Origin of the sequence: Gemmiger formicilis (genome assembly GCF_018784445.1) — a bacterium.
In the GTDB taxonomy this organism is placed as follows: domain Bacteria; phylum Bacillota; class Clostridia; order Oscillospirales; family Ruminococcaceae; genus Gemmiger.
Map to the genome: position 1 here is coordinate 1 of NZ_WQOH01000021.1, position 56828 is coordinate 56828.

Annotated in this window: 53 protein-coding genes, 1 other RNA gene, 1 CRISPR repeat array and 1 riboswitch (1 of these 56 running past the window's edge); of the genes, 16 read left to right on the plus strand and 38 right to left on the minus strand. The window is 59.1% G+C overall.

The features are described from left to right. Nucleotides 1–143: 143 nt before the first annotated feature. From GPK89_RS08125 to serC, 14 genes are all read right to left on the minus strand, one after another. Nucleotides 144–1163: an FAD:protein FMN transferase gene (locus GPK89_RS08125; protein ID WP_215692382.1), complete on the minus strand. Its 1020-nt coding sequence runs from the start codon at nt 1161–1163 to the stop codon at nt 144–146. After that, nucleotides 1160–1564: a DUF3783 domain-containing protein gene (locus GPK89_RS08130; RefSeq protein ID WP_215692383.1), complete on the minus strand. Its 405-nt coding sequence runs from the start codon at nt 1562–1564 to the stop codon at nt 1160–1162. The genes GPK89_RS08125 and GPK89_RS08130 overlap by 4 nt, the downstream gene beginning before the upstream one ends. A gap of 160 nt (nt 1565–1724) precedes the next feature. Then, complete coding sequence (gene secA / locus GPK89_RS08135; protein WP_215692384.1) at nt 1725–4595, minus strand: preprotein translocase subunit SecA; 2871 nt, start codon at nt 4593–4595, stop codon at nt 1725–1727. Between the two features lie 259 nt (nt 4596–4854). After that, entirely contained in the window at nt 4855–5760 is a 906-nt protein-coding gene (locus GPK89_RS08140; protein WP_215692385.1) for a DMT family transporter, read from the minus strand. Between the two features lie 82 nt (nt 5761–5842). Further along, nucleotides 5843–6490: an HAD family hydrolase gene (locus tag GPK89_RS08145; RefSeq protein WP_215692386.1), complete on the minus strand. Its 648-nt coding sequence runs from the start codon at nt 6488–6490 to the stop codon at nt 5843–5845. Nucleotides 6491–6503: 13 nt separating this feature from the next. Further along, on the minus strand, nt 6504–7028 hold the full coding sequence (locus GPK89_RS08150) for a QueT transporter family protein (protein ID WP_215692387.1): 525 nt from the start codon (nt 7026–7028) through the stop codon (nt 6504–6506). Between the two features lie 6 nt (nt 7029–7034). Next, a riboswitch (PreQ1-III riboswitch) is annotated at nt 7035–7130 on the minus strand. 84 nt (nt 7131–7214) lie between these two features. Next, nucleotides 7215–7976: direct repeats of the CRISPR family, unit length 36 nt; unit sequence GTCATAGTTCCCTAATAGCTCTTGGTATGGTATAAT. 48 nt (nt 7977–8024) lie between these two features. Next, on the minus strand, nt 8025–8333 hold the full coding sequence (gene cas2 / locus GPK89_RS08155; protein WP_252261570.1) for a CRISPR-associated endonuclease Cas2: 309 nt from the start codon (nt 8331–8333) through the stop codon (nt 8025–8027). A 4-nt stretch (nt 8334–8337) separates the two neighbouring features. Further along, complete coding sequence (gene cas1 / locus GPK89_RS08160) at nt 8338–9219, minus strand: type II CRISPR-associated endonuclease Cas1 (protein ID WP_215692389.1); 882 nt, start codon at nt 9217–9219, stop codon at nt 8338–8340. Between the two features lie 3 nt (nt 9220–9222). Continuing rightward, the gene (gene cas9 / locus GPK89_RS08165) at nt 9223–12456 is read right to left on the minus strand and encodes a type II CRISPR RNA-guided endonuclease Cas9 (protein WP_215692390.1); all 3234 of its coding nucleotides are present in this window, start codon (nt 12454–12456) and stop codon (nt 9223–9225) included. Nucleotides 12457–12681: 225 nt separating this feature from the next. Beyond that, complete coding sequence (locus GPK89_RS08170; RefSeq protein WP_215692391.1) at nt 12682–13584, minus strand: DegV family protein; 903 nt, start codon at nt 13582–13584, stop codon at nt 12682–12684. Continuing rightward, nucleotides 13581–14090 carry a tRNA (cytidine(34)-2'-O)-methyltransferase gene (locus GPK89_RS08175; protein WP_215692392.1) on the minus strand — a complete coding sequence of 170 codons (510 nt, stop codon included), beginning with the start codon at nt 14088–14090 and terminating at the stop codon, nt 13581–13583. The genes GPK89_RS08170 and GPK89_RS08175 overlap by 4 nt, the downstream gene beginning before the upstream one ends. Nucleotides 14091–14216: 126 nt before the next feature. Continuing rightward, a complete protein-coding gene (locus GPK89_RS08180) occupies nt 14217–15047 on the minus strand; it encodes a PfkB family carbohydrate kinase (RefSeq protein WP_215692393.1) in 831 nt (276 codons plus the stop codon). A 406-nt stretch (nt 15048–15453) separates the two neighbouring features. Beyond that, entirely contained in the window at nt 15454–16614 is a 1161-nt protein-coding gene (locus tag GPK89_RS08185; RefSeq protein ID WP_215692394.1) for a phosphoglycerate dehydrogenase, read from the minus strand. Nucleotides 16615–16754: 140 nt separating this feature from the next. Next, a complete protein-coding gene (serC, locus tag GPK89_RS08190; protein WP_215692395.1) occupies nt 16755–17849 on the minus strand; it encodes a 3-phosphoserine/phosphohydroxythreonine transaminase in 1095 nt (364 codons plus the stop codon). Nucleotides 17850–18260: 411 nt separating this feature from the next. Between serC and GPK89_RS08195 the strand changes: the two genes are divergently transcribed. Then, a complete protein-coding gene (locus GPK89_RS08195) occupies nt 18261–18653 on the plus strand; it encodes a BlaI/MecI/CopY family transcriptional regulator (protein WP_215692396.1) in 393 nt (130 codons plus the stop codon). Here GPK89_RS08195 and GPK89_RS08200 read toward each other — a convergent pair whose 3' ends face one another. From GPK89_RS08200 to GPK89_RS08210, 3 genes are all read right to left on the minus strand, one after another. Next, nucleotides 18654–19412, minus strand: coding sequence for a TIGR03915 family putative DNA repair protein (locus GPK89_RS08200; RefSeq protein WP_215692397.1), 759 nt, complete (start codon nt 19410–19412; stop codon nt 18654–18656). Continuing rightward, the gene (locus tag GPK89_RS08205) at nt 19391–20755 is read right to left on the minus strand and encodes a putative DNA modification/repair radical SAM protein (protein ID WP_215692398.1); all 1365 of its coding nucleotides are present in this window, start codon (nt 20753–20755) and stop codon (nt 19391–19393) included. Before GPK89_RS08205 ends, GPK89_RS08200 begins: the two co-directional genes overlap by 22 nt. 163 nt (nt 20756–20918) lie before the next feature. Beyond that, nucleotides 20919–21548, minus strand: a complete 630-nt coding sequence (locus GPK89_RS08210; protein WP_215692399.1) for a LexA family protein — start codon at nt 21546–21548, stop codon at nt 20919–20921. A gap of 249 nt (nt 21549–21797) precedes the next feature. On the opposite strand from GPK89_RS08210, the gene GPK89_RS08215 reads away from it, so the two are divergent. Together GPK89_RS08215 and GPK89_RS08220 are read left to right on the plus strand one after the other, a co-directional pair. Next, nucleotides 21798–22067, plus strand: a complete 270-nt coding sequence (locus tag GPK89_RS08215; protein WP_215692400.1) for a hypothetical protein — start codon at nt 21798–21800, stop codon at nt 22065–22067. Nucleotides 22068–22204: 137 nt separating this feature from the next. Then, on the plus strand, nt 22205–22951 hold the full coding sequence (locus tag GPK89_RS08220; protein WP_215692401.1) for a copper homeostasis protein CutC: 747 nt from the start codon (nt 22205–22207) through the stop codon (nt 22949–22951). A 204-nt stretch (nt 22952–23155) separates the two neighbouring features. Here GPK89_RS08220 and GPK89_RS08225 read toward each other — a convergent pair whose 3' ends face one another. The 3 genes from GPK89_RS08225 to GPK89_RS08235 all read right to left on the minus strand — a co-directional run bounded on the left by GPK89_RS08225 (nt 23156) and on the right by GPK89_RS08235 (nt 24519). Beyond that, entirely contained in the window at nt 23156–23908 is a 753-nt protein-coding gene (locus tag GPK89_RS08225; protein ID WP_215692402.1) for a redoxin domain-containing protein, read from the minus strand. Nucleotides 23909–23983: 75 nt separating this feature from the next. Next, nucleotides 23984–24177, minus strand: a non-coding RNA gene (gene ssrS / locus GPK89_RS08230) — 6S RNA. Between the two features lie 15 nt (nt 24178–24192). Next, nucleotides 24193–24519 carry a DUF1292 domain-containing protein gene (locus GPK89_RS08235; RefSeq protein WP_215692403.1) on the minus strand — a complete coding sequence of 109 codons (327 nt, stop codon included), beginning with the start codon at nt 24517–24519 and terminating at the stop codon, nt 24193–24195. Nucleotides 24520–24650: 131 nt separating this feature from the next. Between GPK89_RS08235 and GPK89_RS08240 the strand changes: the two genes are divergently transcribed. Further along, the gene (locus tag GPK89_RS08240; protein ID WP_215692404.1) at nt 24651–25436 is read left to right on the plus strand and encodes a peptidylprolyl isomerase; all 786 of its coding nucleotides are present in this window, start codon (nt 24651–24653) and stop codon (nt 25434–25436) included. 87 nt (nt 25437–25523) lie between these two features. On the opposite strand, the gene uppS is transcribed toward GPK89_RS08240, so the two are convergent. From uppS to eda, 6 genes are all read right to left on the minus strand, one after another. Beyond that, complete coding sequence (gene uppS, locus GPK89_RS08245) at nt 25524–26249, minus strand: polyprenyl diphosphate synthase (protein WP_215692405.1); 726 nt, start codon at nt 26247–26249, stop codon at nt 25524–25526. Nucleotides 26250–26262: 13 nt separating this feature from the next. Next, nucleotides 26263–26721: a Holliday junction resolvase RuvX gene (gene ruvX, locus GPK89_RS08250; protein ID WP_215692406.1), complete on the minus strand. Its 459-nt coding sequence runs from the start codon at nt 26719–26721 to the stop codon at nt 26263–26265. A 308-nt stretch (nt 26722–27029) separates the two neighbouring features. Next, on the minus strand, nt 27030–27575 hold the full coding sequence (locus tag GPK89_RS08255) for a biotin transporter BioY (RefSeq protein WP_252261571.1): 546 nt from the start codon (nt 27573–27575) through the stop codon (nt 27030–27032). Nucleotides 27576–27596: 21 nt separating this feature from the next. Further along, a complete protein-coding gene (locus GPK89_RS08260; protein WP_215692407.1) occupies nt 27597–28577 on the minus strand; it encodes a biotin--[acetyl-CoA-carboxylase] ligase in 981 nt (326 codons plus the stop codon). A 201-nt stretch (nt 28578–28778) separates the two neighbouring features. Next, nucleotides 28779–29804, minus strand: a complete 1026-nt coding sequence (locus tag GPK89_RS08265; RefSeq protein ID WP_215692408.1) for a sugar kinase — start codon at nt 29802–29804, stop codon at nt 28779–28781. Between the two features lie 91 nt (nt 29805–29895). Beyond that, nucleotides 29896–30858, minus strand: a complete 963-nt coding sequence (gene eda / locus GPK89_RS08270; protein WP_215692409.1) for a bifunctional 4-hydroxy-2-oxoglutarate aldolase/2-dehydro-3-deoxy-phosphogluconate aldolase — start codon at nt 30856–30858, stop codon at nt 29896–29898. 295 nt (nt 30859–31153) lie between these two features. On the opposite strand from eda, the gene GPK89_RS08275 reads away from it, so the two are divergent. Next, the gene (locus GPK89_RS08275) at nt 31154–31915 is read left to right on the plus strand and encodes an IclR family transcriptional regulator (protein WP_215692410.1); all 762 of its coding nucleotides are present in this window, start codon (nt 31154–31156) and stop codon (nt 31913–31915) included. 100 nt (nt 31916–32015) lie between these two features. On the opposite strand, the gene GPK89_RS08280 is transcribed toward GPK89_RS08275, so the two are convergent. From GPK89_RS08280 to GPK89_RS08290, 3 genes are all read right to left on the minus strand, one after another. Then, complete coding sequence (locus GPK89_RS08280) at nt 32016–32369, minus strand: helix-turn-helix transcriptional regulator (protein ID WP_215692411.1); 354 nt, start codon at nt 32367–32369, stop codon at nt 32016–32018. Between the two features lie 141 nt (nt 32370–32510). After that, on the minus strand, nt 32511–33572 hold the full coding sequence (locus GPK89_RS08285) for an alginate O-acetyltransferase AlgX-related protein (RefSeq protein ID WP_215692412.1): 1062 nt from the start codon (nt 33570–33572) through the stop codon (nt 32511–32513). Nucleotides 33573–33587: 15 nt separating this feature from the next. After that, on the minus strand, nt 33588–34997 hold the full coding sequence (locus GPK89_RS08290; protein ID WP_215692413.1) for an MBOAT family O-acyltransferase: 1410 nt from the start codon (nt 34995–34997) through the stop codon (nt 33588–33590). Nucleotides 34998–35186: 189 nt separating this feature from the next. Between GPK89_RS08290 and GPK89_RS08295 the strand changes: the two genes are divergently transcribed. The 4 genes from GPK89_RS08295 (at nt 35187) to GPK89_RS08310 (ending at nt 39103) form a co-directional block, all read left to right on the plus strand. Further along, a complete protein-coding gene (locus GPK89_RS08295) occupies nt 35187–36119 on the plus strand; it encodes a hypothetical protein (protein ID WP_215692414.1) in 933 nt (310 codons plus the stop codon). A 9-nt stretch (nt 36120–36128) separates the two neighbouring features. After that, nucleotides 36129–37106, plus strand: a complete 978-nt coding sequence (locus GPK89_RS08300) for an alpha/beta hydrolase (RefSeq protein ID WP_215692415.1) — start codon at nt 36129–36131, stop codon at nt 37104–37106. A 63-nt stretch (nt 37107–37169) separates the two neighbouring features. After that, entirely contained in the window at nt 37170–38420 is a 1251-nt protein-coding gene (locus GPK89_RS08305; protein WP_215692416.1) for a hypothetical protein, read from the plus strand. Further along, entirely contained in the window at nt 38417–39103 is a 687-nt protein-coding gene (locus tag GPK89_RS08310; protein WP_215692417.1) for a DUF6320 domain-containing protein, read from the plus strand. Before GPK89_RS08305 ends, GPK89_RS08310 begins: the two co-directional genes overlap by 4 nt. A 274-nt stretch (nt 39104–39377) precedes the next feature. On the opposite strand, the gene GPK89_RS08315 is transcribed toward GPK89_RS08310, so the two are convergent. The 9 genes from GPK89_RS08315 to GPK89_RS08355 all read right to left on the minus strand — a co-directional run bounded on the left by GPK89_RS08315 (nt 39378) and on the right by GPK89_RS08355 (nt 49114). Beyond that, nucleotides 39378–40232: a prephenate dehydrogenase gene (locus GPK89_RS08315; protein WP_215692418.1), complete on the minus strand. Its 855-nt coding sequence runs from the start codon at nt 40230–40232 to the stop codon at nt 39378–39380. Between the two features lie 6 nt (nt 40233–40238). Continuing rightward, the gene (aroA, locus tag GPK89_RS08320) at nt 40239–41555 is read right to left on the minus strand and encodes a 3-phosphoshikimate 1-carboxyvinyltransferase (protein WP_215692419.1); all 1317 of its coding nucleotides are present in this window, start codon (nt 41553–41555) and stop codon (nt 40239–40241) included. 1 nt (nt 41556) lies between these two features. Then, complete coding sequence (aroF, locus tag GPK89_RS08325) at nt 41557–42573, minus strand: 3-deoxy-7-phosphoheptulonate synthase (RefSeq protein WP_215692420.1); 1017 nt, start codon at nt 42571–42573, stop codon at nt 41557–41559. A 72-nt stretch (nt 42574–42645) separates the two neighbouring features. Then, on the minus strand, nt 42646–43905 hold the full coding sequence (locus GPK89_RS08330; RefSeq protein WP_215692421.1) for a shikimate kinase: 1260 nt from the start codon (nt 43903–43905) through the stop codon (nt 42646–42648). A gap of 15 nt (nt 43906–43920) precedes the next feature. Further along, nucleotides 43921–45033 carry a chorismate synthase gene (gene aroC / locus GPK89_RS08335; RefSeq protein WP_215692422.1) on the minus strand — a complete coding sequence of 371 codons (1113 nt, stop codon included), beginning with the start codon at nt 45031–45033 and terminating at the stop codon, nt 43921–43923. 57 nt (nt 45034–45090) lie between these two features. Then, on the minus strand, nt 45091–46140 hold the full coding sequence (aroB, locus tag GPK89_RS08340) for a 3-dehydroquinate synthase (RefSeq protein ID WP_252261573.1): 1050 nt from the start codon (nt 46138–46140) through the stop codon (nt 45091–45093). A 3-nt stretch (nt 46141–46143) separates the two neighbouring features. Next, entirely contained in the window at nt 46144–47250 is a 1107-nt protein-coding gene (locus GPK89_RS08345; RefSeq protein WP_215692423.1) for a bifunctional chorismate mutase/prephenate dehydratase, read from the minus strand. 166 nt (nt 47251–47416) lie between these two features. Beyond that, entirely contained in the window at nt 47417–48259 is an 843-nt protein-coding gene (locus tag GPK89_RS08350; RefSeq protein ID WP_215692424.1) for an HAD hydrolase-like protein, read from the minus strand. 117 nt (nt 48260–48376) lie between these two features. Continuing rightward, the gene (locus GPK89_RS08355; protein ID WP_215692425.1) at nt 48377–49114 is read right to left on the minus strand and encodes an NAD-dependent protein deacylase; all 738 of its coding nucleotides are present in this window, start codon (nt 49112–49114) and stop codon (nt 48377–48379) included. A gap of 76 nt (nt 49115–49190) precedes the next feature. Between GPK89_RS08355 and GPK89_RS08360 the strand changes: the two genes are divergently transcribed. The 7 genes from GPK89_RS08360 to GPK89_RS08390 all read left to right on the plus strand — a co-directional run. Then, nucleotides 49191–50078, plus strand: coding sequence for an NAD(P)H-hydrate dehydratase (locus GPK89_RS08360; RefSeq protein ID WP_215692426.1), 888 nt, complete (start codon nt 49191–49193; stop codon nt 50076–50078). Nucleotides 50079–50161: 83 nt separating this feature from the next. Further along, nucleotides 50162–51157 (plus strand): helix-turn-helix transcriptional regulator, encoded by a 996-nt coding sequence (locus tag GPK89_RS08365; protein WP_215692427.1) that lies wholly within the window; start codon nt 50162–50164, stop codon nt 51155–51157. A 67-nt stretch (nt 51158–51224) separates the two neighbouring features. After that, complete coding sequence (locus GPK89_RS08370; protein ID WP_215692428.1) at nt 51225–52637, plus strand: undecaprenyl-phosphate glucose phosphotransferase; 1413 nt, start codon at nt 51225–51227, stop codon at nt 52635–52637. A gap of 33 nt (nt 52638–52670) precedes the next feature. Next, entirely contained in the window at nt 52671–53825 is a 1155-nt protein-coding gene (locus GPK89_RS08375) for a glycosyltransferase (protein WP_215692429.1), read from the plus strand. Beyond that, the gene (locus GPK89_RS08380; protein ID WP_215692430.1) at nt 53822–54874 is read left to right on the plus strand and encodes a glycosyltransferase family 4 protein; all 1053 of its coding nucleotides are present in this window, start codon (nt 53822–53824) and stop codon (nt 54872–54874) included. Before GPK89_RS08375 ends, GPK89_RS08380 begins: the two co-directional genes overlap by 4 nt. Before the next feature lie 199 nt (nt 54875–55073). Beyond that, on the plus strand, nt 55074–56333 hold the full coding sequence (locus GPK89_RS08385; RefSeq protein ID WP_215692431.1) for a hypothetical protein: 1260 nt from the start codon (nt 55074–55076) through the stop codon (nt 56331–56333). Between the two features lie 36 nt (nt 56334–56369). Beyond that, nucleotides 56370–56828, plus strand: the 5' portion of a protein-coding gene (locus GPK89_RS08390) for a hypothetical protein (RefSeq protein ID WP_215692432.1). The gene runs 1944 nt beyond the window's last position; 459 of the gene's 2403 nt are visible here — the first part of the coding sequence; the start codon lies at nt 56370–56372; its stop codon lies off the right edge, out of view.

The window sequence follows — 56828 nt, forward strand, 5'->3', positions numbered from 1 at the left end:
GGAACGGAGTGGAGCGAGCGCCTATGCGCTGTCTTGATTTTCTCTGCGCCTTTCTGGATTTTTTCGTGTGCCCGCGCATACGTTTTGTATTATATCATGATATCATAAGAGCCACCGGCTTAAAAAGGTCGGTGGCTCTTGTTTTATTTCGGCCAGTCGTTGCTTTTTTTGGTGGTTTCGTCGGGGTGCATCCAGAGGACGGCGTAGTGGTTCTGGGCAGCAAGGGTCTGGCCGGTGGATTCTGGCAGGCAGAACAAGCCGGTGGACAGAGCGTCCGCCAGACCGCCGGTGTCAGCGTGGGCCAGCACGGCCACGCTGCTGACATAGCGGGCGGGCCAGCCGGTGGTCAGATCGATCAAATGCGCGTACCGCACACCGCCGTACTCAAAATAGCGCTGGTAGTCGCCGCTGATGACCAGGCTGTCGCCGTCGGCCAGTTCCACAGCCTGGATGTACGCCGGGTCGTCGCCCCACGGGTTTTCAACGCCCGCTGTCCACAGCTTGCCGTCGGGCTTGGTGCCGATGGCGCGGACGTTGCCGCCGATGTTCAGCAGAGCGCTTGTCAGGCCCCGGGCCTGGGCCGCTTGGGCGGCCTGCTCCACGGCGTAACCCTTGCCCACCGCGCCGACGTCCAACGTCATAGCGGGGTCGGCGAAATAGACGGTCTGGGCATCATCATCGAGCACCAGATTTTCTATGTCGATATGTTCCAGCGCCGCCGCAATGGCCTCTGCATCGGGCGGGGCAGGGGAGTCGCTTTCCCGCGCGTCGTGCCACAGCCGCAGCACCGCACCCGCCGCAATGTTCGTCGCGCCGTCGGTGGCGGGGTAAGCGGTGTCCTTACACCAGCGCAAGAATGCGTACAGCTCGTCATCAACAGCCACTGGCGCGGCAGCGGCCCCGGCGTTGACGTCGTACAGGTTCACAACGTCGTCGTAGTGGTTATAGATATCAAACAGTTCGTTATAGCGCAATAAATCTTCCTGCATGGCGGCAGCCTGAGCGTTCCACTCGTCCTGGCCGGCGGCGTACCCCTGCACGATGGCGACCGTATCGAACAGATCAAACCAGGTCGCGCTGTACAAATTTTGCTGTTTTTGACAGGCGGTCAGCGGCAGGCAGAGCAGCACGGCCAGCGCCAACGCGGCAAGACAGCGCTTCACGCCTTGTCTCCCTGCACAGTTTCGTGTTCCGTATTTAATTCAAGCAATAGGTTGGCCAGCGTCCATTGCTTGCTGGTGGGCGTGACCATGCTGCGCACCGGGATGGATGCACCGCCCATTTTGACAAGGTCGAGGAACGCACCCAGCTCGCCATTGTCGTGGCGCAGGCCGCTGATGATGATAGCCGGGCGGTCCGGCACGGCGATAAGCGGGGCAAACGCCGGGGCAGGCTTACCCGCGCAGAGGTCGCCCACGATGCCGCCGAGATCGCCGTCGGCCACGGCACGTAGTTTGACGTCGTACCGCTTGGCCGCGCGGGTGATGGCGGCGTAGTTGGGGTAGGTTTCATCGATGCGCCAAAGCAGAGCACACCGGGGTTCACGGATGATTCGGGCTTTCATGATGGGTTTCTACCTCGCAGGGGCCGGGCATACCCGACCCTCAACATAACGGAAACAGGTCATTTTCGGGAAAGTTGAGGGCCTCGCATATGCGGCCCCTACAACTCTACCACTTTAAAAAGGCACCGCCCAAAATTAAAGGCGGCGCCTTGATGATGAATTACAGGTCGGGGTGGTACTCTTTGCAGGTACACTTCTTCCACTTCAGACCGCTGCCGCAGGGGCAGGGGTCGTTGCGGCCGATCTTTGTCACGCGCACCGGGGCGGCACCCTTGGCACCGGCCTGGTTCGGGGCACCCTCGCCGGTGGGCTTGGCGATCTGCTCACGCTTCGGCTCGGCGTTCTGCTGACGGATTTCGATCGTCAGCAGCATATGCACGGCATCCTCGCGGATGGAGGCGATCATCTCATCGAACATGGCAAAGCCTTCGATGCGGTACTCGACCACCGGGTCATGCTGGCCGTAGCCGCGCAGGCCCATGCCCTGCTTGAGCTGATCCATATTGTCAATGTGCTCCATCCACTTGGAGTCAACATTGCGCAGCAGGCAGATACGCTCCAACTCGCGCATCGTCTTGGCACCGTAGCGCTTCTCCTTCGCGGTCAGGATATCCATGCCGCGCTTGTACAGTTCGTCGGCGATGCCATCTTTGGTCAGGTCGCCGAGCTGCTCGGTGGTGTAGTTGAAGTCGGTGGGCAGGCACAGCCAGTTCATAAAGTGGCGGCGCAGGCCCGCGAAATCCCAATCGTCGGCGGTCTCGCCATTCAGGTAGTTCGCGCAGGCATCGTCAATGGACTGGCGCATCATCTCGTGCAGCTTGCCGGAGATATCCTCGCCGTCCAGCACCATCTGGCGCTGCTTGTAGATGATCTCGCGCTGCTGGTTCATGACGTCGTCATACTGCAGCACCTGTTTACGAATTGCAAAGTTCGATGCTTCGAGCTTTTTCTGGGCACTCTCAATCGTGTTGGTGATGAGCTTGTTCTCGATGGGGACATCTTCGTCAAGGCCCAGGGAGTCCATCAGGTTCTGCACGCGCTCGCCGCCGAAAATACGCATCAGGTCATCTTCCAGGCTCAGGAAGAAGCGGGATGCACCGGGGTCGCCCTGACGGCCTGCACGGCCACGCAGCTGGTTGTCGATACGGCGGCTCTCGTGGCGCTCAGTACCGATGATGAACAGGCCGCCCGCCTCGCGGACGACTTCGGCCTCGCGCTTGACTTCGGGGGCAAACTCCTCGCACAGTTCCTCAAAGCGCTTGCGGGCGTGGAGAATTTCGGCGTCCTCGGTTTCGGCGTGGCCGTCACACTCGGTCATCAGCATTTCCAATTTCGCGTCAATGCCAGCCTCCGGCGGGATGGGCAGTTCGGTTCCGTTGGCCTTGGCGCGGGCCTTGGCGTGCTCGTACTCGTCCTTCAGCTGGGCCAGGTCGGCGGTCAGTTCCTTGGACAGTTCCTTCTTCAGCGCGGCCTTAGCCATGTAGGTGACATTGCCGCCCAGCATGATATCAGTACCACGGCCAGCCATGTTGGTGGCGATGGTCACAGCGCCCTGCTTGCCGGCCTGGGCAACGATCTCAGCTTCGCGCTCGTGCTGCTTGGCGTTCAGCACGTTATGCTCGATGCCCTTCTTTTTCAGCAGCTTGGACAAAGCCTCGCTCTTCTCGACGCTGACGGTGCCGACCAGAACCGGCTGGCCCTTGGCGTGGCACTCGGCGACCTGCTCAATGACGGCGTTGTACTTGCCGTTGACGGTCTTGTAGACACTGTCGGGCAGATCCTTACGGGCACGGGGTTTATTGGTGGGGATGCTGACTATGTTCAGGCCGTAGATCTCGCTGAACTCATCGGCCTCGGTGGAGGCCGTACCGGTCATGCCGGACAGCTTTTTGTACATACGGAAGTAGTTCTGGAAGGTAACAGTCGCCAGGGTCTTGCTCTCGGCGGCGACGGTGACGCCCTCTTTGGCCTCAATAGCCTGGTGCAGACCATCATTGAAGCGGCGGCCGTACATCAGACGTCCGGTGAACTCATCAACGATGATGACCTCGCCGTCCTTGACGATGTAGTCGGTGTCGCGGTGCATAACGCCGCGGGCCTTGATGGCACCGTCAATATAATGGCGCAGCGACATATTGTCGGCGTCGGCCAGGTTATCCACGTGGAAGAACGCCTCGGCCTTCTTGACGCCCGACTCGGTCAGGGTCGCGGTCTTGCGCTTTTCGTCCACAACGTAATCGCCGTCGACCTGTTCCTCGGCCTCAACCTTGTCGTCCAGCTCGACGATGACACTCTTTTTCAGCGTCTTGGCGAAGTCGTCAGCGCGCTTGTACATCACGCTGGAATCCTCCCCCTTGCCGCTGATGATCAGCGGGGTACGGGCCTCGTCGATGAGGATGGAGTCGACCTCGTCCACGATGGCAAAGGCGTGGCCGCGCTGGACCATGTTTGCCTTGTAGACGACCATGTTGTCGCGCAGGTAGTCGAAGCCAAACTCGTTGTTCGTGCCGTAGGTGACGTCGGCCTCGTAGGCCTTCTTGCGGTCGATGGACTCCACACCGTGGACGACCAGACCAACAGTCAGCCCCAGGAAACGGTAGACCTTGCCCATCCACTCAGAGTCGCGGCGGGCCAGGTAATCGTTGACGGTGACAACGTGGACGCCTTCACCGGTCAAGGCGTTCAGGTAGGTAGGCATGGTGGCAACCAGCGTCTTGCCTTCACCAGTCTGCATCTCGGCGATGCAGGCGCGGTGCAGCACAATACCGCCGATGATCTGCACCGGATAGGGCTTCATGCCCAGCACGCGCCAGTCGGCCTCACGGCAGACGGCGAACGCCTCCGGCAGGATATCGTCCAGCGTCTCGCCCTTGGCCAGGCGCTCTTTGAATTCGGTGGTCTTGGCCTGCAGTTCCTCATCGGTCAGCTTAGCCATTTCCGGCTCCAGGGCAAGGACTTTGTCCTTGATGGGATTGATGCGCTTAAGTTCCTTGTCCGAGAAAGAGCCGAACAGTTTTTCAAAAAAAGACATAACAGTTCCCCTGTATTTTCCGCCGCGTGTAGAGGTGCGGCTATATAGTTTTACACATGATACTATAATACACCTAGGGAGGGGGATATGTCAATTCATAGTTAGGATAGGTTTATTTATTATATTGTTGTAGGGGCCGGGCATGCCCGGCCCGCAGCATAAAGGCGGACGGTCGTTCGCGGGCAGGTTGAGGGCCGGACATGTCCGGCCCCTACACGGCAGCAAAAAAGGCCGCCCTGTGCGGACAGCCTTTTGCTTATTATGCTTTTGTTTTCGCCGGCAGACTCAACAGCACCAGCATCAAAAAGATGCAGCCAAAGCCCAAGGCATCCCACAGCGTAAACGGCGAGCCCAACACCAGGGTGCTGATAATAGCCGCCGTGACCGGCTCTGCAAAGCTGTACAGGCTGGACTTCTGCGGGCCGATGAGCGGCACACCCGACATATACAGGCTGAACGCCAGCACATTGCCCAGCACCACGACCGTGAAAATACCGAACACGCCCATCGGCGTCGGCACATAATTCATCGTCCAGGGGCGGAAGATCAGGGAAAACATCGTGCCGCCCATCAAGAACGCCCAGCCCTGCAGCATCGGGGTGGGGTACTGCTCCTGCAATTTCTTGGGCCACATCGTATAGATGGCGACGCAGCAGGCGCTGACAACGCCCGACGCCAGCGCCGCCGGGCTGATGGCAAGGTCGGTCAGGCTGCCGTGGGTCGTGATAAGGAACACCCCCACCAGCGCCAGCAGGATGGAGAAAATCTCAAACACCCGCGGCCCGCGCCTTTGCTGGATGCAGACCACCAGCAGAATAATGACAGGGGAGAGGTCCTGCAAGATCGTCCCCATGCCCGCACTGGACAGCTGGATCGTCAGAAAATAGGTGAACTGGCAGCAGCTGACGCCCGCCAGGCCGTAAATCAGCAGGTCAACGACGTTGCGCGGATTTTTCTTGAAATTCCATGGGTCAAACAGCATTTTGCGGTTTTTGACAAAAAAGAACGCACATAAAATCAGCCCCGCCAGAAACAGCCGGATGGGCACCAGCCAGGTGGAATCCATTCCTTCCCGGGTGAACAGGTACTGCCCCATGCAGCCCGAAACGCCCCAGCACGCCGCGCCGCCCATCGTCAGGCAGGTGCCTTTTACACGGTCAGACATTTTTGTACCTCTCTGCCTATCATTTCCAATGCCTCTCTACGGTTGTAGGGGGCGGCGCCCTTGACGCCCCGCGCCGCACGGCTTACTTTTTCAAAATCAACTCCGCCGCTTCCCGCAGCCCTGCCACCACCGGTGCGCCGGTCCGGCACAATGTCTCGGGCGGCTGGTGGCCGCTCGATTGCAGCACACAGCCCACACCCAGCGCCTGGGCCACCTCAAAATCATGGACGGAATCACCTATCATCACGGCCTTCGCCGGGTCGAAACCTGCCTCTTGCAAATAGGCCAGCCCGACCTCCACCTTACTTTTGGCATAGATATCGCCCAGTCCCAGCAGACGGTCAAAATACGGCGTCACACCGCGTTCTTCTACCTGGCGGGTCAGCGTTGTGACCGGGCTTGCCGACAGAATCACCTGCCGCAGCCCGGCATTTTTGAACGCTTCCAGCGCGTCAACGGCCCCTGCCATCAGCGGACAGGCGGCGCTGGCCGGGATGTAATCCTCCATGTAGCTTTCCGCCAGCTCGGCAAAGCTGTGGCGGGTGAAGTCGAACCCGGCGCGGACGTAATAATCCTCGACCGGGAAGCCAAAAATCGCCCGGTACTGCTCGTGGTCGTACCGCTGGGGGTAGCCGTAGCGCTGCAAAAGACGGTTGAGCGCGTTTTCGCAGAGTTCGACATCATCCAGCAGGGTACCGTTCCAATCCCACAAAATCAGTTCCGGGCGCATAGAAGTTACCTCGTTATTCTTCTGTAAAGAACTTGTGCAGGGCCGCGTTGCTCTCAATCAGCTTGACGAGGGCCACGCCCAAAATCGTGCAGCTGATCAGCTCTCCGATGCCCACCGTAACGGCGTTGAACGCCGCCAGGGCCGCTGTGGGTGCGCCGTCCGAGAAGAAGAAGGTGATCTCGAACGCGCCCACAATGATCATGTTAAAAACAACAGGCGGCAGGGATGCCGGAATTGCCAGCCCTTTTACGCGGATATCACGCAGCTTGTAAGTCAGCAGGCAGGCCAGCAGGGTAGCCAGCGTGCCGAACACCACGTCAATGACGGTGGAGCCCAGCAGGTTGGCCAAAAAGCAGCCCAGCGTAACGCCGACGATGTACTCCGCGCCGAAAACCGGCAGCAGGCACAGGGCCTCGGCCACGCGCACCTGGATAGCCCCATAGCTGAAGGGGGCCAGCACCAGGCAGACGACCACATACACTGCGGCAATGACAGCACAGCGCACAAGGCTGTGAACGGACAGTTTTTTCTGATTCATACAATACTCCGGCGGATAGATTTTGACCGCGCGCAAGACCGCCAGGCTTGCGGGGTTTGCACCGCAGCAAGCCGCGGTGGAGCCTAAAATCCTAAGTTGCTCAACGAATTTAAATTATAGCAAACCCCGCAGACCGTTTCAAGGCCTGCGGAGAAGAAATTTTGGGGCTAGCGGGATTTTATTGGGGGGATGATTTACTAATAGCTCTTGGTATGGTATAATCCTTGTGCAGGTTGCACAGGTGCTGCTTATGTCATAGTTCCCTAATAGCTCTTGGTATGGTATAATGATAAGGCTCGAACGAGTTACGCCGTACCGGTCATAGTTCCCTAATAGCTCTTGGTATGGTATAATCCGCTTGACCCTCTACTTGCGCATCAGGAAGTCATAGTTCCCTAATAGCTCTTGGTATGGTATAATCACAGAGCATCGAAGCGCCGTTCCAAGGCACGTCATAGTTCCCTAATAGCTCTTGGTATGGTATAATGGCACCGTTGATCAGGCCGAAGCCAGGGCGGTCATAGTTCCCTAATAGCTCTTGGTATGGTATAATAAATCGCGCTGCCAGAGCGTCAAACTCTGCGTCATAGTTCCCTAATAGCTCTTGGTATGGTATAATCGGCATCTGCTGCCCCATCGGGTAATATCCGTCATAGTTCCCTAATAGCTCTTGGTATGGTATAATCTATGCCCTCTCAATGAGAACTTCCCGAAGGTCATAGTTCCCTAATAGCTCTTGGTATGGTATAATCTAATATTTTCAGGGGTGAATGTCAAGAGGTCATAGTTCCCTAATAGCTCTTGGTATGGTATAATCCACAGGCACGTTGTAGGTGTTGCTCTGCTGTCATAGTTCCCTAATAGCTCTTGGTATGGTATAATAGAGGAGCAGAAAGCTCGCCTTCATCTGCTGTCATAGTTCCCTAATAGCTCTTGGTATGGTATAATAGGCTATGCAAAAAGCGCATCGGATTGCGGTCCGATGCGCTTTTTGTTTTAGAAAAAACTCAGCTGTTCGCACACAAACGGTGCTTCTTCCGGCTGATGATTTCCCAGTAGGATTTGAATGGATTGGTATTGCTTTTCTGTCACGACGAGCAATCGAATCGAGCCGTTTGGCGGCAGAGATGCCTTCAGACGGCTTTCGTGTTTTTTGACTGCGTCATTGCCGTTGCATACACGCGCGTACACAGAAAATTGCAGTATATGGTAGCCGTCTTTCAGCAAAAAGTTTCGGAAAGTCGTCGCATGCCGCCGTTCCGTTTTTGTCTGCACCGGCAAATCGAAGAAAACGATCATCCTCATAAATTTACTCATAGCTGTGCTGCTTATGTTCCAGCAGTTTTGGCAGCTGCAATGTTTGCCCACGCAGACTTTGCACCATTCGTTCCATCGCATAAGCAACGCTGTGGTGCTGATTACCGGAAAGAACATCTGCATTCAGCAGGTTCACCAGCTGCCCTTTCAAAGCGGTTGTCATTGCTGCATCCTCGGCAACATTTGCGGCCACGTACAAATCAGCTACCGGACGGAACGGTTCCATCAGGTCATCCGCCAGATTGAACTGGTTCAGTTCGCTGTCATGGTGCAGCCCTAAACAGGGCAAAAATCCGTATACCGCCAAACAGCGTGCCATGTACCCGCGCAAAATTGCATAAGCATAATTCAGCGCCGCATTCCGGGTATCCTCATTGCGGCGGGTATAGCCTGCCCCAAAAAGGGCGGGGAAATAGTAGGCCGCCGCACTGGCTTCCAAATTGTCCTTATCGCCGCTTGTCACTGCTTTGGCACGGCCAAACAGGAACGCCGCCGCCTGTGTTTTGCCGCACAGGGCTAGGCATTCCGCCTGGTTTTTGATTTTTGCCGTCACAATTTGCTGCCACATCCGCTTTTTCGTCGGCAGCGTCAGCTCCATCTGCCAGCGCAGTACGCCCAACTGGCGGCTATGCTGTGCAAATGGCAGCGAGATACCACACGGCAAGTGTGTTTCATCGCACCAAAACGTCACCACGCCGTTTTGCGCCAGTGCCGCCAGCGCAGCCGTTGTTATCGTACTTTGCCGGCTTTCCAGCACAATGGCGCTGATATCCTCGATTGGTACAGAATGAACTTCTTCGGTTTCAATCAAAAGCTGTTCATTTTTGCAGCGGATGCGCGCCGGGTTCACGATCATCAGGCAGCGGTAGGACATAGGTCACCTCCGTTGTGCAGGGAAGTATTGACGTTTTTCTTTTTTAACAAGGGTATAATTGCCGAGGGCATCGACCTGGTATTTTTGAACTTTCTGAAGTGTCTTAAGTCCAAGACTTTCTACCATATAAGCACCGTCATGTGTTGCTACCGTTATAGAACCGCCCGAAATATTTCCTCCCTCGAAATAGACCATATCACCATTCGTTTGCATTTCCTTTTCCAGTGTACTGTCTTTATTTTGCACTTTGAATTTCATTGTGCGCTTGCTTTCAACTCGAATCAGGTCATTTGGGCAAAGTGAGAACAGAAAGTCCTTTTCGTCCATTTCTTTCCACTCTGCGTAATTTTTGTGTGCGATAACCGCTTTATTGGGCAATTCCGGTTTCACCGTATCTGCCACATAGATCGGCACCCAGTAATAGCCGTCGCCCGGCACAAAATAGACATCAATGCGTACCATCGTATCATTGTCGGCCACACCTTTTCCTTCATGGACTGCAACCATGCTGGTGGCTTTATCATACACTTTAACCTTGCGGACCTGTGCTCCCGGCGTTCCATCGGCACGCGGTTTAAAGAACGGTTCTGCAAATGCCTTTTTTCCATCGCCGCCAAAAGCTGTCAGCTGTTCCTTTAAAGCATTGTACAGCAGGGTATCACTGCTCGGATTAAAATATCCTGCAATTTCTCCCTCTTTGTCAAGCTTCAAATCTGTAATCGACCGGCGCTGAACCGTATGCGCATCATCCAAGCGACCCTTTATCGTCTCCTTATGTGCCGCTCCCGTCATCTTATGCCGCGGCATACGCGACACAAACACCGGCCGGATGCTTGCTATATCCACATTCTGATAATATACCGGGTTGATCTGCATTAAATTTTCCTGCGGGCAAGCCGACAAACGCTGCATCAGCTCATCCCGGAATCGCGGCCACGGCTCCGGGAAGCGCTCACCCCGGGTGTCCGAGGTTTCGATATGCGTGTAGAACCGCGACACCCGTTGGATCATCCCATCCGTCGTGCAGGCAATGACCGCCGCATCTACGGCGTGGTGCAGGTCGCCGTCAGCACGCACCTTGCCAAGCCCCCAGCGTTTGCGCAAAAACGCTGTAACTGCGCCGTTTACAGCAACCACACGCTTCTTACCTGCCGCAGGGAAATCTGCAAACGCAAGGTGGCTGCGAATGTAGTTCAGCATAAAACTTGCAATATACTGTGTGTCCTGCAAATTACGCTGCATAAAACCTTTGCTGTCTTCTTCGCTCAACTTCTCCTTTAGCAGATTTTGACGCTTGCGGTAATTTTTTACACTTGCTTTTGTGTAGACAATAAAATCATCCCGCCGTTTTCCTTGCAGATATTGCAGCGGAAGGCGATTGCCTTTCTGGCGGTTTTCCGACGCCAGCACCAATACTTTGTTCGCACGGCGGTCGTCAAAGCTGATGCTGTACGGAACAATATGGTCAACTTCCGCATAGCCTGAAACAGTAATGGCCTTTTCCAGTTCCAGCGGCTGCAGCGAATACGCACACCGCCCATCCTGTTCTTTCCACAACCTGTATTTTACAAGATCCTGGCCTGTGATATTTCTCCCTGGGAACAGTTCATGCAGGTCTTTCATCAAACGCTCGTTCTCGGCGTTATTGTCTTTCATGGCCTTGTCAAGGTCATTGCGCTGCTGGAAGTTTTTGCTCATCTCCCGCGCCAGTTCCAAGTGGATATTGACCGGGCTTTCTCCCTGCTCGCGGATGATTGCATTGACAACTTTGATAGTCTGTGCCACCGCACGCCGCACCACCGGGCTTGTGATGTCCTCCATTTCCTCTGTGGACGCAGGCAGGAACTGCGATTTTTCACCACGGTAATTTCCCTGAAAGTCATATCCCGCTTCTTTGCAAGCGTCGTTATAGTTCAGTCCTTGTTCCAAATAGGGGATCAGTTTTCGGCACGCTTTGACAGAAATATGCCCGAACCCGCTAAAGCTGGGCAGCGTCATCAAAGCATCAACTTCCAGCGGTTCAAACTGCGCTTCTTCCAGCTTTGCTCTGAGCGTAGTTTCATTTTTATACATTGTCAGCGCTGTTGCCGCTGCATCCAGCCTGTCGCGGCTGACACTGCGGATGTAGTCTTTCCGCAAGGTATTGAGCACTTTGCGCATTTTGTGGTAACAGGGGAGACATACAATTTTCTCTTTTTTCTCGCAATCCTCAGTTGTTTGTCCGTCCCGATATCGCACCATATTGAATCTTGCCTGTTCCGACAGGGCAAGAGCCTTGCGTATCCTGGCAAAATCCAACTTGTCCGTTTGATAGCATACGGAAAGTAATTCTTGCCGTTCTTCTGCCGTCAGTATACGTGCCGCACCGCTCTCTATAATGCGGATATGATTGATTTTTTGCAGCAGCGTAAAATATTCAAACGACCAAGTTGCTTTGGCTGCACGCGGTTCGGCTTGTCCTTCAAGCGTGCAGGTTCCCACCATCTTTTCAACGATATTGCCGCCGTAGGGGCTGTTTCCGCCGGGGCCTTCATCAAACGAACGCTGACGCGTCAAAATCGTAAGGTACTCCGCTTCCATTTCCGGCGAAGCCCACGCCGCACCATACTGGCGCTGCGCAGCAAAAAGCTGTACCGCTTCCTCCACGATTTGATCCCGTCTGACCGTAGAAAGATAGTTTTCCGACTTGTTGCGTTTATGCTCTGCAAACACCGGGTCACGGTACATCATCTCGCCAACCGTGCGGTAGTGGTTTTCTTCCATGCGGCGCGTGTTGGCATCGATTGCTTGCAGCAGCTTTCCGTCTTTCTGGGCATCATCTGCCTTGCGGTTGCTGCGGAAACCACGGCGCTGCATCAAGTGCAGCAAAATTCGGGCAAAGTCCATCGCCGTTACAGGGCCATCCAACGCCTGCACACGCAGGGCATAGATATCCGGCAGGTGGCCCGCCTGCACCGCTTCTTCTATTTTTGCTCTGCCCGGCAAGCCGTTTTGCGCCATCAGCTCATACAAGTCTGCCTTGCGCAAGCTGCGGCGGCGCAGTCTGCGGCGCATGCTTCTGGCTTCCCGCCGCGGCGCAGCAAGGCTTTCGCCGGTTTTGGGCTGCTCCGCCTTGTCAAATATGCGCGAGCCGCAGCGGATCAGTCCATAAGGCTCCGCGTTTTCGTTCAGCGCTACCACGGCCCAGCCAACAGACGCAATGCCAATATCCAGGCCAATTCCATAGGGGTGCTTCATATTCACCACACCTTTTCTTTTTTACTATTATCATACCGCATAAAGAATCACACGGCAACTGACATTTTCCACGAAAATTTGACAAAAAAGATGACGCCCTGTCATAAGACAGGGCGTCAGAGCTTTACGGTCCTATGACCTTATCATAGCAACCATAATAGTTCTTGGTATGGTATAAGAACTGTTTATAGTATACAACAGCCCTTGAAAAACTGCAAGTCTTTTTTACGGCAGCTGCGGGGCATAGGCCTCCAGGTGGCGGGGATGGCCGGGGTAGACGATGGCAATGCCGTCGGGCCCGGTGTTGGCGCTGACAACGCCGCCCAGCTGGAACACAATGACCGGCGCATGGCCGAATGCCTTTTTGCAGGCCTTGACAAGCTCGTCGCGCTTGGAGGTGCTGGACGTGTAAGCCACCATGTAGGGGGTGTCCTTCATGGAATCGACGCGGCTTTCCACCCATTTGATCATGGCGGCGGGCACGGCAGCGTCGCCGCGCACCTTGGCCTCGACCTTGGAGACGCCCGCGTTCAGGCTGATGATGGGGCGGATGCCCAGCAGGTCACCCACCACGGCAGCGGCGGCGCTGACGCGGCCGGACTTCTTCATCTGCTTCAGGCTGTATGCGGCCAGGCAGATTTCCACGCGGTCCAGGCTCTGCTTCATCTCCTCCACGCAGGTGGCAAGCTCGCCGCCGTTGCGCACCTTGCGGGCGCACTCGCACAGATACCAGCCGTAGGGCATCGAGTAGGTGTGGCTGTCGATGAGCTGGATGTTCAGCTTATGGCCGGGGCGCTCCTCGGCCAGCATCTCCGCACCTTTGACGGCGTTGTTGTAGGTACTGGACCCCGCGCTGTTGATGCACAGATGCACCAGGTCGGTATAGCCCTCGTCCACATAGCGCTCGTAAATCTCGCACCACTGCAGCTGGGTGATGGCGGCGGTGGTGGGCACGCCCTGGGCGTCGCGCATCATCTGGTAAAACTGGTCATTGGTGAAATCCTTGCGCTCCATGTATTCCACGCCGTCCAGGTTGATGGGGAAGCCCACGACCTCGATGCCGTACTTGTCCGCAAGCTCCTGCGGAATGTCGGAACAGGAATCCGTCAGAAAACCGATCTTGCTCATTTTACATCCTCACTCCATTCGTAGCGGGTCAGCTGCCCGCGAGTCTCTAAGTCGGCAAAATCCCATTGGCGCAGGGCCTCATACGCGCCCACGGCCACAGCGTTGGACAGGTTCAGGCAGCGCTCGCCCCGGCGCATGGGCATACGCACGCAGTCGGCCTCGTGGGCTGCCAGCAGTTCCTCAGGCAGGCCGGCGTCCTCGCGCCCAAAGACGAGGTATGCGCCGTCGGGATAGTGTACATCCACATGGCGGTGCAGGCCTTTGGATGTGAAGTAGAAAAATGGCCCCTTGTTTCGGGCGAAAAAGTCCGCCAAGTCTTTATAATATGTTATATCAAGCTGGTGCCAGTAGTCAAGCCCGGCGCGCTTTAATTTTTTATCGTCGATGGTAAAGCCCATCGGCCCCACCATATGCAGCCGCGCACCCGTCACCGCGCAGGTCCGGGCGATATTGCCGGAGTTCTGCGGTATCTGCGGCTCGACCAATACAATGTTTAAGGTTGGCATATGTTTACAGTCCTGTTTGTTTGAATTTTGTGTGGTGGCAGCTTTGTAGGGCGGCCAGTCCTCTGGCCGCCACATCGCCGCCCTGTTGCAGGGGCGGCGTCCCCGACGCCCCGCCTGTCTGTCGCTTCACTCCTGCCGCAGCTTCGGCAGCGCATTTTCCAGCCAGACACCCAGGCGCTCATCCGCACCTTCGGGGGTCTGGCGGATGCACTCGGCCACAAAGGCGGCGGCTGCCTGCACGGCAGCCTGTGGCACGTTGCCCTGCAAAATGCGCCCTACCAGCACAGCAGCAAAGATATCGCCGGTGCCATGGAACATCCGGGGCAGCAGCGGCGTTTTGACGGTGTAGCCCTCGCCGCCGCGGGCCGCGCCCACACAGCCTATGTACCGCCCGCCGTTCAGCCCGGTCACACCGGTCACAACGACCTGCGGCGCAATGCGCACCAGCCGTGCCGCCTGGGCGGCGGCCTGCTCAGCACTGCCCACGCCGGGCAGCGGGTCGCCCAGCAGCAGGGCAGCCTCGGTCACATTGGGCACGATCAAATCAGCCTTACTGCACAGATTGTACATAGCCGGGACCATGTCGGCCCCCAGCCCGCTGTACAGCCGCCCGCCGTCGCCCAGCACCGGATCCACGACCTTGAGCGCTTTCGGCCACAGCTCGAACGCCTGTTCCACCAGCCGGGCCTGGGCGGAGTCCGCCAGATACCCGGAGTAGATGCAGTCGAATTTCACGCCCAGCCGGTGGTAATGCGCCAGCGCGGCAGGGCCGTAGCTGGGGTCGGCCAGCTTGGCCGGTGCGCCCAGTCCGCCGGTATGGGTGGACAGCACCGCCGTGGGCAGTGCCACAGTCTGCGCCCCCAGCGTCGAGAGCACCGGTGCGATGACCGACAGCGCCGCCCGGCCAAAGCCCGGCAGGTCGTGGATGGCTAATACGGTTTTCGGTGCGTTGGTCATGCCGTGTTCCTCCCTTCTCGGCCCCCTCTGGGGCTGCCGCCGCAGAGGCTGGGGGAGAGAGTTTTTCCGTCAGCACTCGTTCCCCGCTTTTTTGAGTTCTCATAGATTCTACCATAAAACCCGCCGCAAAAAAAGCCGTATTGGGTCGATTGTCCCGATTTGTTTGGTTTTTGGGCAAAGACCACAAAAAAGCCGCGCACAGTGGCCTAAACCTGTACGCAGTCAGGGGGGATTTTCCTTGTATGCCGCAGCAGTTCTCCACATACCCGTACCTTATAAGGGATTCGTCAGTCCAATGCAATAAGGTCTGACCTCTCATAGCGATTATGTCCCCTACCTCCAATTTCACAAAAACACCCTCTGCCGCGAAATGACGGCAGAGGGTGTTTTTCACACATTTTACAGTTTACAAAACGCGCACGCGGATAGCAGGCTCAATAGCTCCCAGCTTCGTGGCCAGGTCGTCGGTGACGTTGCCGGTCACATCCAGCAGGGTGTAGGCCACATCCTTTTTGCCCTTGTTCACCATGTTCTCAATGTTCAGGTGGGCTTCGGTCAAAATGCCGGTGATGGCCGAGATCGCACCCGGTGCGTTCTTGTGGATGATGCAGATGCGGCGGCCGCTGACGCGGGGCTGGCTGACATCCGGCAGGTTGACACTGTGGGTGATGTTGCCGTTTTTCAGGTAGTCGCTCAGCTCGGCGGCGGCCATCACGGCACAGTTCGTCTCGCTCTCCGGCGTGCTGGCGCCCAGGTGCGGCGTGCAGTAAACGCCCTTGACGCCCAGCAGTTCCTCGGTGGGGAAATCGCAGAAATACTGCGCGACCTTGCCGCTGTTCAGCGCGTCCAGCAGGGCAGCGTTGTCCACCAACTCACCGCGGGCGAAGTTCAGCACGCGGACACCGTCCTTGCACATGGCCAGCGTCTGCGCGTTGATGGTGTGGCGGGTCGTGGGCAGGTAGGGGACATGGATGGTCAGGTAGTCGCAGCGGGGCAGCATATCGCCCAGCGTGACGCAGTGCTGCACACTGCGGGACAAGCTCCACGCTGCATCGATGGAAATGTAGGGGTCATAGCCCAGAACTTCCATGCCCAGCGCCACGGCGGCGTTGGCAACGCGTGCACCGATGGCCCCCAGGCCGATGACGCCCAGCGTCTTGCCGCGCAGCTCGGGGCCGACAAAGGCTTTCTTGCCCTTCTCCACATCCTTGGCGATGGTGTCGCGGCCTTTGAGGGTCTGCGCCCAGTTCACGGCGTCCACCATGTTGCGGCTGCCCGCCACCAGCGCGCCGATGACCAGCTCTGCCACGGCGTTGGCGTTGGCACCCGGCGTGTTGAACACGACGATGCCGGCATTGGTGCATTCCTCCACTGGGATGTTGTTGGTACCTGCACCCGCGCGGGCGATGGCCAGCAGGCTGTCCGGCAGCGGCGCGTCGTGCATATCGGCGCTGCGCACCAAAATGCCGTGGGGCGCGGCGGCCTCGTTGTCGATTTCAAACTGGTTGGCAGGCAGTTTGGCCAGCCCAACCGGCGAAATAGCATTCAAAGTTTTGATTGTATACATATAGATTACTCCCTGTTCCCCTTAATTATGCTTTGTAGGGGCCGGATATGTCCGGCCCTCAGCCTTGCGCTGCAAGTCGTCAACGGGTTGCCACCGTACTGTCGCGGGCCGGGCACGCCCGGCCCCTACGAGGCCGCCGTTCAATGCTCCTTGCGGAACTTCTCCATAAAGTCGACCAGCTTATCGATGCCCTCCGGCGGCATGGCGTTGTAGATGGACGCCCGCATACCACCCACCAGGCGGTGACCTTTCAGGTTCACAAAGCCCGCCTCGGTGGCTGCGGCGCAGAACGCCTTGTCGGTGTCGGCATCGGGGCTTGTGAAGGTCACATTCATCATGCTGCGGTACTTTTTCTCCACCGGATTCTTGTAGAAGTCCTGGCCGTCGAGGTAATCGTAAAGCACCTTCGCCTTGGCGGTGTTGATCTTCTGCATATTTTCCAGGCCACCGATCTCGTTCTCCAGGTAGTTCATGACCAAGCCGGTCATGTAGATGCACCAGCACGGCGGGGTGTTGTACATACTGTCGGCGTTCAGCAGGGTGGTGTAGTTCATCATCGTGGGGATCTTGTCGGGCGTCAGGCCCTTGGCGGCCTTGCCCAACAGATCCTCCCGCACAATGGCGACTGCCATGCCCGCGGGGGCAATGTTCTTCTGCACACCGAAGTAGATGACACCGTACTTGCTGACATCCACCGGCTCCGAGCAGATCATCGAACTCATGTCTGCGACCAGCGGCACGCCGTCCACCTGCGGTACATCGACGAATTTCGTACCGAAAATCGTGTTGTTCTGGCAGATGTGGATATAGCTGGCGTTGGGGTCATAGTCGATGGCCTTCACGTCGGGGATATAGGTAAAGTTTTTGTCCTTGCTGCTGGCGGCAATGCGGGCCGTGCCGAACTTGGCGGCTTCCTCGGCAGCCTTTTCGCTGAAGTTGCCGGTCACAAGGTAATCCGCCGTGCCGGTGGTCATAAAGTTCAGCGGCACCATGGCAAACTGCTGGGTCGCGCCGCCCTGAAAAAAGCCCACCTTATAATTGTCGGGGATGTTCAGCACCCGGCGCATGGCGGCCTCGGTATTGTTGATGATTTCATCGAACCATTTACTGCGGTGGCTCATCTCCATCACGCTCATGCCGGAACCATGGTAGTCCAGCAGTTCAGCCTGTGCGGTCTTTAAAACAGCCTCCGGCAGCATCGAAGGGCCGGCACTGAAATTGTAAACTCTAGCCATCGTAATTTCCTCCCTGGCAGTAAATGAAATGCGACCCGCACACGGCGGATCGCATCTTGCCGCGCCGTTGCGGTATGCCAATATTATAGGAGTTTTGCCCCCGCCCCGGCAAGCGGGCAAAGTTACGAAAAAAGCCCAAAATCCGGCAAGTGTTTCTGTAAAGTGACAAATTGTTTTCTTTACAAGGACACTATACGCGACATTTGTAAAAGTTATTTGCTGCTTATGTCAAAATAAGCCCCTGGGATTTGTGCAATATTTCCTGTTGCATTTCAATCTACCACAGTTGTAAAATAAATATAGATATTACTTCCACATTTGTAAAACAGCATGACTCGTAGGGGGCGGCGTCCTCGACGCCCCGCAGGCGGATGCAAGCATCCGCCCCTACAACTAAAAAAGGAGCCCATCATGGAACAACTTTCCCGCAGTGAAGAACAGGTCATGGCCGCACTTTGGGCCTGCAATCGCGCCGCCACCCGGCGCGAGATCGCGTCACACCTGCCGCCGGAGTGCCACTGGGCAGACTCGACGCTGCTCAATTTTCTGCTTCGCCTTGAAAAGAAAAACTTCGTCCGCACCGAGAAGCAGGGGAACAAGAACCTCTACACACCGCTGGTGCGCCGCCTGACCTACTGCGGCGCGGTCAGCCAGGCGCATTTGCAGACGCTCTACGATGGGGACATTCGCGCTATGGTGCGGACGCTGGCTGACACCGGCCGCATGAGCTACGCTGACACCGAGCGCCTGCTCCGCTTCCTGACCGAGTACCAAGCTGCCAACCCGGAGTACGATTACGAGTAGTCACACACTGCCCTGCATCTCCACCATGTCTTTCCAGAACCGCTTCTGCACGTGGTTCATCTGGGCCTTCTCGTTGCGGCGTTCCTCGATGGTCAGCGCCTTAAAAAAACGTTTCCACAACTGCTGCCAGTTCAGTTCGTCCTCGTCTGTGCCGGGAGTGTAGTGTTCCATCGTCAGGTACTGCACCTGCCCGCCGCGCCGCACCAGCGCTGTGCCGTGGGTCGCGTCAAAAATCAGGAAATCCTCATCCGGCAGGCGGCTGCAAAAATGCCCGCGCAGCAGCGGCAAGACTTGGTGCTTCGGGTGGATGACCGTGCCCAGCATCCCGTCCCGCTCCTCAAACCGGATGAACTCGATGAACTTGCCCGCCTCGTTGTTGACGGCCCGCTCGATGGCGAACGCCGCTGCCACATCCGGGTCGCCCAGCATCTGCACGGCCTGCGGCCCCTGGGCAAAACAGCGCCGCGCAAACCGCAGCAGAGTCAGATCTTTGCCCGGGTCAGTGCTGAGGAACCCTGTTACAATGCGATCCTTGACCTGCGGCCCGAGCCGGTCCAACCCCATCGCCACCCGCTTCGCGCGTTGCCGGTCAGCGAGGATTTCCCGCGTGCCGAACAGGTTCAGCTGGCCTTCCTCAGGTGAGCAAACCTCCGACGGTATCTCGTGCCGGGCATAACTCTCGAACACGCAGCACAAAAAGCCTGCAAAACTTCCGTCATAGCGGTAGGCAACGTCGGTCACATTCGCTTCGTAAGGCATTGCAGTGCCTCCTGCCGCACGGTTTTGGCGGCCACGTCAGCCGCCACACCGCGGGCGGCCAGTTTTTGCACAGCCGGGGCTGCATCCGGTAGGGCCTTGGGTACAAAATCGTCCAGCGAAAGCTGCTGCATCCCTACGCTGAACGCCTTGGGGTCGAGCAGGGCGTTGGCAATTTCCGCACGGTTTGCGTGAGCTGCCGCCCGGCCCTTGCAGGTGATGAAATACTGCGCCCGCTTGACCACCACGCCAATGCGCTTGAGTTCGGCCAAGCCCAGATTCTGCGTGCGCCGCGCCTGGATGATGCGCAGGGCACTCTTGGGGCCGATGCCAGGCACCCGCAGCAGCTCCTCCTTCGCGGCGGTATTGATCTCCACTGGGAAAAACGCCGGGTGCCGCACGGCCCAGGTACATTTGGGATCGAGGTAGGGGTCAAAATTCGGCTCATCCTCGGTCAGCAGTTCCCGCGCCGAAAAATGGTAGTACCGCAGCAGCCAATCCGCCTGGTAGAGCCTGTGCTCCCGCAGCAGGGGCGGGGCGGTGTGTGGCGCGGGCAGACGGCTGTCCGCTACCACTGGCAGATAGGCCGAGTAAAACACGCGCCGCAGCGCATATTTTTTGTATAGCCCTTCTGTCAGGTCCATGATATGCCGGTCAGTTTCCGGCGTAGCGCCAATGATCATCTGGGTGCTCTGCCCGGCCGGGGCAAAGGGCTTCGCGCCCCGGTAGAGCACCATCTCTTTTTTGCTCTGGGCGCTCTGCACCGCGATCTGGCCCATGGGGCGCAGGATGGCGGTCTTTTTCTTGTCTGGGGCCAGCGCCGTCAAGCTCGTCTCGCTGGGCAGCTCGATATTGACCGAGAGGCGGTCCGCCAGCCGCCCGATCTTCTCCACCAGCAGCGGGTCCGCGCCGGGAATCGTCTTGGCGTGGATGTAGCCGTTGAAGTGGTATTCCTCCCGCAGGATGTGCAGTGCCTCGATCATCAGCTCCATCGTGCGGTCGGGCGTACCTAGCACCGCGCTGGACAAAAACAGCCCCTCAATATAATTGCGGCGGTAAAACCCGATGGTCAAATCGGCCAGCTCCCGCGGGGTGAAAGTTGCCCGGGGCCGGTCGTTGGTACGGCGGTTGACACAGTAGCTGCAATCATAGCTGCATACGTTGGAGTACAGCACCTTCAGCAGGGAAACGCAGCGCCCGTCTGGCGTAAAGGCGTGGCAGATGCCCGCCGCCGCACAGCTGCCCAGGCTGCCATGCCGCCCCGGACGGTCAACGCCGCTGGACGTGCAGGCCACATCATATTTGGCGCTGTCCGCCAGAATTTCCAGTTTTTCCGCAAGGTCCATCGCACCTGTCTCCTAAAAAAGGGTATAAAAAATACAGCCCGCCGCATATCCTTGTTTTGCAAGGTGTGCCGCGGGCAGCATTTTTGTGAAATAATTCAATTTCTATATTGAAAGTCCAAATTATAGGACTTCGCTTATGCTACAATAGAATCGTGAAAGGGCTTTACCACTTTGCCTTGGTTTCCACGACCTTGCCGGCGATGTAGAGGTGATCCAATTCCTCACCCTTGATGACCATTTCGTCATAGGCCGGGTTGAAAGGCTGCAGCACGACCGAGTTGCCGCGCTGGATATACTTTTTCAGCGTACCCTCGCCGTCTGCGCCATAGACCAGCACACCCAGGTCGCCGTTGTCCAACGTGTTCTGACGGTGAACGAGGGCCAGGTCGCCGTCGGAAATGCGCGGCTCCATGCTGTCGCCCTTGACCACGAGGAAGAAGTAGTTCTTCGGATCCTTGACGCAGGCGTACTCCTTGCCGTAGTCCTCCTCAAAGGCGAGGGCCCCATACCCGGCGCGGACGGTGCCCACAACCGGGATCTGGGATTCGGTATAGCGGCTGAAGGCGTTGCGGCCCACGGCGGCGGAAACGCCCGGCTCCTTACGCAGGCCCAGCAGCACATCGGAGGGGGTATCCAAAATTTCTGCCAGACGCGCGACGGTCTGTGGGTCCGGGGTGGAACGCCCGGTCTCCCACTTGCCGACAGCCTGCTGCGTCACACCCAGCATTTTGGAAACCTCGGCCTGGCTGTACCGTTTGGCCTTGCGGGCCTCTTTCAAGCGCTCTGCAAACATCGGAAATCTCCTTTTTATAGTAGGGTAAACCACATCTTGTATGCGGCTCTGATTCTTTAGTCTCATTATACAACTGTCCGTGGTTTTTGTAAAGAGTTTTTTGCAAACATTTTCAAAAATAAGTTGTAAATAGGCATTGACAACAACCGCTGGGTGTATTATGATAAGAGTAACGAACAAAACGCTGTTGTCCGTTGTTAAAATTGCGGCAGTCGGCCACGCGGGGCCGACTGATTTGGAGGTATCGGTATGAACTGGGAACTTATCAAAAACAAGCTGTGCCGTCTTGTCGCCACGGCGGCCATCCTGTTGGGAGGGGCTATGCTCAGTGCTGCCGCCTCCGGCTCCATGCCGTTTTGGGCGGCCATTCTGGGGCTTTTTGCGGCTGTCATCATGCTCAACGCCGTCTGCGGCATCCTGCTGGCCCACCCGGAGGAATCGGTCGGCCTGCCTGCCTCCGCGCCGCGCAAACACCCTGCGGTACAACTGCGCGTCGTGCGCGGCGGCCATGCGGCGTAAAACTCTGCCTACTCCTATTCGTTGTGATACACATATAACTGCGGCAAGCCCCGCGCAGCTTTCCGGCTGTGCGGGGCTTGCCGTATCCAAAATTTCATGCTACAATGAGGAAAACGCCAAAGGGGATGTGACCACACATGAAGTTGTTGGAAGTCTGTGTTGACAGCCTGGCCTCCGCCCGCGCCGCCAAGCAGGGCGGGGCCGACCGGCTGGAATTTTGCAGTGCGCTGGCCGTGGGCGGCCTGACGCCCTACGCCGACCTTTTGCGGCAGATCAAGGCCGAAATGTCCCTGCCGGTGCGCTGCCTGATGCGCCCCCGTGCCGGGGATTTTCTCTACACGAAAGAGGAGATCGACCTGCTCTGCCATCAAATCAAGACGCTGCATGCCGCCGGGGCGGACGGTTTCGTCATCGGCGCACTAACACCGGAGGGCACGCTGGATCTGCCCGCCATGCACGCGCTGCTGGATGCCTGCGATGGTGCGCCGGTCACATTACATCGATGCATCGATGTTTCCCGCGATTTGCGCGAAACCTACCGTGCCGCGGCGGCCCTTGGCATCGACACAGTGCTGACCAGCGGCGGGGCCGAGAACTGCCGCAAAGGTGCATCCCAGCTGGCCGGGCTGCTGCGCCTGCGGGACGAGCTGCACGGCCCGGAAGTGCTCATTGGCGCGGGCGTCAACGCTGCTATCATCGACGAACTGCGGGCTGCGCTGCCCGGGGCGCGGGCTTTCCACGCCAGCTGCAAAACGCTGTTGGACAGCGGCATGACCTTCCGCCGCGAGGGCGTACCCATGGGCCTGCCCGGCCTGGACGAGTGGCACATCCAGCAGACTGACACCGAGACCGTGAGAGCGGCGAAGAATGCGGTGATGCGGTGATTTTCCAAGCTTTCTCCCGAGGGAGAAGGTGGCCGAAGGCCGGATGAGGGGCGGGTTCACGCAGCAGCCTCTTTTAACGGGCGATAGCGGCAAAGCCGCCCCCCATCAGTCCGCTTCGCGGACAGCTTCCCACGAAGGGGAAGCCATTTTATTCAGTCAAAAAGACAAACCCCGCCTGCCGATTGTTTCATCGGCAGGCGGGGTTTAATTTTCATCATAAGGGTCGTCAAACAGTCCGAACATCGAGGTTTTCTCCAGGTCAGGCGCGTTGTACTCCCGCACGGGGCGCACAGGCTGGAACTCGTCGGTCGTCTCGGGGGCGCCGCGGCCATGGTGGGAGCGGGGGCGGGGGGCCGCCGCCATGGCGGCCTGCAGCTCCTCCTCATACGCATCCTCCCTGTGTTCGGGTGTCAGTTCCAGTTCCTCCAACAGGCTCTGGATGGCCGCGCAATCCTCGGGCACGTCGGTCAGGCTTGCGCCGTAGTGGCAGAACAGCACCGTGCCGTCGCGATCCAGAATCAGTGTCAGCGGCAGCTGCTGTTCTGCGCCTTTTGTGGGCTTGTAGCCCTGCTTTTTCGCTTCGCGCAGGATGCGCCAGCCTTCCAGCGAGTAGCTCATCAGGGTGCTTTTGCTCGTGGGGATGTTCAGATGCTCATACAAAACACCGGCCGCGTCGCAGAGCAGGGGATAGGGCAGAGTGTTCGGCCCGATACTGCGGGAGAGCTTGTCCGCGCGGGAGCGCACCACCAACGCAAAGCCGCCGTCCTGCAAGGCTGCGTATGTATTGGCGTAGCGGCTGGCAAAGGTGCGGGTGATGGGGTGGCCGAAGTTTGCCATAAACACCAGCACCAGCGGCGCGCGCTGCGAAAGCAGGTCGCGGAAGCGGTTCTTCGCGCTGTACGGTGTATCGTACAAAAAGAAGGGGATCTTGTCCCCGACGTGAATCCTATCCGCCATGGTCAAACACCCCTTTCCCAAAAATTATAACCCAAAAAACCGGACAGGAAAAGCCCTGCCCGGGATGTGTGCTGTAAAAACCCCGCACAGCCGTCTGCAGCCAATCAAAACCTACCGGTATAGGCAGGTGGGTATCCTACGGGGGCGTTCACGCTCCCTTCTTCAGCCCGAAGGCGGGAAGGTTTGCAATCCAGTCCCAGACCCGGATTCCCTAAATTTGATTAGTAGGATTTTATAAGGCCGCAACAAATCGAACCGCGCAGGGTGTGAGGCCTTGCAGCCTCTTACTGCAATTCAGAGTCGTCGATGTCGTACATCGCACGCAGGCGCTCCTCGAACACCTTGCCGACGGTGATCAGTTCCTCATCGTCGTCCACGATGTCCATATATTCGCCCTCGTCGTCGGTGCCAATGCGCATCAAAATCAGCTCGGCGTCCTCCTGCAGGCTCTCCGGATCCTCCTGGTAGGGGATGACAGCCAGATAGCGGGTGCCGTTGACTTCGGTAGCATCGATCACTTCAAACGTGACCTCCTTGCCGTCCTCATCTTCCAGCGTCAGCAGGTCGGGGGTTGCCTCTTCCAGCATTTCCGGGCTCAGTTCGTCAGACATAAGTGACCTCCTGTGGTCGTTCGTATTTGATGCTTATAGTGTACCCTTTTTTTTACCAAACGTCAAGGGTGTTCAAGCGGGAAGTTCTGTGGTATAATCAATTTAATTGGATTTTTCACGGAGGAAACGCTATGCGCAAATCACTCTGCCTGCTGCCCGCACTGGCCCTGACGCTGTTGTGCGCCTGCGGCAAAGCCGATACAAAAACGCCGCCCACCCGCACGGCTGACCTTATCAGCACCGAGCGGCAGTTCACCGCCCCCAGCGACGGCGACACGATCGCGATTTTTGATACATCCTTAGGCGAGGTGCGCGCCGTGCTCTACCCGGACGCCGCGCCGATGGCAGTGTACAATTTTGTGGGGCTGGCCCGCAGCGGATATTACGATAACACGATTATCTGGCGCAGCGAGTACGGCTTCGCCGTGCAGGGCGGCGATGCGACCGGTACAGGCACCGGCGGCTCCACGATCTGGAGCAACAACCCCTACCCGCTGGAAGCCGACGCCAATTTGAAGCACTACGCCGGGGCACTCTGTGCGGCATTTGCTGCGGGCGGCGACGTGACCGGCGGCAACAGCCAGTTTTATTTTGTGACCGCTCTGCCGGACAGTGTCAGTACCGCTGACCAGCAGGCTGAGCTGACCGCCAACGGCTACACCGACGCCCAGGTCGCGGCCTACGCCGCCGTAGGCGGGCTGCCGTATTTGGACAACACAGACACGGTGTTCGGCCAGGTCTACCAGGGCATGGACGTCGTGGACGCCATGGCCTGCGTGGACACCGTCAAGGACGAGGACGGCAACGACACCTTCCGCCCGACGGAGGAGACCGCCATTACCATCAACAGCGTGACCATCACGACCTACCCCGGCCCGGGTGCCGATACCGCCGACAGCGAGAATAATGTCGGCTGACATACCCTAGTATATGCAGGCCCGCCCCCGCAAAAGTTTGGCAGATGTACCAAACTTTGCGGGGGCGGGTTGTGGTTTTTGCGGAAATTATTTCTTCGTATTCCCGCCCATGCGGCGGTCGCGGCGGGCATACTCGGCCAAAGCTTCGTCGAAGCATTTCTTCGTGAAATCGGGGAAGAGCGTCTGGGTGAAGTAGAACTCCGCGTAGGCGCACTGCCACAGCAGGAAGTTGGACAGCCGCTCCTCACCACTGGTGCGGATCATCAGATCGACTGGGGGCAGGTCGCGGTAGAGGTGCTTCTCGATGACCTTCTCGTCGATGGCCTCGGGTTCCAGCGTACCGGCCTTGACCTCGGCGGCAATGGCGCGGGTGGCGTCGGTCAGCTCGGCATGGCTGCCGTAGTTCAGGCAGAAGTTGACGATACCCTTGTCATTGTCTTTCGTCAGGTTCATCATGTAGTCCATGGCATCCAGCACGCGCTGCTGCAGCCCCTCGCGGCGGCCACTGAACAGCACCTTACAGCCGCGCTCGTTCATTTCGTCGGCAATGGTGCGGAAGTTGTTGGCAAACAGGTCCATCAGGTAACCGACTTCCTTTGCGTCGCGGCTGAAATTCTCCGTGGAGAAAACATAGAGGGACAGCACATAGACACCGCGGTCGCCGACGGCGTAGCGGGTGATCTCGCGCAGGCGGTCAAAACCAGCCTTGTGGCCCATGCTGACCGGCATCAGGCGCTGTTTGGCCCAGCGGCGGTTGCCGTCCACAATGATAGCCACATGGGTGGGGAAGCGGGGTTCAGCTGCATTCGGCATAATCGTTCTCCTTTTATTGCTCGGGGCGCACCAGCTCGGGCGGTTCCTCGCCGGGGTGGTGGGCGCGCCAGTTCAGAAAGCTCTCCAAAATGACGGCGGCGGACACGGAATCCAGCCGTTCCTTACGCTTGGCGCCGAAGGTATCGTTATCGGCCAGGATGGCGGCGGCGGACACGGTGGTGCGGCGCTCATCCCACATCACAACCGGCACACCGGCGGTGTTGGCAAGGCGCTGGGCAAAGCGGCGGCTCTTGTTGGCGCGGCTGCCCTCGGTGCCGTCCATGTTTTTGGGCAGACCGCAGACAAGGCCCTCGGCCCCGCGGGCGGTCAGCACCTCAGTCACCGCGGCAGCGACCTTGTTCATGCTTTTTTCTTCGATTTGCGGCGTGATAGGGGAGGTGATCGTCTCCCCGGCGTCGCACCCGGCAAGCCCGGTGCGGGAATCGCCATAGTCAACGGCAAGCCATTTCATGGGCAGGCTCCTTTACATTTCGTCGTATAGGGTTATTATAGCATAAAAAAGCCGCCCTGACCAGCAGGACGGGAGATTTTGTTTGCCTTGTTGCTTTGCCTTCCCCCGAGGGGGGAAGGTGGCCCCGCAGGGCCGGATGAGGGGCAGGCTTGCTACGGTTGCCCGTAAACGGGTCAGCCTGATCAGCTCTGCCCTCATCAGTCACCTTCGGTGACAGCTTTCCCCGTGGGGGAAGCCCTTGGGGTACTGTAGGGGTCGATGCTTGCATCGACCCGCGGGGCGTCGAGGACGCCGCCCCCCCTACAAACTCAGACCAGCGAGCCTTTCAGCCGCTTATCCAGCTGGATGGTCAAAGCGGCGGCGAGGGCGATTTTCACGGCGTCGCCGGGCAGATAGGGCAGGACGCACCAGCCCAGGGCGCTGACTAAATCAGCCCCCGTTAGGATCATGAACCAGATCGTGCCCAGCACGTAGCAGGCAGCGCAGCCCACGACCATGGCGACGCAGAGCGCCCAGAACTTGCGGCCCAGCACCTTGGACAGCAGGGCCGTGATGAGCGCTGTCAGAATGTAGCCGATGGCATAGCCGCCGGTCTTGCCGAAGATGGCAGACGGGCCGCCCTGGAAGTTGGCCAGCACCGGCACACCGATGGCTGCCAGCGCAATGAACACGACCTGACTGGCCGTGCCCCACACGGGGCCAAGCATCGTGCCCGCCATATAAACGGCGAACAGCGCCAGGTTGATGGGCACCCCCCACGGCATCGGCACGGCAATCTGGCTGCACACGGCGACCAGCGCGGTGAACATGGCACATAGCACCATGCGGCGGACATTGTTGGAAGTTTTTGTCATGATAAAATACCCCTCTTACATTTATAACAGACGCACGCTGACCTCGCCGCTGTTCAGGGCGGTGGGGCGGCTTTCGCCGGTAAAGCGCACGATCAGTTTCCATTCGTCATTGATGCCCAGCGCTGCGGCCTGACGCGGCTCGCCCTGGCGCGGCGTGACGAGCACCTGCCGCCCTACAAGGGCCTGGCGGCTGCGGTACTCGTCCAGGCAGCCGCTGCGCGGCCCGGCGCGGTAGAGCGGCCAGAACTCGTTCAAGAATGCCGCCGCCAGCATGGCCCGCGCCCCCGGGGCCGGGGTTCCGTCATAGATTGCCCCCGCCACGTCCCGCAGGTCGTCGGGCCAGCCCTCGGCCGGGGCAATGACGTTGAAGCCCAGCCCCAACACGGCGTAGTCCAGCATCCCGGATTCCAGGTCCAGCGCGGCCTCAGTCAGGATGCCGCAGACCTTTTTGCCGTTCTTCCACAGGTCGTTGACCCATTTGATCCGGATGGGCGTGCCGCATAGCTTTTCCGCTGCGCGGGCCGCTGCCACCGCCGCCATGGCGGTCAGGCCCACGGCCTGCCGGGCACCGATCTCGGGCCGCAGCAGTACGCTTAAATACAGCCCCCCGGGCGGCGAATAAAAGCTATGCCCGCCGCGTCCGCGCCCCGCGCTCTGCGCCTGGGCGATAAGCACCAGTCCCTCGGGTGCACCGTTGTCGGCACGGGCACGCAGCACGCTGTTGGTGCCGGGTAAGCGGTCAACGACCTCGATTTGCAGCGCCTGCAGGGGTGCTTCGTGCAGCAGGGCCGCTACGGCGGCAGTGTTCAGTACATCGACATTTTTCGACAGGGTGTAGCCGCGGTTCGTCACGGCCTCGATAGGAATGCCGTCGCTGCGCAGGGCGGCCACAGCCTTCCAGATGGCGGTGCGGCTCACGCCCAGCCGAGCGGCCAGCTCCTGACCGGAGATATACTGTCCCCGTGCGCCGTCAAGCGCTGCGAGAACTTCCTGTTTGACCATACTGCCGCCCCCCTTTCAGGCCCGACTGTAAGCCAGTATACCGCGGCGGGGGCCGAAATGTCAACGCCTTCCCGGCTTCATGGTTGACAATCAGAGCAAAAAATGTCCCGCCGGGGAGGCGGGAACGGCAAAAGCCCCGCAGGCTCTCGCCTGCGGGGCTTTTGCTATGATGCAAACAGATTTAGTGGGAAAAGTCTAAACTTAGCGCTGGATACGGCCGGAACCGTCGCCACCGGCCAGCTTCTCGACCTCGGAGACAGTGACCATGTTGTAGTCACCCTCGATGGAGTGCTTCAGGGCAGAAGCAGCAACAGCGAACTCAACAGCATCCTGGGTGCTCTTGCCGTTCAGCAGGGCATAGATCAGACCGCCGCCGAAGGAGTCACCGCCGCCAACGCGGTCGATGATGCGCAGCTCGTACTTCTTGGAGAAGCAGTACTCGTTGGAAGCGACATCGTACAGCATGGCGCTCCAGCCGTTGTCGGAAGCGGAATGGCTCTCACGCAGGGTGATGGCGACCTTCTCGAAGCCGAACTTGTCAGCCAGCTGCTTGGCAACGCTCTTGTAGCCCTCGCGGTTGATCTCACCGGCGTAAATGTCGGTAGCCTCAGCCTCGATGCCAAAGACGTCCTTCGCATCCTCCTCGTTGGAGATGCAGACGTCAACGTACTGGCACAGGTCGGTCATGGCAGCGCGGGCCTGCTCACGGGTCCACAGCTTGCCGCGGTAGTTCAGGTCGCAGCTGATCTTGACGCCATGAGCCTTAGCAGCCTTGCAGGCCTCGCGGCAGATCTCAACAACATTCTCGCCCAGGGCCGGGGTGATGCCGGTGAAGTGGAACCAGTCCACGCCCTCGAAGATGGCATCCCAGTCGAAGTCGGCGGTAGAAGCCAGCTGAATGGCGGAGTTGGCGCGATCGTAAATGCAGACGGAACCACGCTGAGAAGCGCCCTTCTCGTTGAAGTAGATACCAACGCGATCGCCGCCGCGGGTGATCTTGCTGGTGTCAACGCCGTAGCGGCGCAGGCTGTTCACAGCGGCCTGACCAATGGCATGGGCAGGCAGCTTGGTAACGAAAGCAGCGTCAATGCCGTAGTTGGCCAGAGAAACAGCAACGTTGGCCTCGCCGCCGCCGAAGGTGAACTCCAGGTTGTTGGCCTGGACAAAGCGCTCATAGTTGAACGGCTGCAGACGGATCATCAATTCGCCAAAAGTAACGACTTTCATGGTGAACTCCTTTTAATTCAATATTTTTTAAAGATAGGGGAGTGGGGCGTCGAGGACGCCACCCCCTACGAATTTACGATGGAGGCAGCGATCAGCGCTGGACCAGGTGGAAGGCAAAGCCTGCGATCTCGTCAGCGAAGTAGATGGCAACGGTCTTGCCGTCCTTGACGTTCTTGCTGTCCATGTCGAACTTGACGCCGCGCTGGCCGAGGTGATAGATAGCACGGTCAACGTTGTTGGTCAGGATCGCGATGTGGCCATTGGTGCCACGGCCCGGCTTCTTCATGATCTCGAATTCCTTCTTGCCCACGAAGATGCTGCTGTTGCCCGGCTTGACAGCCATGCTCAGCAGGCTGGCGATGGTCTCGGCGGTCTTGGCGGCCTCGGCCTCGTTCTCGCAGTTGATGCCGATGTGGCCCAGCTCGAGGCCCAGCATGACGTCAACAGCCTCGCGGCTCATTGCGGCGATCTCGTCCCAGGCACCGGCCTTGATCTTGTCGCTCTTGCACATCCAGGTGCCGCCGACAGCGATGATCTGGTTGTAGCCCAGATAGTTGTTGACATTCTTGGCGTTGACACCTCCGGTGCACATCCACTTGCAGGTCTTGAGGGCAGCGCCGATGTTCTTCAGCTTGTCCACGCCGCCGTTGGCCTCTGCGGGGAAGAACTTAACGCACTCGCAGCCCATGTTCATGGCCTGCTGCATCTCGCCGGCGGTGGCGGTGCCGGGCATCATGATGCCGCCCTTGTTGATGACATGCTGGCAGACCTCGGGGTCAAAGCCGGGGGCAACGATGAAGGAAGCGCCGGCGGCCATAGCGCGGTCAGCCTGATCAATGGTCAGGACAGTGCCGGCGCCCAGCAGCATATCGGGCAGTTCCTCGTGGATCTTCTTGATGCACTCCTCAGCACAAGCGGTGCGGAAGGTGACCTCGGCGGCGGGCAGGCCGCCGTCCATCAGGGCCTTGCACAGGGGCAGGGCCTCGTCCGCGCTGTTGAAAGCAATGACCGGGATAATGCCGATCTCGTAAACACGCTGCAAAACAGAATTCATAGCAATTCTCCTTCACTGATTCTGTGCGGGCCACCCAGTTCACACACTGCGGCGGGGTCACGCACTTGGTTACTTTTATTATATCCACTGGGTCGGTGGGCGTCAATCGGGCAGAAATGTGAAAGAAAGCGCACGATTTTTGTTGTATCCGCCAAGGATTCCGCAATTCGGAAAAGAGCTTGAAAAAATCGGCCAACTCTGTTATAATCGTTCCATAATACGGAACGATTATGCGTTCCGTCCCGCAAATTAAATTTATGAAATTTTTGTTAAATTTCGTCAGGAGGCCCTTATCATGGCAGAAAAGACCGGCGTGCAGAGTGTGGAGCGCATCTTTCAGCTGATCGAGCAGCTGGCGGCGCACCCCACGGGGGTCAGCCTGCAAAAGCTGGCAGGGGAGACCGGCCTTGCCAAAAGCACCGTGCACCGCCTGCTGGCAAGCCTGGTGGGGCTGGGCTATGTGGCGCAGAACGACGAGAATGGCCACTACCGGCTGACCTTAAAAATGTTTGAGCTGTCCAGCGGCATTGTGGACAGCATGGATATTATGGGCGTGGCAAAGGCGCATTTGGAGCGTCTCTCCCAGCGCACCGGCGAGGCCGTGCACCTGGTCATCCGCGATGGGCGGGACATCGTCTACATTTATAAGACCGAGAGCGGTCCCATGCGGATGTCCAGCCGCGTGGGCCTGCGCAGCCCGCTGTACTGCACTGGCGTGGGCAAGGCTATTTTAGCCACGCTGCCAGGGGATGAGCTGGAGGATATCTGGACCCACAGCAACGTGCAGAAGCTGACCGACCGGACCATCACCGATTTGGAGGAGCTGCGCAGCCAGCTTGTGGAAGTGCACGCCAACGGCTACGCCATCGACGACGAGGAGAACGAAGTCGGTGTGCGATGCGTGGCGGTGGCCATCCCCGGCGCCGACGGCCGCGCGGAAAGTGCGTTTTCCATCAGCGGGTTAGCGCCCTATATGACACCCGAGCGGATACGCCGAATTGCGACGCTGGCGCTGGACGCACGGACGGATATCCTGGCGGATCTGGGGCTGCGGTAAAAGATATAGAATTGTAGGGCGGCCAGCCCCCTGGCCGCCGCATCTTGCCTTTAGTACAACTTTATCCTTTAGTCGTAGGGGGCGTCGAGGACGCCGCCCCCTACCTTTCTACTTCCCGCAGAAGCTCCTCTGCTGGCACGTCGTATAACTTTGCCACAGCCAGCAAATTTGTTGTGCTGGGGTCTGCGCTGCCGTTCTCCCACTTGGAGACCGTCTGGCGGCTGACGCCTAAACTCTCGGCCACAAACTCCTGCGTCATGTGGCATTGGATTCGATGGGCTTTCAGCGTCTCACCCAAGGTGCGTTTGGCGGCCCGCTTTTCCGCCCGGACTTCTTTACTGCCGATGTACTTTTTCAGCGCCCGCACGATCAGCACAAACAGGTACATGACCGCCGCCAGCAGCGCTACCGTCAGCACAAGATTCAAAATCCCCCACCATGCTGCAAATGCCATCTCTATTTCCTCCTTCGTGGATTTTTCTGCCCCCAGTATACCAGCCAATATCCCGTGACACCAGCAACTATCTTGTACATTTTCGCTTACATCGCAAAAAACGGCCTGTCTGCGTAGTTTCCGCAGGCAGGCCGTTCCTATTTAAAATGCTTCCAGAATCGCCAGCAGTTTATCCAGGCTGCGCTCGTTGAACTCCAAAATCAGGATATCGCACCCCGGGTGATCGACCACATCCATCGTAAACGTGTCGATGTGCTCGCGCCAGCTGTTGGTGAACCGCGCCTGCAAATAGGGCATATAATACTCACTGAAGGAATCCCCGATGACCCGCACCGCGCGGCCGTCTTTTTCAAACAGCTGGGCGTAGCCGGGTACAGTGTAAGTCTCCTCGGCGGGCAGGCTGGCGTAAAGCGCCGCCACATTCGCCATGTCGCCGGTCGTCGTGCCGTCGGCCTCCACCAGGTAGGCGTCAGGGGAGCGGGTCGGCATGTCCAGCGCCTCAAAAATACCGTCCAGCCCAATCAGCGCACCGATGGAGTTCCAGTGCGTGTCGGTCTTGTAGTAGAGCAGCCGTTCGGAGTTCTGCCGTGCCTGGCTGCGCAGCACATCGTACCGCCACACCACCGGCACCGTCGTGTGGCTTTGCAGGTAAGCCGCCATCAGGTCGGTGCGGTTCTGCTCGTTCACGATGGGGTAGCCGTCGGGCATGTACTCGCGATAGATGCGGTCCTTGCTAGGCGTCAGGTCCAACACCAGCGTACAGCCGTTGGCCGCCAGCCGGTCATTTAAGATCTGCAGCCCCGCGCTGGCCTCGGCCAGCACCTCGGCACTGTCATTCAGCTCGGTCAGGCCCTGATAATTTGCCATCGGCTGGGCAGCGTTAGGCCCGTCCTTGTAGAACAGCCACCCTTTCTTGCCGGGCAACACCTGATCGCTCTGGCTTGTGCCGAACAGCGCATAGTCCAGCCCGGCGTTGACCAGCACAAACTGGTAGCGGAAGGGAGAATTGTCCACCAGAAAGTTATCGAGATTCTGCGGCAGCTCCCGCAGCGGGCTGTTCAGCACCTGGGGCAGGCCGGTCATCAGGCGGTTTTCGTGGCTGTCCATCGACAGCTGTTTGGAGAACACATTGAACACCGGGAACGCCAGCCCGATGACGGCGCAGAACGCGCCCGCAAAGGCAATTTTGCCCGCTTTACGCATGGTCTGCACCCTCCTTTAAAATTGGAAATAGATGAACGCGCTGTACGTGCCCGCCGTGACCCGCATCAGGCCAAAGAACAGCAGCACCAGCAGCCCCGCCGCCCCGGCCAGGGGCGGCGCTTTGCGGGCGTAAAGGGCTTCTTTCAGCTTGGGGCGCAGCGCCTGCAGCGGCCCGCACAGCAGGAAGGACACCGCCAGAATCAGCAGCAGCTTGGCATCCGCAAAGGCGGCCAGCGTGTAGCCCTTGGCCCCGCTCTGCCAGGTAAAGATGCCCCACAGCGCAGCCAGGCCTTCTTTCAGGCCCGGCGCACCGAAGATGACCAGCGTCAGCCACAGCACCATGACGGTATACAGGTGGCCGAAGAACCGGGGCAGCCGTTCCAGCGCCCGGCGCAGGCCAAGGCGCTCGGCACATAAAATCAGGCCGTGCAGCAGGCCGAACACCACATACTGCCACGCCGCGCCGTGCCACAGGCCGGTGAGGGTAAACACAATGAGCAGGTTCAGGCAGGTGCGGCGCAGACGGCAACGGCTGCCGCCCAGCGGGATGTACACATAGTCGCGGAACCAGCCGGACAGCGACATATGCCACCGCCGCCAGTATTCGCCGATGGAGCAGGCGAGATAGGGGTAGTCGAAGTTTTCCGGCAGAGTGATACCGAAAAATTCACCGATACCGATGGCCATATCGCTGTACCCGGAAAAATCGAAATAGAGCTGCATCATGTAGGCCGTGTAGCCCAAAATCAGAATCGGCGCGGGCAGTGTGGCCGCCGGGACCGACGCTATCTTGGCGTAGATGAGTGCCAGCTGGTCCGCGATGATGGCTTTCTTGGCAAGGCCCAGAATCAGCCGCTTGATGCCGTAGCTGAAGCGGTCAAGGTCAACTTTGCGGGCCTCGCTGCGGGGGTCCAGCTGCGAGGCCTGCTGGTTATACCGCACGATAGGCCCCGACGGCCCATGGCCGAAGAAAGCCAGGAACACCGCGAACTTAAAGGGGCTTTTTTCCGGCTCGGCGCGGCCCGCGGCAACATCAACGCAGTAGCCGATGGCCGTAAACACGTAAAAACTGATGCCCAGCGGCAGCGCAGGGGAGAGCACCGGCAGCAGCCCGGGCACAACAGTATTGATGCTTTCGGCCGCAAAGCCTGCATACTTAAAGCCGCCCAGCACGGCCAGGTCCAGCAGCACCAGCACCGCCAGCAGTGGTTTTTTGTGGGCCAGCCGCCCCAGCCACAGCCCGCCCAGCCAGTTGATACAGGCCAGCAATACCAAAACGGCCGCACCTTTCAGCCCCGCCCAGGCAAAAAAGAGCAGACTGAACGCGCCCAACACGATATTGCGCAGCCGTTTGGGACAAATCCAGTAGACCGCCAGCACCAACGGCAGGAACACAAACAAAAATTGTACGGATGAAAACGCCATAGATAACCCTGCTTCAAAAAAATTTACATTTGTAACTATTATATAGGGTATAACAAAATTCGGCAAGGTTTGCGCGCAAAAAAGTTATTTCCTGCACATTCCCGCGCATTTTGCAGGGGATATCCATAGACAATCAGGGCGGGAATGACTATAATAAAGATGTATTTTTGTGTAACGGAGGGGCCGCCCATGGAAAATCTGATCTTCGGTGCGTTTGCCACGCTGGATGGCTACCGGGAGGGGGACGCCGCCAACCTAGGCCGCACGGTCTATGACCGCTGCACCGTGGTAGCGCTGTGCAGTGCCAAGGCGCAGAACCCTGCCTGCACGGTAGCCCTGCTGACGAACGCCCCGGTGCCGGAACCGTTCGCCGCACAGCTGAAAAACGGCGGCGTGGAGATTTGGGACTGCCCCTTTACCGCCTACCGCGTCCCCGCTGAGACAAACTGGGCACTGGCCTACTACAAGCTCTGCGCCATGGCGTGGGTGCTGGCCCACAGGGATTTTGCCCGCGCCTGCATGGTCGATCTGGACACCTTCACCCAGCACCCGCTGGACGACCTGTGGCGGGAATGTGACGAGGCCGTACTGCTGTATCAGGTGCCCCACGCCGCCAGCCAGACGATGACCGCTGCCATCAGCCGCTGCTATGACGCGGTAGAATCGGACGGTGCACCCCACAGCTTAACGCATTTCGGCGGCGAACTGGTGGCGGGCAGCAAGGCCCGGTTGGCTGATTTTATGGCGCTGTGCCAGCAATATTTTGACGAATTGCAGGTCCGGGGCATCACCCCCAAGGAGGGTGACGAGGCCGTCTGGTGCGGCGCGGCCTACCGCAGTCTGCGGGCAGGGCAGCCGGTACGGGCCGCCAACGCCTATATTTTCCGCTACTGGCTGGGCGGTCGTTTTTACTATGTATCGACGAATTATCAGCTTGACCCGGTATGCATCCTGCATCTGCCCGGGGCAGCCAAGGACCGCCAGCTGAAACTGATTTATAAAAAGTACACGAAGCGCGGGGCGTTCCCGCCGCCAGACGCGATCCACCGCCTGTGCGGCCTGCCCGCCGCCCATCCGCCGCTGCTGCGCACCCTTTGGACGCGGCTGCTGGCCAAGCTGTAAGGAGCCGCTATGCCCAGAAAAAAGACCGACCTCAGCCAGCGTTTGGAGGCTGTCATCAAGACGCTGGTGCCCCAGCAGGAGCAGAACCCCGACGACCTCGGCCCTATGATGCGGGCCATCAAGGCCGTACACAGCATCAGCGACCATACCTCGACCACGCCGGAGGATCTGGAGCACCAGCGCGCCGCGCAGGAGTTGTTTGGGCGGCTGGTCACGCCAAGCATCGGCATCCGCAATGACAGCCTGACGGTGGGCAGTATCCCCGCCGAGTGGGTCAGCCTGGAGCACGGCCACGACCGCCACCACGCGGTTTTGTACTGCCACGGCGGCGGCTACACCTGCGGCCAGCTGGGCTATGCCCGCATTCTGGCCAGCAAGTTGGCGCTTGCCACCGGGTTTGACGTGCTCTCGTTTGAGTATCGCCTTGCGCCCGAGCATCCGTTCCCCGCCGCTATTGAGGACGCCGTTGCCATGTGGGATTACCTGATGTACATGGGCTACGGTGCGCGGGACGTGATTATTGCGGGCGATTCTGCCGGGGGCAACCTGGCTTTGGAGCTGGCGTTAAAGCTGAAAGAGCAGGGCCGCGCCCAGCCGCGGGGGCTTTTGCTGTTCAGCCCCTGGACCGACATGACGGCCAGCGGCAAGAGCTACCGCACCTGCAAAACGCTGGACCCGATGCTGACGATGGAGTACATCGCCGCCGTGCGCGAAGCCTACACCGGCCCCGATGCCGATTGGTCCCGCCCGTGTTACAGCCCGCTGTTTGCCGACCTGCGCGGCCTGCCGCCCGTGCTTGTGCAGGTGGGCACAAACGAAATTTTGAAGTCCGACAGTGAACAGTTGGTCGAAAATTTACAGAAAGCCGGTGTCTACGCCCAGCTGGAAGTTTACCCCGAGTGCTGGCACGTTTTCCAGCAAATGCCCATCCGCCGCGCCGCCGTCGCGATGGAGAGCGCGGGGCGATTTGTGCAGAAGATTATTTGAGGAAACATAATACAACACCTCCCGGGAGCCTCCCCTTAATCCTTTAGCAGAGAAAGGAAAAACATGTCCGATTCATGGTACAAAGTTGATAACGTCGCCAAGGTGTTCCTTGCTACGGCGTCCCAGCGCGACCCGCGGGTGTTCCGCGTCTCCTGCACACTGCAGGAGGACATCGATCCCGACACGCTGAACACCGCCCTGCGCGCCACCGCGCAGGAATGGCCGCAGTTCCAGGTGACACTGCACCGCGGTTTGTTCTGGCATTATTTTGAGTCCACCGACCTTGTCCCCACGGCCCAGCCTGAGAATAAGGCCCCCTGTGCGCCGCTGTACACGCCGGAGCGCCGCAATAAACTCATCTACCGCGTGACCTATTTCGGCGCACGCATCAACCTGGAAATGTTCCACGCCATTACCGACGGCAACGGCGGGCTGCTCTACTTAAAATCCATCGTGCGCAACTATCTGGCCCTGCGCCACCCCGGCCAGCTGAACGACGTACCTTCGCCCAACAGCGCCTCGGCGGCCGACTTGGTGCAGGACAGCTTCCGCAACTTTTACGGCGGCACAAAGCGCGATAATGCGGCCAAAAAAGTCAAGGCCTACCGCCCGCGCGGACTGCGCCTGCCCTACGACCAGCTGCAATTTTTTGAAGGGCATCTGAGCGCCAAACAGGTGCTGGAACGCTGCCACGCGCTGGGCGTCTCGATGACAAGCTACCTCGGCGCGTCATTCATGCTGGCGATCTACCACGATATGCCCGCACTGGAACGTAAAAAGCCTATCTGTATCAGTCTGCCGGTCAACCTGCGCAACTACTATCCCAGCGAGACGGCCCGCAACTTCTTCAACTCGGTCTATGTCACCCACACGCTGACCGATGCTGACACGCTGGAAACCGTCGCCCGGGTGTTTGATGCCAAGCTGAAAGAGGTCTTAAAACCCGAGAACATTCGCGCCCAGATGGACGAGTACGAAAAGCTCGAACATATGCCCGGCATCCGCCCGGTGCCGCTGGTCGTGAAAAACGCCACAGTCAAGTTGTTCACCCGCTTGGAGGACCGCTATGTCACGGCGGTCGTCTCCAACATGGGCCGGGTGACGGTGCCCGAGGAACTGAAACCCTACATCCACAGCTTTGCAGCGTTTTCCAGCTGCAAAACGCTGTTCACGGTCGTCTGCTCCTACGGCGACGACCTTGTGCTGGGTACGGCGTCGGCGCTGCGCAGCACAGCCATTTTGCAGCGGTTCTACCGTGAGCTGACCAAGGCCGGGCTGGATGTCACGCTCTATGCCACGGAGGTGGAGAAATGAATACCTGTCCGCACTGTCATATCCAGGTCGGTGGGGATGCCCGATACTGCCCGCTGTGCCAGAACCGCCTGCCCGGCTCGGCGGGGGAGCCATACTTTCCGGCCACCGCGCCGCGCATCCACCGCGCGTCGCTGCTGTACAAAATCGTGGCGTTCGTGCTGTCGGCGCTTGTCGTCGTGGGCGGCGCGTTCGACTTTCTGCTGCTGGAAGAAACACCCCACCGCCATTTCAGTGTGCTGATGGCCGTCTGGGCCGTCGCCCTCCTGCGGGTACTTCGCGCCGTGCTGCGCCGCCGATTCAACGGCCCGCGCCAGATTTTCAACCTGCTGCTGCTCGTCTCGGCGCTGTTGGTCTTTACCGACTGGTTCAACGGCTACACCGGGTACAGCCTTGATCTGGTCGTGCCGATTTTGTGCTGTGTGGCGCTGGCCTGCAACTTTATTTTTGCGTTCCTGCGCAGCAATTTCACCGCCAACGCACTGGTGTACCTGCTCATGAACATTGGTATCGGCGTTCTGCCGTATATTTTACTGTTCTTCCGCATTGATTACGACGGTAAGCTGGACGCCCACAGCATCCCCTGGGTCATCTGCCTGATTTTGAGCATCATCACATTTTTGGGGCTGGTCATCTTCCGCGGCCGCGACTTGAAAAACGAACTGGTCAAGAGACTGCATATGTGATTTTATCCCCAGTTGTAGGGGGGTAGCGATTGGGGTGCCGGTGCTGCGCGTTGGCAGAAAAATCAACGTATAAACATACCAAAAGAAAAGCAAGTACGCCGGATTTTGTCCGATGTACTTGCTTTTTGTCGTTTTCTGTTGTAAAAAACAAGAACCGCCACTCGGCCAAGTGACGGTTCTTAGAGTTATCTGGTTCCTGTTACTAAAAGCCAACCGCTTGTCGCAGTGCCTTTTCTATTTATGTTATCCCACAAATCTTTCGTTTCGTCAACGCTTATTTCTTATCAAACGCTTCGCGGCGCTTAGTGGACAGGCGGAACATCTCTTCCAGGCCTTCCCGGTCGTCGTTGACGAGCTTTTCCTTCATATCCTGCAAGGCGCTGTCAAACATATCGATCTCCGAAATCAGGTTGTCCTTGTTCCGCAAAAACAGCTCCGCCCACATTTTGTCGTTGATACGTGCAATTCTTGTCAAATCCCGGAAGGAATCGCCGGTGTAATTCGCAAGCTCGGAGTTATCCGCCGCACACATCAGGCTGACGGCGATCGCGTGGCACAGCTGGCTGACATAGCCGATCATGTGGTCGTGCTCGGCAGGGGTCAGTACGCTGATTCGCTTGAAGCCCAACGCCTCAGCCAGGTCGCGGCACCAGTCGATGCCCGCCTGGGTGTTTTTCTCCGTCGGCGTGATGATGAAGTTGGCCGGGGCAAAGTTGACCTCGGCGCTGTGGGCAATGCCGCTCGTCTCGCGGCCTGCCATCGGGTGGCTGGCGATGAACTCTACCCCGTCAGGCAAAGCAGCCTGCACAGGCTCAACCACGCCGCGCTTGACGCCGGAGACGTCCGTCACCATTGTGCCGGGGCGGATATATTGGCCGTACTGCGCGACCCATTCCAGCAAAACGGTGGGATAGAGGCCGAACACGATGCAGTCGGCCGCCCGGATCAAATCCTCAAAATCCGCGTTTTTGCCTGCGCGGATATAGTCATGCTGCAAGGCATAGTCCAGCGTCGCCTGGCTGTGGGTAATGCCGGTCACGCTGTAACCCTTCTGGCTCAACACCTGGGCGTATTTTCCGCCCAGCAGCCCCAAGCCGACAATCAGATAATTCTTGCTTTTGTCCAGCATACAAAATCACGCCTTTATGTCAAATTCGTTCGTTTTGTCTGTGGAAAGCTCCACCTTGGCACCCAAGCCGCGCAGCACGTTCCAGAACGCGGGCCAGCTCTTGTCCACAGCCTCGGCCCCGCAGAGCAGGGCAGGCAGGCCGCTGGCAATGGCTGCCACGGCCAGTGCCATGACAATGCGGTGGTCGTTATGGCCAGACAGCGGCGCGTTCGGCGCGTGGAGCGCCACGCCCTGAATATGCACGGTGTCGCCGTCCACCTCAATGCGTGCGCCCATCTTTTGCAGTTCATCCCGCATAGCTTCGATTCGGTCGGACTCTTTCAGGCGCAGACGGCCCGCGTTGGTGATGACTGTTTCGCCACTGCAAAAGCAGCCCAGCGTGAACAGGATCGGCCCCAGGTCCGGGCAGTCGGCCAGGTCGATCTTGGTGGCTTTGAGCAGGCTGCGGTCAAAGTGGTAGCCGCCCTCGACTTCCTTAAATTTGCCGCCGCAGCGCTTTAAAATGTCCAAAATGACCTTATCGCCCTGCTGGCTGTCGGGGTTTAAGCCGGTGATGGTGATGCCGCCGATGACGCAGCCCAGCACAGCCAGGAATGCCGCCTGGCTGTAATCGCCCTCGACTGCAAAATCGCTGGCCGTGTACCGCTGCGGCGCGGCCACGCGGTACATCATGCTGCCATTTTTGCGGGCGCGGGCCGACACCTTGACGCCGAACTGCTGCATCGCGTCGATGGTCAGATCCACATAGGAATGGCTCTCGTAGGGGGGCAGGACCTCGATGCTGCTCTCAGAGTCCATCAGCGGCGCGGCAAACAGCAGACCGCTGATGAACTGGCTGGACACATCGCCGGGCAGGGTGAACCCGCCGGGGCGCAGGCGGCCAAAAATCGTGATGCCCTCGGGCGTCTGCTCAAAATGCAGGCCTTGGCGGTCAAACAGCATTTGATACACTGCCTGGGGGCGGTCAAACAGCCGCCCCGCACCGGTAAAGCGCACTTTCTGGGCCGTCAGGCTGAACAGCGGTATCATAAACCGCAGCGTCGACCCGCTTTCGTTGCAGAACACCGGGCGCGTCACCGTCACAAAGCCCCCCGCTGTGCCGTGGCCTTTGATGGTCAGGGAGTGGGGCTCCTCGGTGATTTTGGCACCCAGCTGGGCCGCTGCGCCCAATGTGGCGCGGATGTCCTTGCTGTACTCGATATTCGTGATATGGCTTGTGCCGTCCGCCAAAGCGGCGCACAAAACTGCACGGTGGGCCGCACTTTTGCTGGGCGGCACCGTGGCTGTGCCGCTCAGGCGGCTGACATGAATCTTCGCGTCCAATTTACATCTCCCGGCCGATGGCGGCGGCGACCTTGCGGCACTTGGCGATCACATCGGCAAACTTATCGGGTTTCAGACACTGCGCGCCGTCGCTCCAGGCGTGGGGCGGGTCGTCATGGACCTCAATTTCCAGGCCGTCCGCACCGGCGGCCACTGCAGCCAGGGCCATGCTCTCGATGTACTTGTAGTCACCGGTGGCGTGGCTGGGGTCGACGATGATGGGCAGGTGGGTCTTTTCCTTGATGACCGGCACGGCGGACAGGTCCAGCGTGTTGCGGGTCGCGCGCTCAAAGGTGCGGATGCCGCGCTCGCAGAGGATGACGTTCTCGTTGCCGCCCGCCATGATGTACTCGGCGGACATGATCCACTCCTCGATCGTGTTTGCCAGGCCGCGCTTGAGCAGAATGGGCTTGTGCATCTTGCCGACGGCCTTGAGCAGCTGGAAGTTCTGCATATTGCGCGCGCCGATCTGCACGACGTCGACATACTCCTCGAACTCGGGGATATGGATCTCGTCCATCAGCTCACTGACGATGGGCAGACCGGTCTCCTCGCGGGCCTTGACCAGGTCGAGGATGCCCTCGGTACCCAGGCCCTGGAAGGAGTAGGGACTGGTGCGGGGCTTGTACGCGCCGCCGCGCAGGAAGTTTGCGCCGCCCGCCTTGACAGCCTTTGCCATCTTGATGGTGTGGGCCTCACCCTCGACGCTGCAGGGGCCGGCCATCACGGCGATGGGGGACTTACCACCGATCTTGACACCGTTGACGTCCACGACGGTGTCCTCGGGATGGAACAGGCGGTTGGCGCGCTTGTAGGGGGCAGACACACGGGTCACGTTCTCGACCCAGGGGTTGGCCAGCACGTCTTTTTCAGCAATTTTCGTCGTATCACCGACAAGGCCAAAGACGTTGTAATCCGTGCCACGGATCAAGGTGACGGAAAGGCCCTGCTTCTCGAAATTGTCAACGATGCGATCCAGTTCAACCTGGGGCGTACCTTTTTTGGTGGAAATAATCATGGAGGAACCTCTTTTTTATATACTTTTTACTCTATAAAACAAACCTTTGGCTTCCCCCTCGGGGGAAGGCTTTTACAGCGTCTCATCCGCTTCAAACAGTTCTACTGCTTTATTCACGGCTTCGGTCAAGGTGCTGTTATTCTCCAAAACGGCGGTGGCGGCGGCCTCGTACAGCGGTGTGCGCTCGGCTTCCAGCTGCTTTAAGGCAGCCCCGCCTTTCGAGAGGGGACGCCCGCCCGTAGCCAGGCGTTCCAGCGGGCGGCGCACCCACAGCACCGGTCCGTTCTGGCGCAGGGCGCGGGTGTTGGCCGGATTTTTGATGACCCCGCCGCCGCAGGCGATGACTTGGCTGTTGTCCTTGGCAACCTCGGCCAGCACTTCCGCCTCATAGCGGCGGAAAGCAGCCTCGCCCTCCTGGGCAAAGATGTCGGGAATATTATGCCCGGTGCGGTGTTCAATTTCCGCGTCCAGATCCACGAATCGCTTGCCCAGCCGCTTGGCCAGCGCCGCGCCCACCGTGGATTTGCCGCAGCCCGGCATCCCGATGATGGAGACATTCGCCAACTCGTGCCGCAGACGGCGGCTGACAGCGGGGATGAGGGCCGCCGTATCCAGCTGCCTGCCGGTGAAATGCTCCGCCGCAAACACGGCCTGGGCTACCAGCATCTCAAAGCCGCCAGCCGCGGTCACACCGCAGTCCTCGGCCCGCAGCAGCAGCTCGGTGCGGAAGGGATTGTACACTACATCCAACACGGCTTCCAATGCGGGGAAGGCTTTCGGGTCGATCAGGCACTGCCCGACATTCGGGAACATCCCGCAGGGTGTCGTGTTGACGATGATTTGCACATCACGGCGGTGCATGGCCTCACTGTACAGCAGCGCACCGTCCTTACCGGTGCGGCTGGCGGTCAAAATTTCTTTTGCGCCGCCGTCGCGGCAGACCGCTGTGACCGTCGAATGCGTACCGCCTGTACCCAGAATCAACACGGTTTTATCGGCAAAATCCACGCCGTGGGCCTTGGCCAGATAAGCAAAGCCCGCGTAGTCGGTGTTGTAACCGTACAGCTTGCCGTCCCGGTTCACAATGGTGTTCACCGCACCGATGGCCTTTGCCTTAGGGTCAACCTCGTCACAGTAGGGAATGACGAGCTGCTTATACGGTATCGTCACATTGATGGCCGCAAACGCGCGTTTTTCCATAAACGCGCGGGCTTCTGCCTCGGTGGGCAGGGGGAGCAGGTCGTAGGTGTAATCCGCGATCTGCTCATGGATGATCTTGGAGTAGCTGTGGCCCAGCTTGCCGCCGATCAATCCGTACAGCGGTTGCTGCATAGTGTTCACTTCCTTTTACTCTTGGGGCAGGCCGTGCTTTTGGGCCAGGGTGCCGTACCGCACGGTCAAAAGGTCCAGCAGCCCGAAGGCCGTCAGGGTGTTCTGCACCACGGCGGCACGGGGCACAATGCAGGGGTCATGGCGGCCCTTGATCTGCAATTCTCCGTCGGTCTTGCCGATATAATCCACGGTATGCTGTTGTTTATAGATGCTGGGCGTGGGTTTGAGCACCGTGCGGAACACGATGGGCATACCGTTCGTGATGCCGCCGTTGATGCCGCCGTTCTTGTTGGTGGCAGTGGCAACCATATCGCCGCGCATCGTGAAGGGGTCGTTGGCCTGGCTGCCGCGCAGGGCGGCAAAGCCGAAGCCCGCACCAAACTCGATGCCCTTGCAGGCGGGAATGGCGAACATCAGGTGGGCCAGCTCGCTTTCGACGCTGTCAAACCATGGTTCGCCGATACCGGCGGGCAGCCCGGTGACGATGGTCTCCAGAATACCGCCGACACTGTCACCCTCGCTGCCCGCAGCGCGGATAGCCGTCTGCATGGCCTCCTCTTTTGAGGCATCCAGCAGGGCAAAATGCCCGGGCTGCGGGTCGGGCATCACCAGTCCCGCCGCGCTGGAAAGGGGCGCGTCCTGCACGCCCGCGCACTCGGCAATGTGGGTGTAGACTTTTACGCCCAAGCTGTTCAGCACGGTCTCGCAGATCGCGCCCGCCGCGACGCTGGCCGCCGTGATGCGACCGGAGAAATGCCCGCCGCCCCGTGCGTCCTGAAAGCCTTCATACTTAGCGTAGGCCGTGTAGTCGGCGTGGCCGGGGCGCAGCAGGTCAGCAGTCTTGGCGTAATCACTGCTGCGGGTGTTCAGGTTGCGGACCATCAGGGTGATGGCTGTGCCGGTCGTGTGGCCGTTGTAAACGCCGGAGAGAAATTCCACGGCGTCGGCCTCGGTGCGGGCAGTGGAAAGCCCATCCCCCCGGGCGCGGCGGCGATCCATGGCTGCAGCAATGGCGGCCTCATCCACAGGCAGCCCCGCAGCCAGGCCATCCAGCACCGCCCCCACCGCAGGCCCATGGCTCTCACCAAAAATCGTCATACTGACGGTATTTCCAAAGGTGTTTTTCATAAGTTTATCTCTTGTATATCTCCGCAGGGGGCGATGCAAGCATCCGCCCCTGCACACTCAATCTATGCCCAAGAAAGTCGGCAGCTCGGTCATCGGCAGCTTATCGGCGCGCCAGCAGCCAAGGCCGGGGCACTTGATGATGGTGATGGAATCCCCCCGGGCCTTTTTGTCGTGCTGCATGTAGGCCAGGACTTTTTCCTTGTTGGCCCCGGTGCGGGTGGGCAGGCCCAGCGTGCGGTAGATTGCCCGGGTACGCTTGAGCAGAGCATTGTCCTCAATCATCGGCAGCATGCCCAGCGCGACGCACTCGCCGTGGTACAGCCCGGTCGTGCGGCGGCCGCGCACACCGCGCACGGCCTCGATGCCGTGGCCGATGGTATGGCCAAAGTTCAGGCAGGCGCGGACGCTGCCCTCGCGCTCGTCCTGTTCGACGATCTTCTTTTTGAACTTCAGACTGCGGTAGACGATCTGTTCAATATTTTCCTCGGGGTGCTCGCACTCAAACAGGGCGAACAGCTGCGGGTCGCCGATGATGCCGGTTTTCAGCGCCTCGGCCAGGCCGTTGACGATCTGGCGGCGGGGCAGGGTCTTCAGTGTGTCAAAATCGACGAGCACGACCTTCGGCTGCCAGAACGCGCCGACGATGTTTTTCGTTTCGCCCAGGTCGATGGCCGTTTTGCCGCCGATGGAGGAGTCCACCTGGGACAGAACCGTCGTGGGGCAGTTGACGAAATCAATGCCGCGCATATAGCTGGCAGCACAGAAGCCGCCCAGATCACCCACAACGCCGCCGCCCACGGCGACCAGCAAATCTTTTCGATCCATGCCAAATTCCAGCATGGCCTGCAAGACCTGGCCGTAGACTTTCAGGCATTTGCTGCCCTCGCCCTGGGGGATGGTGTAGACGGTGGCATCCTGGCACTGGCCGGCCACGATTTTGGCGTAGTCGGCCGGCACGCCGGAATCCGTCAGCACAAAGACCTTGCGGCCCTGCACATTGGTAAACTGGTGGAGGTTGGCAAGGCAGCCGGCCTTCAAAATAATATCGTAGCTGCGGCTTTTAAGCTGCATCGTCAGTTTCATGCTTCGCACATCCTTTTTCTTCATGGCTTATTTCTCCGTACCGTCCAGGGTGAACGCACCCAGCAGCCGCAGGGTGCTGCAAACAGGGGTCAGGGTGTCCAGCAGGGCCTGGCACTCTGCGCCGGTACTGCCTGCCGGGCAGACCAGCTGCACATAGAAATAATATTCAAACGGAACATGGGGCAGGGGGCGGCTCTTGATGCACTCCATGTTAAAGCCCCGTGCGCCGATCTGATCCAGCGCGGCGGCCAGCTGGCCGGGCTTGTGGCGTGCTGTGAACAGCAGCGCCAGCCGCTGGCCCTCGCCGGTCATGGTGGGGGCGGTGTCGGCGCGTTCAATGACGATGAACCGCGTCGTGTTGTCGCCTTCGGCGTTGATGCCGGGGGAGAGAATTTGCAGCCCGTACAGTTCCGCCGTCTCGGCGCTGGCAATGGCCGCAACGGTGGGGTCGCCCAGCTCAGCCACATGGCGGGCGGCATCGGCCGTGTTGCCCCAGGTGGCCGTTTTAAAGCCGTGCTGCTGCACAAAAACGCTGCTTTGGGCCAGGGCCTGCGGGTGGCTGACAACGGTCTTGATCGTCTCCATCGTCGCGCCGGGCACAGCTACCAGGTCTTGCCGGATGTGCATATCGCACATTCTGGAAACGATGATTTCGGGGTGGGTGTACAGCAGGTCCAGCACGGTGGAAACATCACCCGCGCTGGAATTTTCAAACGGCAGAACGCCGAATTGCGTGTCGCCCTTCTGCACAGCGTCAAAGACCTCGCCCCAGGTGGCAAAGGCGGATTCCCGCGCAAAGGGGAAGAGCCGCCGCAGCGTGATATGGCTCCACGCGCCGGGCACACCCTGATAGGCGGCGGTGTCCCGGCCCAGCTGTGCCCGCTGATACGCACGGGAAACCGCCATGGCATCGTTTAAAAACGCGCGGTAGTAGGGGCGCAGCGTCTCATCGGCGATGCGGGCCGTGTTTTTGTCCAGCACAGCAGCCTCCCGCGCGGCGTCAAAGACCGGCTTGCCGGTCTCGGCCTTATAGCGTGCCACATCGGCCACCGCGCACATCCGCCGCTCAAACAGGGCGGCCATCTCCGCATCGACCATATCAATTTCTGCCCGGGCCTGCTGTAATAAGTCCATACATGAGGCTCCTTTTCCCAGATGAATTTTGAATTTCCGCAGCGCCCCGCCCCTACGGTACATCAGCATGACACGCGCTGTTTATTTATGCAGATAATTATAGTTAGTATACCATAAATAAAGCGCCGTCACAAGAGTGACGGCGCGAATTTTGGCGTATTTTAGCTTACCCGTGCAGGGCGCTGCGCAACGCGGCCAGCAGTTCAGCCTGATATTCCGGGCTGAAGGTGCCGTGCAGCAGCTTCGGCAGGGCTTCCTCCTGCAAGCGCCGCCAGCTGTCGGCCTCGCGGCCCGGCAGAATCGGCACAAAGGCCACGCCGTTGGCGGCGGCGGCCTGGGCGTCGCCCATAGCGTCACCCACCATCATGACCTTGCGGCTCTCATACCCGCAGGCCAGCATTGTGGCGATGGAGTTTGCCTTGCTGCCCACTTCCTGGCCGAAGATGACATCCGCGTGGCGGGCCAGGCCGTAGCGCTTCCACTCACTGGCAATGGCGCTCTCGTTCGCGGCGCTGACAACGGCCACATCGGCGACCGCGTGCAACTGGCGCAGGCTTTCTTCTACACCGGGGAACGGCTCAAACGTCGGCTCCAAGGCCTGGATGCGGCGGTTGCAGGCATTGTTCCACTCCTGCAATTTGCGCAGGGCCAGGCTGCCTGTCTTTTGCAGCTCCCGCTGCAGGCTGGCCGTAGAAAGCTCGTTGGCAGTATCGACCCAGGCGGCAATATCCTCGCTGCCGGGAATCTCGATGCCGCGGTTTTTCAGCCGGTCAAACACCAGCCGCACGCTCTCAAACCGGGAGATGCCCCGGGTGATGGTGTGCAGGTTGATCTCGTCCCAGGCTGCCGTGATAAACTCCGCGTAATCATCCAGCGCAAACACGCGGATGAGCTCGGGGCACATGACGGTCGAATGCTTGATGCGCACTGTGTCCATCACGCAGCCGTCGGAGTCCATACAGACCAAAAATTCACGTTTTTTGGTAAAATCCGTCAGTGCGTTTGCCATAAAACCGTCCCCCTCTATGTACTGTTCCCTATAAAAACGCTACGAATCTATCATAACAAAAATCCCCGGCGCTTTGCAATGCCTTTTTTGAAAAAACCATAGATTTTTGTGTAAAAATTACGCCTCCACATTGTCATTGGGGTCCAGCGTGCGGCCGATTGGCTCGTGGACAAGCAGATTGGCCATGGCGTCCGCCGAGGTGGGCTGTTTGTTGATGACGACAAGGTTGTCACCCCGGAAATACCGCAGCAGCCCCGCTGCCGGGTAGACCGCCAGACTTGTGCCGCCGACAATAAGGGTGTCGGCCTTGCGAATGGCGTTCACAGCGTTTTCCATCGTCTGCTCGTCCAGGCCTTCCTCGTAGAGCACAACGTCGGGCTTCACGATGCCGCCGCACTCGTCGCAGCGGGGTACTCCGTCGCCGACGCCGGCCGCATCCTCAATAAAGCTGACCGGGAAAAATTTGCCGCAGCGCGTGCAGTAGTTGCGCAAGGTAGAGCCGTGCAGCTCATACACGACCTTACTGCCCGCCGCCTGGTGCAGGCCGTCAATGTTCTGGGTCACAACGGCCTTGCATTTGCCCTCGCGCTCCAGCGCCGCCAACCGCAGGTGGGCCGCGTTGGGCTTTGCGCCGTGTACGATGAGCTTTTGGCGGTAGAAGTCGTAAAATTCATCGGTGTGTCGTTCGTAAAAGCTGTGAGAGAGCATCGTCTCCGGCGGGTATTTGAACTTTTGATGGTACAGCCCGTCCACCGAGCGGAAATCCGGGATGCCGCTCTCGGTCGAGACGCCCGCCCCACCGAAAAAGACCATGTTTTTTGTCTCTGCCAAAATTTCTTCCAATGCGCGGATCATGCAAACTGCCCCTTTCGTTTTCGCCGCAAATGCTTTATAATATACTTATTATAATACATTCTCGGAGGGATGCAAGATGCAGCAGGAAATCACGCGGGAACTGGTGCAAAGCTGGCTGCCCCGGCGGCAGGCGGACAGCAACAAGGGCAGCTACGGCAGTGTACTGGCCGCAGCGGGGAGCCTTGCCTACCGCGGCGCAGCGGCCCTGTGTGCCGAGGGCGCATTGCGCGGCGGCGCGGGACTGGTGTACCTGGCCAGTGTGGAACCGGTCGTGCAGATGGTGCTGACCCGCACGCCGGAATGCTGTGCCTGCGGCTGCCGCACGGCGGCGGGTGGGGGCATCCACCCCCAGGACGCCGCCGCACTGCGCAGCTGGTTTGCCGAAAAACACGCCGTTCTGCTGGCCGGGCCGGGCTTGGGGGAGGGGGCAGGGGAAGTCTGCCGCGCCCTGCTGGGCAAGAATCCGCCGTGGGCGGGTGCGGTGCTGGACGCCGACGCACTGAACTCGCTTGCGGCGGGCAGGCTGCGGGACCCCTTGCCGGAAAATACCATCCTGACGCCCCACCCCGGCGAGGCCGCGCGACTGCTGGGCTGCACCGTGGCCGATGTACAAGCCGACCGGGAGCAGGCCGTTTTGCGGCTGGCAGAAACCTATTACTGCGTCGCCGTTCTAAAGGGCAGCGGCACGTTGATTGCCGCGCCGGGCGGGGAGCTTTTGCATAACGCCACCGGCAACGCCGGGCTGGCCCGGGGCGGCAGCGGGGATATTCTGGCCGGGCTGACCGCCGGGCTGCTGGCCGCCGGGCTGAAGCAGAACCGCACCCCCGCCCAAATGGCCGCCTGCGCCGTCTGGCTGCACGGCACTGCCGCCGACCGCTGTGCCCGCCGCCGCAGCATGACCGCCATGCTGCCCACGGATATTTTCGCGGATTTGGGGGAGATTTTGGCGGAGATGGAGTTGTAAGGGGCAGCGTCCCTCTTGCCCTCTCCCTTTATAGGGTGTATAATAGGACTATATCTGCATATTGCCGGAAAGGAGCCGTTGTTATGCCGCGCAAAGAAGGCCAAAAACGCAAGCTGCTTGTCCTTTTGGAGATTCTCGCCCGCGAGACGGACGAAAAGCATCCCCTCAGCGTGCCGCAGCTGGTGGAAGAATTGCAGGAGCATGGCGTCGTGGCCGAGCGCAAGAGCGTCTACGATGACCTGAACACGCTGAACAACCTGCCCGATTCCAAGTACGAAATCGTGCAGCAGCGCGGCCGCGGCGGCGGCTACTATATGACCGAGACTCCCTTTGAGCTGGCCGAGTTGAAACTTCTGGTGGACGCTGTCTACGCCAGCAAATTTATCACGGCGCGCAAATCCAAAATCCTCATTGACAAGCTAGGGCAGTTCACCTCGAAATACCGGCAGGCGGAGCTGGACCGCAAGGTTCTGGTCAGCGGCCGCATCAAGAGCACCGACGAGAAAATCCTTTACACCGTCGATGCACTGCACACTGCCATCACGGCAGGGCAGCAGGTACAGTTCAAATACTGCGACTGGAACCTGCAAAAGCGGATGACCCCGCGCCACGACGGCCAGCTCTACCGTGTCAGCCCCTGGGTGCTGGTTTGGGAGAACGGCAACTATTACCTCATCGCCTACACCGAGGGGCGGCTCAAGCACTATCGCGTAGATAAGATGCAGAACGTCCACCAGCTGCCCGACACCACCCGCGAAGGTTCCGAGGAATACGCAAATTTTGACGTGAATGCCTATATGCAGCAGATGTTCGGCATGTTCAACGGCCCCCTGAAGCGGGTGACGCTCCTGTGCGAGAACCGATTTGCCGGGGCGATGATCGATCGGTTCGGCACCGGGCCGATCTTAACGCCCTGCCCCGACGGCGAGCACTTCACAATGACCGCCGAGATTCAGGTCAGCCCGCAGTTTTTCGGCTGGGTGGCCGGTTTTGGCACCGGCGTCGTCGTCTCCGGTCCGCCGGAGGTCCGCGCCGAGATGAAAAAGACCTTGGATCAGCTGCAGGAATTGTACCGCTGATTTGCAATAACAGTAGAAATATGGTAGAATAGATTGTTTACTTCTACTTGTTTCACGGAGGCTACCCTTGCTGGAAAAAAACCAACGCTTTAAAAGCCTGCTGTTTGTGCTGCTGGATGCAGCGCTGTTGTTTGTGGGCTTTCTGCTTGCCAACTATATTCGTTTTAATTATGTCCGCTATTTTGAGCCCGGCGGTGCCGGCCCGGCCCTGGCCGTGGCGCAGGACCCCCGCAACATCATTGCCGGGCTGGCCACGTCGCTGGTGCTGGTGCTCATCTACTGGGTGGCGGGCATTTACAACAATGCGCGGCTGCACGGCCTGGCCGAGCGCTGCACCAAAATTGCCGTTATCAACGCAGCGGGCCTCTTGATTTTCATTGGTGCGCTGTATTTACTGCACTTGGACGACTACTCCCGCATTGTGCTGGCGCTGTTCTACATTCTCTCCACCGCCGCCGTCGTGTTTGAGCGGATGGTCCTGCGCTGGGTCGACCGTGCCCGCCGCCGCAAGGGGCTGGGCCTGCGCCACATTCTGCTGGTGGGCGGCGGCAAATCCGCCGCACTCTATCTGCGTGCGCTGGAGCATAACCCCTACTACGGCTTCGTCGTGGACGGCTATCTTGCCAAAGTGGAAGAGCCCGGCCTGGGCGTAAAGTTCCTGGGCGGGTATGACAACCTGGCCGCCAAGCTGGACGAAATCGCCGTGGATGAGGTCGTCGTGGCGCTGGAAGCCGACGAAATCGAATTATTGCCCCATGTTTTTGCCGCCTGCGACAAAAACGGCGTGCGCATTACGATGGTGCCGTTTTACAGCGACTACCTCCCCGCACGGCCGACCATCGATGTGCTGGACGAGTGCAAACTCATCAACGTGCGGCAGACGCCCTTTGACAACCTGCTCAACGCCGCCGTCAAGCGTGGGCTGGATATCCTCGGCAGCCTGATTCTGATTATCTTGACCAGCCCCATCATGCTAGTCACGGCCATCGGCGTCAAGCTGTCCAGCCCCGGGCCGATCATCTTTAAACAGGAGCGTATTGGTCTGAACAAAAAGCCCTTCATGATGTACAAGTTCCGCTCCATGCGGGTCAATGTGCAGCAGGAGACAGGCTGGTCCACCGACTACGACCCCCGCAAGACCCACTTCGGCAGCTTTATCCGCAAGTTCAGCCTCGACGAGCTGCCCCAATTCTTCAATGTGCTGAAAGGGGATATGTCCCTCGTCGGCCCGCGGCCAGAGGTGCCCTTCCACGTCGAGCACTTCAAAGAGGAAATCCCGCGCTATCTCGTGCGCCAGCAGGTACGCCCCGGCTGCACGGGCTGGGCACAGGTTCACGGTCTGCGCGGCGACACCGACATTGCCGAGCGCATCCGCTACGATATCTGGTACATCGAAAACTGGACCGTGGCGCTGGATATCAAGATCATCTTCCGCACGGTGTTCGGCGGCAAGATGGTCAACGACGAAAAATTGCAGTAACGCGCCCCGCGTTACCGAACAGGAGTGTCCGTCATGAGCAAAAAGGAACCGAAAGTTGCCATCGTCCACGACTGGCTCGTCGGCTATGCCGGCGGCGACCGCGTTGTGGACGCTATGAAGCACGTTTTCCCCAATGCTGTCATCTACACCCTTGTGTACGACCCCAACAACATGCCCGAATGGTTCAAGAGCTACGATATCCGCACCAGCTGGTTCCAGAAGGTGCCGTTTTCCAACAAGCTCTACAAGGCCATGCTGCCATTGATGCCCGCCGCGTTTGAGGCGTTCGATCTGACCGAGTACGACCTTGTGCTGTCGTCCTGCTCGTCCTGCTCCAAGGGTGTTATCACCCGGCCGGATGCCGTGCATATCTGCTACTGCCATACGCCCATCCGCTATGTGTGGGATTTTTACTACACCTACCGCGCCAATGCCAACTGGCTTGCCCGCCTCGTCATGCCGGGGCAGATGCACAAGATGCGCGTCTGGGACAAGTGCGCCGCCGACCGCGTGGATTATTTTATCGCCAACTCGCATTATATCTCGCAGCGCATCAAAAAATATTACCGGCGTGACAGTGACGTGATCTACCCCGGCTGCCACATCAACGAAGCACCTTTTGTCGAAAAAGAGGATTTCTACCTCACCGTGGGCCGCCTGACCTGGTACAAGCGCGTTGATCTGGCCGTGCAGGCCTGCACGAAGCTGGGCAAGCGCCTCGTCGTCATCGGCGGCGGGGGAGAACTGGATAAGCTCAAGGCCATGGCCGGGCCGACCGTGGAATTTCTGGGCGGCGGCCTTTCCGACGAGGAAGTGCGCAGCTACTACCTGCGGGCCAAGGCGTTCCTTTTCCCGGGTGAAGAGGACTTCGGCATCACGCCGGTGGAAGCCCAGAGCGCGGGTACGCCGGTGCTGGCCTATGGCCGCGGCGGCGCGTGCGAGAGCGTTGTGCCCGGCAAGACCGGCTACTGGTTCAAAGAGCAGACCGTCGAAAGCCTGGCCGACTGCATCGAGCGGTTTGAGCGCGACGGCGTTGCCTATTCTAAAGAAGAAATTCGCGAGCACAGCCGCAGTTTCAGCGAGGAACGCTTTGAGCGCGAGCTGAAAGAATACTGCGAGCGCCGCATGGCCGACTGGCAGCAGGAATTGCTCGACTGCTCCCACTGGGAGAAGGAGGAACTGGATTGAACCCCATCGTCATCAACGGCACGGTACTGTGTGATAATATCACCGGCATCCCGCGCTATGTCTATGAGACCGTCGTCCGGCTGGATAAACTCATTGAGGGCACCGGCCTGGATGTGCGGATTGCCTACCGCGACGACGGCCGCCCCATTCACCTGCCGGAGCTGAAAAACATCCAGCTGGTGCCGCTGAAAGCGGTCAAATATTTTTACAATTTGGCTGTGCTGCCCGCCTACCTGCGCCGCACCCATGCGTTTTATGTAGGCCTGGCCAGCGATATGCTGCTGACCAAGCGCAGCGTCACCGTGCTGCACGATATCCGCCCGCTGGTCATGGACACCGACAAGGGCTTTTTCCGCTTCAAGTTCTGGGTACACTGTCTGTCCACGAAGTGGTTTGCCCAGCGGGTGTTCACAGTCAGCGACAACCAGCGCCACCTCATCAGTGAAAAGCTCGGCATCCCGCTGGATAAAATCGGCATCACCTACAACGGCTGGGAGCATATGAAGGGCGTGACCCCCGACGAGAGCATTTTTGAAAAGATGCCCGGCGTCCAGAAAGGGGAGTACTACTACGCTCTCGGCAGCCTTGCCAAGCACAAGAATTTCAAATGGATCCGCGAGGTCGCCCGCCGCAACCCTGACAAGACGTTTGTGGTGGCAGGCGGCAAGGACCTTCGGGCCTTCGGCGATGATAACGAAGCCAAGGACACACACAACGTATTCTACCCGGGCTATGTCTCGGACGCCGAGAACGCCGCGCTGATGCAGCACTGCAAGCTATTTTTGCACCCGGCCGTGTTTGAAGGCTTCGGCATCCCGCCGCTGGAGGCGCTGGCCTTGGGCGCGCCCATTGCACTTGCAAACGCCACCTGCCTGCCGGAACTGTACGGCGATACAGCGCGGTATTTCGACCCCTATGACTATGATGTAGACCTGGACGCGCTGGCCGCCCAGCCCGTAGCCGCGCCCGATGCGGTCCTGCAGAAATACAGCTGGGACAAAACCGCTGATTTCTGGCTGCATGAGATTGAAAAGTACGCGAAGGAGTAAGACTGCACCGCCCGCACGGTAAAGCCCCCCTCAGGCTTCGCAAGCTCGGCCAGTTCTCCCGGAGGGGGGTGCCTTCTTGCGCGGGCCTTGCCCGCGTGAAAGCCTCCCCTTCCAGGGGAGGTGGTCGAGCGAAGCGATGACCGGAAGGGCTTTTGCCGCTTTTCCCGCGTCCCCGTGCTCATTTTAGAGGAACCCCCATATGAACAAATCTATTTTGCCCCCACGTAAGTTTGGCCTGGCGGCGTTCTGGCTTATCGGCTGGGCCGCAATCGGGTATCTGCTGTTGATCGTTGCGTTCAGCCTGCCGACCGCGCGGATGCGCAGTCACCTGGAAAGCACCCCAGGCACCTTTTCCAACGGCTCCGTTGTGCTCGTAAAGGACGATACATCAACACATCTCGATTACCTGACAGAAGCCACAATTCTGTCTGAGGCCATCTATGACGGAGACGAGTCTGCTTTCACCAAGGCTGCCGCTATTTATTCAATTATTCCTCCGTCAGATGAGACACTGAACTGGTCTTACGCCAAGCTCACCGCCGCTCTCTCCTCCAATCGTGATGCTGCTTACGGCGCGTATGCCCGCTACTGGCAGGGGCAAAACGCCATCCTGCGCCCGCTTCTGCTGCTGTTTGATTACAAGGACATTTTGCGGCTGAATATGCTCGTTCAGCTCGGCCTTATGTTGTGGATTGCGTATCTTCTGCCGCGGCGGCAGCTCGGGTATCTGCTGCTCCCGTTCGTAATTTTGTTTGGTGCGCTGACGCCCGCAGCCACAAGCCTTTGCCTGCAATATACGCCCTGTTTCCTGATTATGGCGGGCGGTTGCGCTTTTCTGCTGTGTTATCCCGACGCCGTTAAAAAGCATCCTTGGCTGTTTTTCCTGTCGCTCGGCATGGCGACAAGCTATTTTGATTTTCTGACGTACCCTCTTGTCACGCTTGGCATACCGCTGGTGTTGTATTTGAATCTGGAAAATACCTCTTGGAAACAGCGTTTGCATCAAATCATCCGTCTCTGCCTGTGGTGGGGTGTCGGCTATGTCGGCTTCTGGGCTGAAAAGTGGCTGTTGGGTTCCCTTGTTCTGCGGGAGAATCTTTTCCTTGAAGCGCGGGACAGCATCCTGCTGCGCGCTTCGCATGAGACAGTGGGGCAGGCCATTACCTACACTGCCACGCTGAAAAACAACCTTCAGCCCTATGCACTGCGCACATGGATTCTCTTGTGGGTGTTGCTGGCGGTGGGCTCGCTTTTGCTGGCATTGCACCGCCGTGTGCTGTCCGTGCGGCGGCTCACGGCCCTTGCGCCGCTTATTTTAGTTGCCTGTATGCCGTTTGTGTGGTATTATTTTACGCAGAACCACTCGTATATCCATTTTGGTTTTACCCATCGTGAGTTAGCCATCACGTTCTTCGCCCTCAGCTGCTTTTTTGTCCGGCTTTGCTGCCGGGATGAATAACCACGGTTCTATTTGTAAGGGAGGTTTCCACCGCCCATGTACCTTATTATAGCGCTTGTTCTTACCGCGCTCCTCTCTGCTTTCTTTGGACTTCTGCCCGGCAAAATCCAGCGACGCAGCGTTGCAAAGCAGGACATCGTCTGGGCCGTCGGCCTATGGTTGGCCACCTGGCTGTTCGCGGTCTTTGCCTACCACCGCCCCGGGCTGACCATCGGCTTCAATGCGTTCCGTCTCGTGGCCGTCACAGCGCTGAACAGCTGGACCGGTTTCGTCACCGCCGGGCTGCGCAGCTTTGGCCGCAAGGGGCTGAAAGCCGTTGTTCCGCTGCTGCTCGTCACGGCGCTGGGGTTGGAAGTATTCGTCGGCAACGTTGCCTACTTCAACACCCACAGCTATGAGCCGTTCCAGCTCGTTGACTACCTTGACGAGAACATCAACGTCGGGCGCGGGCTGGGCACGATTTCGCTGGACGAGGGCCGGACCTATCTGCGGTTT

Coding starts and splice junctions, on each gene's coding strand:
- GPK89_RS08130 (WP_215692383.1), bottom strand. CDS start 1,564: ATGAAAGCCCGAATCATCCGTGAACCCCGGTGTGCTCTGCTTTGGCGC.
- GPK89_RS08290 (WP_215692413.1), bottom strand. CDS start 34,997: ATGGCGTTTTCATCCGTACAATTTTTGTTTGTGTTCCTGCCGTTGGTG.
- GPK89_RS08145 (WP_215692386.1), bottom strand. CDS start 6,490: ATGCGCCCGGAACTGATTTTGTGGGATTGGAACGGTACCCTGCTGGAT.
- GPK89_RS08255 (WP_252261571.1), bottom strand. CDS start 27,575: ATGACAAAAACTTCCAACAATGTCCGCCGCATGGTGCTATGTGCCATG.
- GPK89_RS08310 (WP_215692417.1), top strand. CDS start 38,417: ATGAATACCTGTCCGCACTGTCATATCCAGGTCGGTGGGGATGCCCGA.
- GPK89_RS08150 (WP_215692387.1), bottom strand. CDS start 7,028: ATGAATCAGAAAAAACTGTCCGTTCACAGCCTTGTGCGCTGTGCTGTC.
- GPK89_RS08355 (WP_215692425.1), bottom strand. CDS start 49,114: ATGATCCGCGCATTGGAAGAAATTTTGGCAGAGACAAAAAACATGGTC.
- GPK89_RS08375 (WP_215692429.1), top strand. CDS start 52,671: ATGAGCAAAAAGGAACCGAAAGTTGCCATCGTCCACGACTGGCTCGTC.
- GPK89_RS08180 (WP_215692393.1), bottom strand. CDS start 15,047: ATGACCAACGCACCGAAAACCGTATTAGCCATCCACGACCTGCCGGGC.
- cas2 (WP_252261570.1), bottom strand. CDS start 8,333: ATGAGGATGATCGTTTTCTTCGATTTGCCGGTGCAGACAAAAACGGAA.
- ruvX (WP_215692406.1), bottom strand. CDS start 26,721: ATGAAATGGCTTGCCGTTGACTATGGCGATTCCCGCACCGGGCTTGCC.
- GPK89_RS08200 (WP_215692397.1), bottom strand. CDS start 19,412: ATGCCTTACGAAGCGAATGTGACCGACGTTGCCTACCGCTATGACGGA.
- GPK89_RS08185 (WP_215692394.1), bottom strand. CDS start 16,614: ATGTATACAATCAAAACTTTGAATGCTATTTCGCCGGTTGGGCTGGCC.
- uppS (WP_215692405.1), bottom strand. CDS start 26,249: ATGCCGAATGCAGCTGAACCCCGCTTCCCCACCCATGTGGCTATCATT.
- GPK89_RS08385 (WP_215692431.1), top strand. CDS start 55,074: ATGAACAAATCTATTTTGCCCCCACGTAAGTTTGGCCTGGCGGCGTTC.
- GPK89_RS08300 (WP_215692415.1), top strand. CDS start 36,129: ATGCCCAGAAAAAAGACCGACCTCAGCCAGCGTTTGGAGGCTGTCATC.
- GPK89_RS08265 (WP_215692408.1), bottom strand. CDS start 29,804: ATGAAAGTCGTTACTTTTGGCGAATTGATGATCCGTCTGCAGCCGTTC.
- serC (WP_215692395.1), bottom strand. CDS start 17,849: ATGGCTAGAGTTTACAATTTCAGTGCCGGCCCTTCGATGCTGCCGGAG.
- aroF (WP_215692420.1), bottom strand. CDS start 42,573: ATGATTATTTCCACCAAAAAAGGTACGCCCCAGGTTGAACTGGATCGC.
- aroB (WP_252261573.1), bottom strand. CDS start 46,140: ATGAAGAAAAAGGATGTGCGAAGCATGAAACTGACGATGCAGCTTAAA.
- cas9 (WP_215692390.1), bottom strand. CDS start 12,456: ATGAAGCACCCCTATGGAATTGGCCTGGATATTGGCATTGCGTCTGTT.
- GPK89_RS08140 (WP_215692385.1), bottom strand. CDS start 5,760: ATGTCTGACCGTGTAAAAGGCACCTGCCTGACGATGGGCGGCGCGGCG.
- GPK89_RS08210 (WP_215692399.1), bottom strand. CDS start 21,548: ATGTTTGCAGAGCGCTTGAAAGAGGCCCGCAAGGCCAAACGGTACAGC.
- GPK89_RS08260 (WP_215692407.1), bottom strand. CDS start 28,577: ATGGTCAAACAGGAAGTTCTCGCAGCGCTTGACGGCGCACGGGGACAG.
- aroC (WP_215692422.1), bottom strand. CDS start 45,033: ATGAAAAACACCTTTGGAAATACCGTCAGTATGACGATTTTTGGTGAG.
- GPK89_RS08345 (WP_215692423.1), bottom strand. CDS start 47,250: ATGGACTTATTACAGCAGGCCCGGGCAGAAATTGATATGGTCGATGCG.
- GPK89_RS08295 (WP_215692414.1), top strand. CDS start 35,187: ATGGAAAATCTGATCTTCGGTGCGTTTGCCACGCTGGATGGCTACCGG.
- GPK89_RS08360 (WP_215692426.1), top strand. CDS start 49,191: ATGCAGCAGGAAATCACGCGGGAACTGGTGCAAAGCTGGCTGCCCCGG.
- GPK89_RS08240 (WP_215692404.1), top strand. CDS start 24,651: ATGCGCAAATCACTCTGCCTGCTGCCCGCACTGGCCCTGACGCTGTTG.
- GPK89_RS08305 (WP_215692416.1), top strand. CDS start 37,170: ATGTCCGATTCATGGTACAAAGTTGATAACGTCGCCAAGGTGTTCCTT.
- GPK89_RS08175 (WP_215692392.1), bottom strand. CDS start 14,090: ATGCCAACCTTAAACATTGTATTGGTCGAGCCGCAGATACCGCAGAAC.
- GPK89_RS08365 (WP_215692427.1), top strand. CDS start 50,162: ATGCCGCGCAAAGAAGGCCAAAAACGCAAGCTGCTTGTCCTTTTGGAG.
- GPK89_RS08235 (WP_215692403.1), bottom strand. CDS start 24,519: ATGTCTGACGAACTGAGCCCGGAAATGCTGGAAGAGGCAACCCCCGAC.
- GPK89_RS08330 (WP_215692421.1), bottom strand. CDS start 43,905: ATGCAGCAACCGCTGTACGGATTGATCGGCGGCAAGCTGGGCCACAGC.
- GPK89_RS08350 (WP_215692424.1), bottom strand. CDS start 48,259: ATGGCAAACGCACTGACGGATTTTACCAAAAAACGTGAATTTTTGGTC.
- GPK89_RS08195 (WP_215692396.1), top strand. CDS start 18,261: ATGGAACAACTTTCCCGCAGTGAAGAACAGGTCATGGCCGCACTTTGG.
- GPK89_RS08275 (WP_215692410.1), top strand. CDS start 31,154: ATGGCAGAAAAGACCGGCGTGCAGAGTGTGGAGCGCATCTTTCAGCTG.
- GPK89_RS08220 (WP_215692401.1), top strand. CDS start 22,205: ATGAAGTTGTTGGAAGTCTGTGTTGACAGCCTGGCCTCCGCCCGCGCC.
- GPK89_RS08170 (WP_215692391.1), bottom strand. CDS start 13,584: ATGAGCAAGATCGGTTTTCTGACGGATTCCTGTTCCGACATTCCGCAG.
- GPK89_RS08215 (WP_215692400.1), top strand. CDS start 21,798: ATGAACTGGGAACTTATCAAAAACAAGCTGTGCCGTCTTGTCGCCACG.
- cas1 (WP_215692389.1), bottom strand. CDS start 9,219: ATGTCCTACCGCTGCCTGATGATCGTGAACCCGGCGCGCATCCGCTGC.
- eda (WP_215692409.1), bottom strand. CDS start 30,858: ATGAATTCTGTTTTGCAGCGTGTTTACGAGATCGGCATTATCCCGGTC.
- GPK89_RS08285 (WP_215692412.1), bottom strand. CDS start 33,572: ATGCGTAAAGCGGGCAAAATTGCCTTTGCGGGCGCGTTCTGCGCCGTC.
- GPK89_RS08315 (WP_215692418.1), bottom strand. CDS start 40,232: ATGCTGGACAAAAGCAAGAATTATCTGATTGTCGGCTTGGGGCTGCTG.
- GPK89_RS08205 (WP_215692398.1), bottom strand. CDS start 20,755: ATGGACCTTGCGGAAAAACTGGAAATTCTGGCGGACAGCGCCAAATAT.
- GPK89_RS08280 (WP_215692411.1), bottom strand. CDS start 32,369: ATGGCATTTGCAGCATGGTGGGGGATTTTGAATCTTGTGCTGACGGTA.
- GPK89_RS08225 (WP_215692402.1), bottom strand. CDS start 23,908: ATGGCGGATAGGATTCACGTCGGGGACAAGATCCCCTTCTTTTTGTAC.
- secA (WP_215692384.1), bottom strand. CDS start 4,595: ATGTCTTTTTTTGAAAAACTGTTCGGCTCTTTCTCGGACAAGGAACTT.